Origin of the sequence: Paenibacillus amylolyticus (genome assembly GCF_047302515.1) — a bacterium.
Classification (GTDB): domain Bacteria; phylum Bacillota; class Bacilli; order Paenibacillales; family Paenibacillaceae; genus Paenibacillus; species Paenibacillus amylolyticus_G.
In genome coordinates, this window is record NZ_CP168019.1 from 346029 (window position 1) to 403699 (window position 57671).

General features: G+C 46.7%; 48 protein-coding genes, 2 tRNA genes and 1 other annotated feature (2 of these 51 cut by a window edge). Of the genes, 46 read left to right on the forward strand and 4 right to left on the reverse strand.

Annotated elements, in window-relative coordinates:
- The 7 genes from ACDJ59_RS01605 to ACDJ59_RS01635 form a co-directional block, all read left to right on the forward strand.
- Nucleotides 1-628 carry the 3' portion of an STM4014 family protein gene (locus ACDJ59_RS01605; protein WP_413407413.1) on the forward strand. It extends 620 nt beyond the left edge of the window, so 628 of the gene's 1248 nt are visible here — the last part of the coding sequence; its start codon lies beyond the left edge, outside the window; its stop codon occupies nucleotides 626-628.
- A complete protein-coding gene (locus ACDJ59_RS01610; RefSeq protein ID WP_413407414.1) occupies nucleotides 621-1406 on the forward strand; it encodes an STM4013/SEN3800 family hydrolase in 786 nt (261 codons plus the stop codon). The genes ACDJ59_RS01605 and ACDJ59_RS01610 overlap by 8 nt, the downstream gene beginning before the upstream one ends.
- A 47-nt stretch (nucleotides 1407-1453) precedes the next feature.
- A complete protein-coding gene (locus ACDJ59_RS01615; RefSeq protein WP_036673517.1) occupies nucleotides 1454-2842 on the forward strand; it encodes an STM4012 family radical SAM protein in 1389 nt (462 codons plus the stop codon).
- Nucleotides 2839-3702: an STM4011 family radical SAM protein gene (locus tag ACDJ59_RS01620; protein ID WP_413407416.1), complete on the forward strand. Its 864-nt coding sequence runs from the start codon at nucleotides 2839-2841 to the stop codon at nucleotides 3700-3702. Before ACDJ59_RS01615 ends, ACDJ59_RS01620 begins: the two co-directional genes overlap by 4 nt.
- Nucleotides 3703-3833: 131 nt before the next feature.
- Nucleotides 3834-4151, forward strand: coding sequence for a transposase (locus ACDJ59_RS01625; RefSeq protein WP_413406014.1), 318 nt, complete (start codon nucleotides 3834-3836; stop codon nucleotides 4149-4151).
- On the forward strand, nucleotides 4100-4984 hold the full coding sequence (locus ACDJ59_RS01630; protein ID WP_413406016.1) for an IS3 family transposase: 885 nt from the start codon (nucleotides 4100-4102) through the stop codon (nucleotides 4982-4984). Before ACDJ59_RS01625 ends, ACDJ59_RS01630 begins: the two co-directional genes overlap by 52 nt.
- A gap of 323 nt (nucleotides 4985-5307) precedes the next feature.
- Nucleotides 5308-7002, forward strand: a complete 1695-nt coding sequence (locus ACDJ59_RS01635; RefSeq protein ID WP_413407417.1) for a methyl-accepting chemotaxis protein — start codon at nucleotides 5308-5310, stop codon at nucleotides 7000-7002.
- A gap of 142 nt (nucleotides 7003-7144) precedes the next feature.
- On the opposite strand, the gene asnB is transcribed toward ACDJ59_RS01635, so the two are convergent.
- Nucleotides 7145-8989: an asparagine synthase (glutamine-hydrolyzing) gene (gene asnB, locus ACDJ59_RS01640; RefSeq protein ID WP_413409688.1), complete on the reverse strand. Its 1845-nt coding sequence runs from the start codon at nucleotides 8987-8989 to the stop codon at nucleotides 7145-7147.
- Nucleotides 8990-9181: 192 nt separating this feature from the next.
- On the opposite strand from asnB, the gene ACDJ59_RS01645 reads away from it, so the two are divergent.
- A complete protein-coding gene (locus ACDJ59_RS01645; protein ID WP_017692581.1) occupies nucleotides 9182-9481 on the forward strand; it encodes a hypothetical protein in 300 nt (99 codons plus the stop codon).
- A gap of 31 nt (nucleotides 9482-9512) precedes the next feature.
- Nucleotides 9513-9869 (forward strand): hypothetical protein, encoded by a 357-nt coding sequence (locus tag ACDJ59_RS01650; protein WP_413407418.1) that lies wholly within the window; start codon nucleotides 9513-9515, stop codon nucleotides 9867-9869.
- Between the two features lie 175 nt (nucleotides 9870-10044).
- On the opposite strand, the gene ACDJ59_RS01655 is transcribed toward ACDJ59_RS01650, so the two are convergent.
- Nucleotides 10045-10338 carry a DUF4870 domain-containing protein gene (locus ACDJ59_RS01655; protein WP_017692583.1) on the reverse strand — a complete coding sequence of 98 codons (294 nt, stop codon included), beginning with the start codon at nucleotides 10336-10338 and terminating at the stop codon, nucleotides 10045-10047.
- A gap of 290 nt (nucleotides 10339-10628) precedes the next feature.
- Between ACDJ59_RS01655 and ACDJ59_RS01660 the strand changes: the two genes are divergently transcribed.
- The 6 genes from ACDJ59_RS01660 to ACDJ59_RS01685 all read left to right on the forward strand — a co-directional run bounded on the left by ACDJ59_RS01660 (nucleotide 10629) and on the right by ACDJ59_RS01685 (nucleotide 17827).
- Nucleotides 10629-10702 (forward strand) — tRNA-Arg (locus ACDJ59_RS01660).
- Between the two features lie 292 nt (nucleotides 10703-10994).
- On the forward strand, nucleotides 10995-11765 hold the full coding sequence (locus tag ACDJ59_RS01665; protein ID WP_413407419.1) for a class I SAM-dependent methyltransferase: 771 nt from the start codon (nucleotides 10995-10997) through the stop codon (nucleotides 11763-11765).
- 382 nt (nucleotides 11766-12147) lie between these two features.
- Nucleotides 12148-16107 carry a S8 family serine peptidase gene (locus ACDJ59_RS01670; protein WP_413407420.1) on the forward strand — a complete coding sequence of 1320 codons (3960 nt, stop codon included), beginning with the start codon at nucleotides 12148-12150 and terminating at the stop codon, nucleotides 16105-16107.
- Nucleotides 16108-16261: 154 nt separating this feature from the next.
- Complete coding sequence (locus tag ACDJ59_RS01675) at nucleotides 16262-16951, forward strand: transposase (RefSeq protein ID WP_413407421.1); 690 nt, start codon at nucleotides 16262-16264, stop codon at nucleotides 16949-16951.
- A 128-nt stretch (nucleotides 16952-17079) separates the two neighbouring features.
- Nucleotides 17080-17478, forward strand: a complete 399-nt coding sequence (locus ACDJ59_RS01680) for an IS3 family transposase (RefSeq protein WP_413407422.1) — start codon at nucleotides 17080-17082, stop codon at nucleotides 17476-17478.
- A gap of 13 nt (nucleotides 17479-17491) precedes the next feature.
- Nucleotides 17492-17827 (forward strand): transposase, encoded by a 336-nt coding sequence (locus tag ACDJ59_RS01685; protein WP_413407423.1) that lies wholly within the window; start codon nucleotides 17492-17494, stop codon nucleotides 17825-17827.
- Between the two features lie 147 nt (nucleotides 17828-17974).
- Here the strand turns inward: ACDJ59_RS01685 and ACDJ59_RS01690 are convergent, their stop codons facing one another.
- Nucleotides 17975-19204, reverse strand: coding sequence for a CynX/NimT family MFS transporter (locus ACDJ59_RS01690; RefSeq protein ID WP_413407424.1), 1230 nt, complete (start codon nucleotides 19202-19204; stop codon nucleotides 17975-17977).
- Nucleotides 19205-19702: 498 nt separating this feature from the next.
- Nucleotides 19703-19776, reverse strand: a tRNA-Arg gene (locus ACDJ59_RS01695).
- Between the two features lie 189 nt (nucleotides 19777-19965).
- Here ACDJ59_RS01695 and ACDJ59_RS01700 point away from each other — a divergent pair.
- The 31 genes from ACDJ59_RS01700 to ACDJ59_RS01850 form a co-directional block, all read left to right on the forward strand.
- Nucleotides 19966-20946 carry a hypothetical protein gene (locus tag ACDJ59_RS01700; protein WP_413407425.1) on the forward strand — a complete coding sequence of 327 codons (981 nt, stop codon included), beginning with the start codon at nucleotides 19966-19968 and terminating at the stop codon, nucleotides 20944-20946.
- 138 nt (nucleotides 20947-21084) lie between these two features.
- Nucleotides 21085-22425 (forward strand): trigger factor, encoded by a 1341-nt coding sequence (gene tig, locus ACDJ59_RS01705; protein WP_413407426.1) that lies wholly within the window; start codon nucleotides 21085-21087, stop codon nucleotides 22423-22425.
- 379 nt (nucleotides 22426-22804) lie between these two features.
- Entirely contained in the window at nucleotides 22805-23395 is a 591-nt protein-coding gene (gene clpP / locus ACDJ59_RS01710; protein ID WP_211084575.1) for an ATP-dependent Clp endopeptidase proteolytic subunit ClpP, read from the forward strand.
- Nucleotides 23396-23407: 12 nt separating this feature from the next.
- Nucleotides 23408-24661, forward strand: a complete 1254-nt coding sequence (gene clpX / locus ACDJ59_RS01715) for an ATP-dependent protease ATP-binding subunit ClpX (protein WP_413407428.1) — start codon at nucleotides 23408-23410, stop codon at nucleotides 24659-24661.
- A 120-nt stretch (nucleotides 24662-24781) separates the two neighbouring features.
- Nucleotides 24782-25879 (forward strand): flavodoxin-dependent (E)-4-hydroxy-3-methylbut-2-enyl-diphosphate synthase, encoded by a 1098-nt coding sequence (ispG, locus tag ACDJ59_RS01720; protein WP_413407429.1) that lies wholly within the window; start codon nucleotides 24782-24784, stop codon nucleotides 25877-25879.
- A gap of 167 nt (nucleotides 25880-26046) precedes the next feature.
- Nucleotides 26047-27801 (forward strand): ATP-dependent protease LonB, encoded by a 1755-nt coding sequence (gene lonB / locus ACDJ59_RS01725; protein ID WP_036605888.1) that lies wholly within the window; start codon nucleotides 26047-26049, stop codon nucleotides 27799-27801.
- An 86-nt stretch (nucleotides 27802-27887) separates the two neighbouring features.
- A complete protein-coding gene (gene lon / locus ACDJ59_RS01730) occupies nucleotides 27888-30227 on the forward strand; it encodes an endopeptidase La (RefSeq protein ID WP_413409689.1) in 2340 nt (779 codons plus the stop codon).
- 156 nt (nucleotides 30228-30383) lie between these two features.
- Complete coding sequence (yihA, locus tag ACDJ59_RS01735; protein ID WP_413407430.1) at nucleotides 30384-31040, forward strand: ribosome biogenesis GTP-binding protein YihA/YsxC; 657 nt, start codon at nucleotides 30384-30386, stop codon at nucleotides 31038-31040.
- Between the two features lie 267 nt (nucleotides 31041-31307).
- The gene (locus tag ACDJ59_RS01740; RefSeq protein WP_036605891.1) at nucleotides 31308-31895 is read left to right on the forward strand and encodes a hypothetical protein; all 588 of its coding nucleotides are present in this window, start codon (nucleotides 31308-31310) and stop codon (nucleotides 31893-31895) included.
- 669 nt (nucleotides 31896-32564) lie between these two features.
- Nucleotides 32565-33950, forward strand: a complete 1386-nt coding sequence (gene hemA, locus ACDJ59_RS01745) for a glutamyl-tRNA reductase (RefSeq protein ID WP_017692596.1) — start codon at nucleotides 32565-32567, stop codon at nucleotides 33948-33950.
- 14 nt (nucleotides 33951-33964) lie between these two features.
- Entirely contained in the window at nucleotides 33965-34792 is an 828-nt protein-coding gene (gene ccsA, locus ACDJ59_RS01750; protein WP_373419789.1) for a cytochrome c biogenesis protein CcsA, read from the forward strand.
- Between the two features lie 5 nt (nucleotides 34793-34797).
- Complete coding sequence (locus ACDJ59_RS01755; RefSeq protein WP_413407431.1) at nucleotides 34798-35448, forward strand: bifunctional precorrin-2 dehydrogenase/sirohydrochlorin ferrochelatase; 651 nt, start codon at nucleotides 34798-34800, stop codon at nucleotides 35446-35448.
- Nucleotides 35449-35450: 2 nt separating this feature from the next.
- Nucleotides 35451-36407 carry a hydroxymethylbilane synthase gene (gene hemC / locus ACDJ59_RS01760; RefSeq protein ID WP_036605896.1) on the forward strand — a complete coding sequence of 319 codons (957 nt, stop codon included), beginning with the start codon at nucleotides 35451-35453 and terminating at the stop codon, nucleotides 36405-36407.
- Between the two features lie 4 nt (nucleotides 36408-36411).
- Entirely contained in the window at nucleotides 36412-37974 is a 1563-nt protein-coding gene (cobA, locus tag ACDJ59_RS01765; RefSeq protein ID WP_413407432.1) for a uroporphyrinogen-III C-methyltransferase, read from the forward strand.
- A gap of 102 nt (nucleotides 37975-38076) precedes the next feature.
- On the forward strand, nucleotides 38077-39078 hold the full coding sequence (gene hemB, locus ACDJ59_RS01770; protein WP_076216943.1) for a porphobilinogen synthase: 1002 nt from the start codon (nucleotides 38077-38079) through the stop codon (nucleotides 39076-39078).
- Nucleotides 39079-39106: 28 nt separating this feature from the next.
- A complete protein-coding gene (gene hemL / locus ACDJ59_RS01775; protein ID WP_413407433.1) occupies nucleotides 39107-40411 on the forward strand; it encodes a glutamate-1-semialdehyde 2,1-aminomutase in 1305 nt (434 codons plus the stop codon).
- Entirely contained in the window at nucleotides 40408-41313 is a 906-nt protein-coding gene (locus ACDJ59_RS01780; RefSeq protein ID WP_413407434.1) for an RluA family pseudouridine synthase, read from the forward strand. Before hemL ends, ACDJ59_RS01780 begins: the two co-directional genes overlap by 4 nt.
- Before the next feature lie 372 nt (nucleotides 41314-41685).
- Complete coding sequence (locus tag ACDJ59_RS01785) at nucleotides 41686-43269, forward strand: LysM peptidoglycan-binding domain-containing protein (protein WP_413407435.1); 1584 nt, start codon at nucleotides 41686-41688, stop codon at nucleotides 43267-43269.
- Between the two features lie 155 nt (nucleotides 43270-43424).
- Nucleotides 43425-43706: a binding site (T-box leader), on the forward strand.
- Nucleotides 43707-43767: 61 nt separating this feature from the next.
- Entirely contained in the window at nucleotides 43768-46434 is a 2667-nt protein-coding gene (locus ACDJ59_RS01790) for a valine--tRNA ligase (RefSeq protein WP_413407436.1), read from the forward strand.
- Nucleotides 46435-46512: 78 nt separating this feature from the next.
- The gene (locus ACDJ59_RS01795) at nucleotides 46513-47889 is read left to right on the forward strand and encodes a bifunctional folylpolyglutamate synthase/dihydrofolate synthase (protein ID WP_036673600.1); all 1377 of its coding nucleotides are present in this window, start codon (nucleotides 46513-46515) and stop codon (nucleotides 47887-47889) included.
- A 56-nt stretch (nucleotides 47890-47945) separates the two neighbouring features.
- Nucleotides 47946-49265 (forward strand): UDP-N-acetylmuramate--L-alanine ligase, encoded by a 1320-nt coding sequence (gene murC / locus ACDJ59_RS01800; protein ID WP_413409690.1) that lies wholly within the window; start codon nucleotides 47946-47948, stop codon nucleotides 49263-49265.
- Nucleotides 49266-49381: 116 nt separating this feature from the next.
- Nucleotides 49382-50611 (forward strand): SPOR domain-containing protein, encoded by a 1230-nt coding sequence (locus ACDJ59_RS01805; RefSeq protein ID WP_413407437.1) that lies wholly within the window; start codon nucleotides 49382-49384, stop codon nucleotides 50609-50611.
- 145 nt (nucleotides 50612-50756) lie between these two features.
- On the forward strand, nucleotides 50757-50999 hold the full coding sequence (locus ACDJ59_RS01810; RefSeq protein WP_047841183.1) for a DUF4321 domain-containing protein: 243 nt from the start codon (nucleotides 50757-50759) through the stop codon (nucleotides 50997-50999).
- A gap of 94 nt (nucleotides 51000-51093) precedes the next feature.
- Complete coding sequence (locus tag ACDJ59_RS01815; RefSeq protein ID WP_413407438.1) at nucleotides 51094-51705, forward strand: Maf family protein; 612 nt, start codon at nucleotides 51094-51096, stop codon at nucleotides 51703-51705.
- Between the two features lie 37 nt (nucleotides 51706-51742).
- Nucleotides 51743-52432: a RadC family protein gene (gene radC, locus ACDJ59_RS01820; protein ID WP_413407439.1), complete on the forward strand. Its 690-nt coding sequence runs from the start codon at nucleotides 51743-51745 to the stop codon at nucleotides 52430-52432.
- A gap of 183 nt (nucleotides 52433-52615) precedes the next feature.
- Entirely contained in the window at nucleotides 52616-53650 is a 1035-nt protein-coding gene (locus tag ACDJ59_RS01825) for a rod shape-determining protein (protein WP_017692612.1), read from the forward strand.
- Between the two features lie 186 nt (nucleotides 53651-53836).
- Entirely contained in the window at nucleotides 53837-54709 is an 873-nt protein-coding gene (mreC, locus tag ACDJ59_RS01830; RefSeq protein WP_307542587.1) for a rod shape-determining protein MreC, read from the forward strand.
- Nucleotides 54709-55242 carry a rod shape-determining protein MreD gene (mreD, locus tag ACDJ59_RS01835; RefSeq protein ID WP_091037552.1) on the forward strand — a complete coding sequence of 178 codons (534 nt, stop codon included), beginning with the start codon at nucleotides 54709-54711 and terminating at the stop codon, nucleotides 55240-55242. The genes mreC and mreD overlap by 1 nt, the downstream gene beginning before the upstream one ends.
- A gap of 75 nt (nucleotides 55243-55317) precedes the next feature.
- On the forward strand, nucleotides 55318-55980 hold the full coding sequence (minC, locus tag ACDJ59_RS01840) for a septum site-determining protein MinC (RefSeq protein WP_017692615.1): 663 nt from the start codon (nucleotides 55318-55320) through the stop codon (nucleotides 55978-55980).
- Between the two features lie 3 nt (nucleotides 55981-55983).
- Entirely contained in the window at nucleotides 55984-56778 is a 795-nt protein-coding gene (gene minD / locus ACDJ59_RS01845; protein ID WP_036605908.1) for a septum site-determining protein MinD, read from the forward strand.
- Between the two features lie 149 nt (nucleotides 56779-56927).
- Nucleotides 56928-57671, forward strand: the 5' portion of a protein-coding gene (locus ACDJ59_RS01850) for a peptidoglycan DD-metalloendopeptidase family protein (RefSeq protein WP_413407440.1). It continues 105 nt past the right edge of the window; 744 of the gene's 849 nt are visible here — the first part of the coding sequence; its start codon is at nucleotides 56928-56930; the stop codon falls past the right edge of the window.

Here is a 57671-nt window from a genome sequence, read left to right on the forward strand (position 1 = left end):
TGACGAGATGCATCGTGTGTTTGTGAAGCTTGCGTGCGGCTCCGGGGCTTCAGGAGTTGTTGCCTATCAAGTCAATCCCCGAACGGGTGATGAAATCGCTGTAACAACAATGGGGATGGAACAGAGACAGGGCAAGACGATTTTCTTCAATGAAGGACGTCTACGCAAGTATACCCGCAGTGAAGAGATTGCTACGCTGATGAACTGGTTATGTGCAGAAGGTGCACAGATTGAACGGTGGATGCCAAAAGCCACGCTTGATCAGCGGGCCTATGATATTCGCCAACTGGTTGCAGGTGGACAGGCAGGTCACGCGATTATGCGGCTGAGCCGTACCCCGATTACCAATCTGCATCTGCGCAATGAGCGTATGCTGCCTGCTGAAGCAGGCCTGGATGAACAGCGGATGTCGCTGGTACGGTCGGCAGCGCAAGCAGCCATGTCTGCATTTCCCAACTCGTGGTCGGCCGGGATTGATGTGATGCTTACTAGTGGTTCGAATCCGCGTGCCTATGTGCTGGATGTGAATCCATTTGGAGATCTGTTATACAGGGTCGAGCATCATGGCCTCGGAACCTATGAGTGGGAAATGGAACTTTTACGAAAGGAGCCTATTCAACATGCCTGATATGAACACCATTGTGGGCTCCCATGATCTGTTAATGATTACGCTGGATACGTTACGCTATGACGTAGCCAAGCTGGAAGAGGAGAATTGTCCTAATCTGTGTGGTTCGGGTCCGTGGGAGAAGCGTCATACCCCAGGCAGTTTTACATATGCGGCACACCATGCTTTTTTTGGTGGTTTTATGCCGACTCCTGCCAATACAGATAAGGCATCTCATGTAAGGCTATTTCATTCCCGAAATACTGGGCTCAAAACACATCCGCACACCTGGCTGTTTGATACACCGGATATCGTATCCGGGTTCGCAGCTGAAGGTTACCGTACCATCTGTATTGGCGGCGTCATCTTTTTTACGAAAAAAAACCCGCTTGCGAAAGTATTGCCCGGCTATTTCCAACACAGCTACTGGAGAATGAACTTTGGGGTAACCAACCCCAAATCGACAGAGCATCAGGTACAGCATGCATTAAAGCTACTTGAACAGACAGCGCCGGATGAAAAGATATTTATGTTTTTGAACGTGTCTGCCATTCATGGACCCAATCGTTACTTTGTGCAAGGAGCCAAGGAGGACTCGGTGGAAACTCAAAGGGCTGCGCTTCGATATGTAGATGAGGCTCTTGGGCCCTTGTTCGAGGCGATGAGAAAACGCGCCCGGCCTGCGTATTGCCTGGCTTTTTCCGATCATGGTACAGCTTACGGTGAAGACGGGTATCAAGGACACCGGCTTGCGCATGATGTCGTCTGGACGGTGCCTTACCGTGAATTTTTAGTATAGAATGTATTGGTCTTATGAGGACAACAACCGGAAACAGGAGGAAACCGATGGAGAAACATATACAACATACAACAACAGGCCATTCCACACAGTCCGGATCCAATATAGCTACAAGTCTCAGTGAAGTACTGGCATTCCCTTATCGTTCTTACTTATACTCGTACCCACACAAGACCGCCTATCGGGAGCTTGACCCACCACTGCCGTTAGGGCCACTGTGGGAACGGGAAAATACCGATACGTATTTTTTATATATGCATATTCCCTTTTGTGCTGCTCGTTGCGGATTCTGTAATCTGTTCACACTGCCGGATCGACGGGATGATACGCATGAACGCTATGTAGATGCGCTGGAACGTCAGGCGAAGCAGTGGGCACCTATTACATCTCGAAGACCGTATTCGCGATTTGCGATTGGTGGAGGAACGCCTACATTATTAAATGAGGTTCAGTTGAATCGTCTGTTTGATATTGCTGAACATGTGATGGGGCTGGACCCTGCGCAAGCATCGATTTCAGTGGAAACGTCGCCGGATACCGTTACGGAAGCCAAGCTGGCCATCATGAAGGAACGAAGTGTGGATCGTGTCAGTATGGGCATCCAGAGTTTTATTGAAGCTGAAGCATCTGCCATCTATCGTCCACAAAAACCGCAGGAAGTTGAACGAGCGCTTGAGAAGCTTACTCGGTATGATTTCCCATTGTTAAATCTGGATCTGATCTATGGTTTGCCGGGTCAAACGGTGGAATCGTGGATATATTCATTGGAAAGAGTTCTGGCCTATGAACCGGGCGAAATCTTTATCTATCCCTTGTATACACGGGAAAATACAATCGTGAAGCCTGATGATATTCGCCGTCAGGGACCTGATATCCGGATGGAACTGTATAAAGCTGCACGTGAGACTTTAAAAAGTAAAGGTTATGTGCAATATTCGATGCGCAGATTTGCCAAAGAACAGTCGTCCTCGAAAGCACTTCTGCCATACAGCTGTCAGGAGGAAGGCATGGTTGGTCTGGGGTGTGGCGCACGCTCTTATACGAGTGAAGTACATTATGCTTCCAAGTACGGCGTGAGTTACAAGGCCACACAAAGCATCATTGCCGATTATGTGGCAACTGAGCGCTACGATGTAGCGGATTATGGCATCGTGTTAAGTCGTGAGGAACAGAGACGTCGCTTTATTCTGAAAGCCTTGCTGCATCGGGAGGGATTGACACTGTCTGACTACCAACAGCGCTTTGGTACCGATGTGATGTCCGACTATGTCTGGTTGGCTGAATTGTTGACAGAGGGCATGGCGGAGTTGGAGAGCGATGAGGACAAGCAGGTGCTGCGTCTGACAGAAGAAGGACTAGGTTACTCCGATGCGATTGGAGATTGGCTTATATCTGCCGAAATTCGTGAACAGATGGAAGGGTTTGTTTTCTCATGAGAGCGACTTTGTATTATCGGGGGAAGTTGTCTTCCTGTAATTACGACTGTCCCTACTGCCCGTTTAGCAAAACGGTGGATTCCAAAGAGACGTTGGAAGTGGACGAACAACAATTGCGTCAATTTGTGAATTGGGTGAGGGAGCAGGAAGTTGAGGGACACCAATTTTCGATTTTCTTCAATCCCTATGGTGAAGCTTTGGTGCGTCGTTGGTACCGGGAAGCGATGGTTGAGCTGTCACATATGCCACATGTGGATAAAGTTGCAATTCAAACCAACCTGTCCGTCAAGCTGGATTGGGCGAGGGAGCTGGATGCGAGCAAAGCAGCCTTTTGGGCGACGTATCATCCTCGTGAGACAAAAGAGGCTTCTTTTGTTAAAAAATGTCTGACCTTGCGTCAGATGGGACTTGCTTTTAGTGTCGGTACTGTCGGACTCCGTAGTGCTTTCCCCGCAATCGAGTCCATGAGACAGGCTTTGCCGGATGATGTGTATATGTGGGTCAATGCCTTCAAAGATCGGCCCAAGTATTACACGCCGGAAGAGATTCAGTTTTTACGTGGGCTTGATCCGCTTTTTGAAGGTAATCTGCAGGATTATGAGAGCTTGGGCAAACGATGTGCTGCCGGTTCGGAAGTATTTTATGTACAGGGGTCCGGGCATGTGAAGAGATGTTACAAGGATCGACGAATCATTGGACATCTATATCGCGATGGTTTGCAGGCTTTGTCTGCGGATCGGCCTTGTCGCATGAAAAAATGTGGCTGTTACATCGGTTACATCCATATGGAGGATTCCCCTTTCCAGGAAACGTTTGGCAGCGGGCTGCTTGAACGTAATCCAGTATTGATCGATCGTTAACTTTGAATTGAAATGCGCTGAAATTGAAAAAGACTTTACACCAGTAAGTACTGCTGGAGTGCACCCCTTAGAATAGACATTGGAAAAACCCCTGGGTTTAGCCGATGAAATTCTAGGGGGTGCATTTTTTTATGGCGATTAAAGGACAAAAGTATAAAACGTATTCGGAGAAGATAAAAAAAGAGGCTATTCGTCTGCATACGGTTGAGGGCTGGACTTACCGAAAGATCAATGAACATTTGGGAATTCATGACCCGGGACGAATGAAACGCTGGATGCGAAAACACCGGGAACAAGGCGAGTTTGGACTGATGGATCAGCGAGGTCGACGGAAAGAATATTTGGATCAAGAACGCTATGTGCAAAAACTGAAACGGGAGAATGAGTTGCTAAAAAAGTGCTTGGTAATCTGGAAGGAGGAAGCAAACAAGAAAGATTTCAGATCATAGAAAAAGTAGCGGCATACGGGGATATCCAGAAACTTTGTGATGTGTTTGGCGTGTCACGGAGTGGATTTTATGCCTATGTAAAACGTAAACGATTCGATCGCGACGCAAAGGCGAAGAAACAGGTGCTTCAAACGTATCAACGATATGAAGGCAAATATGGTTATCGGCAGCTCCAGTTGTTCCTTTGGCAAGATCAGGGGATTTGGATGAACCACAAAAAGGTGCTACGCCTGATGCAAATGCTCGGTATTCAATCTCGAATCCGTCGTAAACGGCGCTCCAACAGCTCGTATGCACCTGCGCAGCGTGTAGCAGAGAACCGCTTGAAGCGAGATTTCAGTGCAGAAAAACCGAATCAGAAATGGGTCACGGACATTACCCAGTATCGTGTGGGAGAGCGCTGGATATATCTTTCAGCCATAAAGGATCTGTTTAATAACGAAATTGTGGCCTACGAAATAGGCGAACGCAATGACAATGAACTGGTGCTCCGCACATTCAGCAAGGCGTTTGCGAAGCAAACAGACGTGACCGGACTAGTCGTTCACAGCGACCAGGGATTCCAGTACACATCTCATGCTTACCACGACATGCTGCCAAAGGTTGGCGCCCAAATCAGCATGTCTCGCCGAGGAAATTGTTATGACAATGCCTCGATGGAGAGTTTCTTCTCGCATCTCAAAACGGAAGGACTCTATCCTTATCATATCCGAACGCTTACCGAAGCACAAAGCAAAATCGAAAAGTATATCCGTTTTTACAACCGAAAACGACCACAACGGAAACTAAAAAAACTGACGCCGGTAGAGTACCGACGCCAGTTTGCAGCCTAGGGTTTTTTTTATAATGTCTACTAAATGGGGTCTTGACCACTGCTGGGTAAAGTCTTTTTTTTTATTTTGGTCTAACGATTCAAAATGTGTAATTTAGGATAAAAGAGATGTAGTATATTGTCGCTTAGATGTGCATAAAAACCTAAAAAATAGTATGGGTAGATACTATAGACCTATATTTGAATGCACAAATATGCTAACCTATTTCAAGTAGTCTCATATTTATCCATTTTTATTTGAAGTAAAAGGAGGGGAGATTTTAGCATTCAGACTGACTACATAATTCATGATTGAAATACATTGAAACGTATGGGGGAAATGAAATGAAAAGAGTATCCATTAGTAGGAAATTGCTTTTAGGTTTTGGTTCTGTACTTCTTTTATTGGTGGCCGTTGTAGTCATCTCATATACTCAGTTTATCTCGGTTGAGAAAACGTTTACGGATTTAATCCGGGAGCGTACCGCGAAACTGCTCACGATCAAAAACATGATCATCGATGTGAAATCACAGCAGGTTGCTTTACGGAATTTTGTGACGGAAGAGAATGATCAAAGCGAGCAACAATTCAAGTCTTTTTATGAAGATTACCGTAAAACAAGCGAAGAATTAAGATCAGGCATTCAAACCCCAACGATGATTGATTTTCTGGATCGTTCAGACCGCAGTGCGGAGGAATATTATGCCTTTGGACAGAGTGTCATTGAATTGAAAAAACAAGGCAGAACTAGCGAGATCACAAGGATGCTGTTAGATACAGGTCCAACGATCATATCCGGATTTGAAGAAACGGTAACTGCCATGGAGCAACATCAGCAAAATTCATTGGACACTGGCATTGTAAATGCCAATCAACTCATTCAAAAAGTACTTCGTTTAATCATGATCATTGGTATCATCTCGATCGTTTTAGGCGTGGTAATTGCATTGATCATGGGGAGAATCATATCCAAACCAGTTGCACATGTGGCAAGGGCTGCAAGCCGAATTGCCGATGGAGACCTGACGGGTGAGGCGATTGTTGTTCGTAATCGGGATGAGATCGGAGAACTGGCGGAATCCTTCAACAAGATGATGGATAACTTGCGTCATTTAATCCATCAGGTGGGTCAAAATGCAGATCGGGTAGCTGCTTCTTCTGAGGAATTAACGGCAAGTACTGAGCAAACGGCGACAGCGACCGAACAGGTAGCTACAACGATGGAAGAGATTGCTACGGGTATGGATACGCAAGTGAGTATGGTTGGAGACGGGTTTCATACGATTAATGAATTGTCCACAGGCTTTCAGCAGATGACAGTGAATACACAAAATATGTCGGATGAAGCAACAAATGCGTCAGCGAAAACCATATCTGGTAATGATGCGGTTCAATCGGCTGTTGGGCAGATGAACTCCATTCATCAGACTGTACGTGTACTTGCTAAGGTTATTGAAGAACTGGGCAATCATTCAGATGAGATTGGATCTATGGTTGAAAGTATCTCCGAAATATCGGCACAAACAAATCTGTTGTCTCTTAATGCGGCTATTGAAGCTGCAAGAGCAGGTGAGCATGGTCGTGGATTCGAAGTGGTAGCAACCGAGGTGCGCAAGCTGTCTGATCAATCTGCGAAATCAGCGGAACAGATCAGTGTACTCGTAGCTGCTATACGCAATGGCATGAATAATGCATCACAATCCATGGGAGAAGTAAACGCTGAGGTTCAGGAAGGCATAGAACTTGTCCGTAAAGCAGGAGGTACTTTTGAGGAGATTCGTGAAGCTGTTAGCAATGTCGCAGGTCAGACTCAGGAGGTATCTGCATCCATTGAACAAATGGCGGCGGGTGTCGAACAGATCAATGTGTCGATGAAAACCATCATGGAAGTAACAGAGAATGCGGCTGCCGGAACAGAGGAAGTTAGTGCAACGTCCGAGGAACAACTGTCTGCCATGCAGGAGATCGCATCGGCGGCTAATGACCTTTCCTCTATGGCTGAAGAGTTACAGGAGTCCGTCAGTCGATTCAAAGTGTAATCATGGATATACTTCTGGGTGAAGTTCAATATTTATAAATGATCATATCGTGTATGTAAAACAAGTGGGTGCCAAGGAGAACAACAGTTATGCTGTTCTTCTGGCACCCTTTTTTAGATGAAGTAGCGATCAGTGGGTCATTCTAACGAATGGCAACTTTATATGTCCGCAACCAGGTATTGATCTGAGTCAGATAAGCAAATAACTGGGGACCCGACATGAGCTGCCCGAACCAGGGAAGATTGGAAGCTGCATCTGGCGAAGACGCAAGATTGCGGATCTGAGCTTTATCGATCAAAGGCAAAATAGGTGATGTGGGATCATCCAGGATATCAAGTACCTGTTGTTTGACCGCGGCCAGATATTGTGGATTATGTGTTTTCGGGTACGGACTCTTTTTGCGATATAACACATCGTCAGGCAGGACACCTTCGAGTGCTTTACGCAGAATACCTTTTTCCCGCCCGCCGGTTATTTTCATTTCCCAAGGGATGTTAAACACATACTGGATCAGACGATGGTCACAGTAAGGTACCCGCACTTCCAGTCCTGCCCCCATGCTCATCCGGTCTTTGCGATCCAGAAGTGTAGGCATGAAACGTGTAATGTTCAGGTAGGACATCACCCGCATTTGTGCAGCTTTACCTGTTTCCCCATCCAACAGAGGCACTTCAGCCACTGCATCCGAATAGCGGTCTGCCAAATAATCGAGTGGCCGAATCCATTCCCGGATATCCGGGGATAACAACGCTGCTCGCATATCAGGCGCTACAGACCACGGAAACGTACCGGAGTTCAGCATATCTTCTCGATGGAACCAGGGGTAACCGCCAAACACTTCATCCGCTGCTTCGCCTGAAATGGCAACGGTGGCCCCTTTTTTGATTTCTTTACAGAACAAATAGAGCGAGGAATCTACATCGGCCATACCTGGCAGATCCCTTACTAACATGGCCTGTGTCAGTGCATGAACCAGTTCTCCGTTCTCAATCTCAATCCAGTGATGGTCGGTCTTGAGTTCATCCACCATTCGCTTAATCCAGGGACCATCTGCACCCGGCTGAAAGGAATGCGCCTGGAAATGCTTGGCGTTATCCACATAATCGACAGAATACGTACTGACTTGGCCTTGCCCGGTCCGCTTGTAATAATCCACGGCTAATGCAGACAAGGCACTGGAGTCCAGTCCTCCTGATAAAAGAGAGCATACTGGAACATCCGAAGCCAACTGGCGCTCCAGTGTATCTTGCAAGAGAGAGCGTACCTCTGCTGCCGTCTCTTCCAGGTTATGTTCGTGATTCTGGCTTTCCAGTTTCCAGTAGGCATAGGTTCGGATCCCGTTTCGGTTATAGATCAGAGCGTGCGCAGGCTTGAGTTCGCTCAGTGAAGAGTATACGCCGTGTCCTGGTGTCCGTGCAGGCCCTACAATAAACACTTCGGCCAATCCTTCCGGGCCAACAGCGGCTTCCACATCCGGGTGAATAAGCAGAGCTTTGGGCTCTGAACCAAATACGAGAGTGTCTTTGTTATTACTGTAGAACAGAGGTTTCACGCCAAGGCGATCTCGTGCGATAAAAACCTGTTCGCGTCCCCCATCCCATATGGCAAAAGCAAAAATACCGTTAAACCGGTCAACACATGCCGGTCCCCACTCAATATAAGAAGCGAGCAACACTTCCGTATCACATTGCGTGCGGAACTGATGCCCCCGCTGGAGCAATTCCTTTTTCAACTCGGGTGCATTGTATAGTTCTCCGTTATACACGACGGTATAGGAGGTATCTCCCTGTAACGCATGCATGGGTTGTGCGCCGTTCTCGGGGTCCATTACACTAAGACGCCGATGTCCAAAGGCACAAGGATTGGAGATCCATGTACCTGAAGCGTCGGGCCCCCGGTTCGACAAGCTATCCGTCATACGGACCAGCAGCTCTGATTCCTGGGTCAAATCCCGATTCCACTGTATGAAGCCGGTAATACCGCACATGGTTTGTTCATCCTTTCTTGGTCGAGTCATTCATCCGTATGGCTGCTTAGTTACTGGCAACCAGCAAATGTTGTCTTTTCGTCAGAGGTCGTAACAAATATATGCCGAAAGCAGGCATAAAATGTCTGTCCTCTTCGGAAACTAGTTCTAGGGACAACGGCCTCAACATGCCTGTGAAGGAGAGAACATGCAATGGACAGTATGAAGTATTATGTGTCTGTCATGGGCCGCTCCGTTATTCCTGATCCGTCCGTAACATCATATGAATGGATCATTCAGGCAACGCCGCAGGAAGCGGAGCAATTACTGGGACTGCTGAGCCTCATGCAGGAAAAGGAGGAAGAGGCCTTTCCTGGTATGGTATTCCCATGGCCAGATACACCGGAGGAGTCCGTAAACCGAGCGTATGAAACGGTATTACAACAGGTGTATCGAGAGATTTACCGATTGGGCACACCAGAGACACGATACCAGATTGAACAAAGTACATGATAAGCACAAAGGAAAAGGAGCGCGATGACGAATGTATGCCATTCAAGATGCCAAAATACGCAGATTAACCGAGGTAGATGGATTGTCTTGTGCAGAGGTTGAAGTGCAGCCTGGAAATGCCGGAGATCCGTCGTTACTTGTATACGTGGCCTCAACACAGCCCGGAAATTCGCTGGAAGTTGTTCGGATTGTACGCAATCACTCCGATTCGGCGATCGACTGGTATAACAATAATATGCATACTGCGTTTGAAGAGGCGACAGATAACGCATTTGAGAACAGCGAAGGTATGACAGTAGAAGAAGATAAAGCTAGCTTTCAAAGTGAGTTGTTTTCCTTTGGTTTGCTTGGTCCAACACTTCAGCGTTATCTTATCGGGCAGGCTTAACAGGTAACGCTCCAGCAACATATGTGGCGATAGTGGGATAGAATTTAATGTTGAGCATACGTACGCAGTGACTTGTTGCTGTTGCTGGTTGCTGTGACTGCATCTGTAACTGGAAAACCCCGCCGTTGTGAACGGCGGGGTTTGTTATGCGAGGTCAGTCCAGGTGGAGATGTGATCAAGCATACTCGCGCAGCACTTGAATCCCTTTGACCACGTTGTACACAAAGCTTAATCCGTAGATCACAAAGAATAGAATGACAAACCCGACGGCGGAACCCAGACTATGCGCAGTCACGAAGAAATAAAATAACGGAATGGCAGCGAGAAAGGGGAATACATGTGAGAATAAGGCGCGTTTTGCATGTCCCTCAATGTAATCATCCTTGGCAACAATCCATATAATGATCGGAAACAGGAACGGGGCAAAGAAAATACTGAAATAGGATAGGGCTGATAAAAGCTGTCTCATGACGATTCTCTCCTTCAATGGATCATTGAAATGTATGTATGCAAAAGATTACCCAGCAATTCTGACATTGAAAATGTCTGATGTTAATCTTACTCTAAATGTCCCAATCTCCTCAATATAACCTGGTTCAAGCTATCATATTCTCAAAGGGACTGGAGTATGAGAATATACGGAAAAGACATTTTCGAACCCGCATTTAAGTATAATTATTAATTTTTTTATAAAACTATTGAAAAATATAGAAATCAGAGTATAATAAGAACCGCGCCGAAAATTTATTATACATATTTGTCTCAGTAGCTCAGCTGGATAGAGCAACGCCCTTCTAAGGCGTCGGTCGGGGGTTCGAATCCCTCCTGGGACGTAAAGAACAAGAAGCTTCCTTCGGGAAGCTTCTTGTTTTTCGTTCAAGGGAAGAGATCCCCCAATGGTTCGTCGGAGCATCCGCTTCGTTAGCGCTACATCGCAGTCTCGACTGGAAGGAGAGTATTCCTCCTGGGACGTATTAAAAAGAAACTTCCTTCGGGAAGTTTTTTGCGTTCAGAGGAAGTCTTCTATTGGTTATACCTATAAACAATATAGAATCTATATATTTAAAGAATAAACAATTCTGTGTCACAATGAGGATATCAATAACGAAAGCGACGGTGGTATCCATGAAATCATTAAATCAATGGCAAGCAGATGAGTATGACGACAAACTGGCTTTTGTCTCCGGATACGGCAAAAACCTGATCTCGTGGCTTCAACCCCAAAAAGGGGAATACATCCTTGATCTGGGTTGCGGGACGGGGGATTTGACGCATGAAATTTCTCTGGCCGAAGCTGAAGTTATTGGCATGGATGCATCGCCAGACATGATTCGCCGTGCGAGGGAGAAATTCCCTGAACTTGAGTTCGTGGAAGGAGACGGTCATCAGTTTGAGACGAATAGACTGTATGATGCCGTCTTCTCCAATGCAGCCCTGCACTGGATGCGAAGCCCGCGATTAGTGGTGGATAGTATATGGAAATCTTTGAAGCCCGGAGGGCGTTTTGTAGCAGAATTCGGTGGTAAAGGGAACGTGCAGACCATTGTGAATGCATTAGAGCAGGTTATGGAGCGTAACACGGGCATTCGTGCATCGGAACGCAATCCTTGGTATTTTCCTTCGATCGGAGAATATAGCCATATTTTAGAGCAAGTTGGATTTGTGGTGCGTCATGCCTATCACTATGACCGTCCTACCAGATTGGAAGATGGTGAGCAAGGTATAGTAGGTTGGTTGACTCATTTTGGAGGGGACTATTTTGAGGGTCTCAGTCATGAAGAGATACAACAAATATGCCATGAAACCAGTCAGATCGTGATGTCTCACCTTTGGAAAGATGATGCGATGTATGCCGATTACAAGCGCCTGCGTATTGAAGCCGTGAAGCCAGAATAAAGTAGAATTCAGTGATATACAGCAATTTTTATCGATGTTAGACGAATTTCCGCGATTCTTTGTATACTAACCACGCTTCCCCTATACACCAGGAATCTCTTTCGGATAAAGAGGCTCTTGGTCTTTTTTTGATGCATTATTTTAAAAATGAAATATTCAAACGACAAATAATTACAAATGGATATTTTTATCATACTCAAGACCCATATAAGTAATTTCTATATCATTTTTGTAAGTATTTAGAAGGAAAATGTGGTATTTTGATAGAATAATTTACCAAGGGTCAATCTTCTTGCAGATAGGCGGTGAAATTGGAGTGCGCACAAACAGCAGGAACCCATCATTTGGTGACGTATTCACATTTAAAAGGAGGGGCAAAGCCTTGAGTAAACGATTGATATCCACGTTATTAAGTGTTCTGATGGTCTTTTCCATTATTCTCCCCGCGGCTGGAGCCGCTCCCGCAGATTCAGTTATTCAGCTTGACAACTTACCCAGTACAGCCGAAGCCAAACAATGGAGAGAGATTCTTGCAGGACGGGAAGCAAAACTTGCCGCAGATCCATTTTTGGATAAAAGCTTGGAAGGTCTGGGTGGAGAGAACACCCGAGTGATCGTTGAGCTTTCCAATAAACCTGTTGCAGTAGCGCAAGGTGAATCAACCCTCTCCGGAAAATCTTTTACCTCCTCTATGGAAACAAAGGCTGTGACTCAAGTTGAGCAACAACAACAGTCATTTGTACATAGCCTCACTCAGAAGAAAATCAAACATGAAGTATTGGAAGAATATGCATATGCCCTGAATGGTGTAGCGATTGAGCTTAAAGGAAACCAGGTGGGACAATTGCTTCAAATACCTGGCGTGGTCAGCGTATATCCTGACCTTGAAGTTACAATAGCGCCCGAGACAGATGAAGTGAACCCGTACATGAAAGACACAGCGCCTTTTATTGGTGCACCTGAAGTATGGGATCTGGGTTACAAAGGAAATGGCATTAAAGTCGGAGTCATTGATACAGGGATTGACTATGAACATCCTAATTTGCAGGAAGCTTACAAAGGCGGATGGGACTTTGTTGGAAACGACAATGATCCGTATGAAGCGACATATCAAGAATGGAAAGCTTCGGGTGAACCTGAGTTCAATGCTACTGGAAGCGCCTATTACACCTCCCACGGTACGCACGTAGCGGGTACCGTTGCTGCTCGCGAAGCAGGGGACTACGGTATTGTTGGTGTTGCTCCTGAAGCAGATATCTATGCTTACCGTGTACTTGGACCGTATGGTAGTGGTCAAACCTCATGGGTACTCGGCGGAATTGATCGTTCTGTTGAAGATGGTATGGACGTAATTAATCTCTCATTAGGTAACGCCGCCAACGACCCGAGTTATATCACTTCGGTTGCCCTAAACAATGCGATGTTGTCTGGTGTGACAGCGGTTGTAGCAAGTGGTAACAATGGACCTAACCGTTATACACTCGGTTCTCCGGGTGCGTCTGCAATGGCAATTACGGTAGGTAACTCTACAGGACCTAGCCAGCTGATTACAGCCGATACTCACTTCTGGATTGGTGAGGAAGGCGAAGAGGCACAACCTGAACAACAACCGGTGCCAGAGGTTGAACAATCTCCTGAACTGGGTACGGCACCTGGAACAGAAGAGCCTGAAGGTTCAGAGCAAGATGTACCCGCAACTGCTGATGAGGAAAGTGCAACAGCTGTGGAGGACACAGTTTCTAACGAAGCTGAAGTTCCGAATGTAGGAGAAGCTACAACGGAAGAAAATACTCCATCTGCATCACCTTCTGCACCCATTGAAGCTTCTCCTGAAGCTGCCCCTGTGGAAGAAGAGTCTGTAATTGCTCCGACTGAAGCTCCACTGGCTATTACAGAGTCGGTTTACCGTCTGGATCTGATGGGATGGAGCCTTTCGGCAGACCCTGAAACTGTTTTGACAGGGAAATATGAGCTTGAATATGCAGCACTGGGTAAGCCAACTGATTTTGAAGGTAAGGATTTTACAGGTAAAGTGGCATTAATACAGCGTGGTGAAATCGCATTTGTAGAGAAAATCGCCAATGCTAAAGCGGCCGGAGCCGTGGCTGTTATTGTATATAACAACATTCCTGGCCCAATTGGTGTAAGTCTGGGCGATAACTTTGAACTCATTCCAACACTGAGCATGTCCAAGGAAGATGGAGATGTGATCAAGGCTGAGCTGGACGCAGGCCAAGCCGTTGAAGTGAGCTTTAGTGATTTTGAACGTTCCCAAACTCCGGGCGATGAAATGAGTTCATCCAGTTCACGTGGACCTGCAAAGGTGACACTGGACATCAAACCGGATATTGTTGCACCAGGTACAAGCATTTTGTCTACGATTCCTGCCTACGGCAAGGATGAGCCAGACGCAGATTACGCACAAGCTTATGATCGTAAATCAGGTACAAGTATGGCTACACCTCATGTAGCAGGTTTGATTGCTTTGCTGATCGAGAAGCATCCCGAATGGACTCCATTTGATATCAAAGTTGCCCTGATGAACAATAGTAAGGTGTTGGATACAACCAAGTTTGATGTATTTGATCAAGGTGCTGGCCGTATTCAGGCTGTTAATACCATTGATCCTGCTGCTTTTGTCAAAGTGCTTGATGTAACTCAATACACAGAAAGTGGCTCTGTTGTTGAAAAGGAGAATATCACCGGAAGTATCAACTACGGTAATTTCCTGAGCACAGATGAAAAGACGATTACCAAAACAATTAAAGTTGAAGCGCTGAATGGTAGTGGCGGGGATTACACCGTAAATGTGAATCCAACTCGTAATGTCGCTGGTGTATCCGTTGCCGTAGACAAGAATTCCTTTACATTGAATGGTGAGGAAGAACTTGCAGTGACAATCACCGTTCCGCGTGGGGTTACTGCGACTACAGAAGCACAAGGATACATTGAGGTCTCGAATGGAACCAATACTTTTACTGTGCCATATGTTGCTCATTTCAACGTTACGTTGAGTGGGGTTAAGTATATTGAAACCGTAAAAGGCACTGAGAAAAATCCATTCCACTATCCATTGAAGGCTGATGGTACGTTGGATACCCTTAATGTAGCGATGGAATTCTATAATCCAATGACATTTGCCCTGATTGAGATCTATGATGGTCTTAATCCGGAAGGTGGATATTATCAAGATGGTTATATTGGTTCCATCTTTGGTAACTATTTTAACTTCAATGCCAATGCAAGATACAACCTTGCTTGGGACGGCTCATATGCAGATTACACAACTGATGAAGTGACTGAGATTCCGGATGGTTTATATACGGTAGACATCACTACCATTGGTACGGACGGCAAAACCTATAAGGAAGACACTTCGCCATTTTTGGTGAAAAAGACAGCTCCCGCTGTAACTGCACCAGAAGCGTTGGAGTTCAAAGAGGATGAGTCTGCTGTTCTTAATGGTAGCGTGGAAGACTTGTACTTCCGTGTAGCTCCTGCGCTTGCCAGCGGATGGGACATTACGTTTGATCCGGCCGCTTCCCTGGAAGCAACGTATGTTGTGAAAAAAGAGGATGGTTCGGTTTATAAAGAAGGAGTCTTTGAAGTACAAGCTGATGGCAGCTTCAGCCTTCCTTTGGAGGGGATTGAAGCAGGCGAGTATGCTGTTGAACTTACGGTAAAAGACCAACAGGGGCTTTCGGGTACAGCCAATACGGCACTGAAATTGGAAGCCGTGGAGACCGAACCTGAAACTCCGGCAACCAAGGCCCCAGGTACGCCTGTATTGTCTCACAATAATTGGGTAGGCAACGGCTTACCAGAGGGCGCGTATATCGTTACAATGAACCTGTGGTGGGGCGAGAACGCAACTAGCTACAAGTTATATGAGGACGGGGTTTTGGTTGATACGCAAAAGTTGACTTACAACGCGCCTTGGGCACAGTTTGCTCAGACGAAGATCACGGGCAAAGCCAACGGCACGTATACGTACGTGGCAGAGCTGACCAACGATAAGGGAACAACTCGGAGTCAGACGTTGACTGTTCAGGTTACCAATGCAACGCCAGGCAAAGCGGTTCTCTCTCAAGATAACTGGGATGGCGACGGCCATTATAAGGTGACCATGAACCTGTGGTGGGGGACGAATGCTTCTGAGTATCGTCTCTATGAAAATGATAAGTTGATTGATACGCAAGAACTCCGTTCGGCTACACCTTATGCGCAAAGTGCTGTGACTACACTGTCCGGGAAAGCATCGGGTACGTATACGTATCGGGCAGAGTTAATTAACGCAGCCGGAGTTACCAGCACAGACACGATTAAGGTAAAAGTGAAATAAGTTCATTCCTCATTGAAATTGATTGAAATTGATTAAATTAATGAAGGAATTGTTCTATGCATAAACGGCCTCCATCCTGATTTTGATATGCTCCCATTAAGGTAGACAGTAGAAAAAACAAAACTCTACTTCTACCTTGATGGGAGTTTTTGTAATGTCCAAAAGAAGCCCGATTTCATATGAAATCAAGATTCATGTTGTAAGGCGTTGTCTGCAACATGAATCCAATCCTAACCATGAGGCAAAACAATTGGGGGTCCATAAAAACACAGTTACCGATTGGATAAGAAAATACAAGGTAGATGGAGAAGATGGATTAAGAGAATCCAAGAGATGGAAATCTTACTCCAAGGAGCTAAAACGATCTGCTATTCAAGATGTACTCTCTGGTGAATACTCTGTACGAGCGGTAGCGAAAATGTATCATATTTCGAGTAAATCTGTGTTAGAGAGCTGGATTTCCAAGTATACTGAAGGGGTGAAAATGAAACCAACTCGCCAAAGGATTGAATCCCCTCATATGAATAAAGGACGGAAAACGACTTACGAAGAACGTATTGAAATTGTACAATTCACCATCGCCCATGATTTAGATTATCAGAAAGCCATCGACAAGTACGGTGTCTCTTACCAGCAAGTGTACGCATGGGTTCGTAAATATCAGGCGAATGGTCATGAAGCCTTAAAAGACCTCCGAGGTCGTAAAAAGCTGGTAGAAGAGCTAAACGAACAGGAACGATTAAAGCTTCGGATCAAGGAACTCGAGGCACGAAATGAGCATTTAGAAATGGAGAATGCACTCGCAAAAAAGTTGGCAGAGATCCGGCGAAGAAATACACGCTAACCTTTGTTCGGCATGCAGACATTTATCAAGCGATTACGGAACTGCATGCCGAGAAAGGATATGCGATCACCAAGCTCTGTGAGCTAGCAGGAATCGCCCGATCTGCCTATTATAAGTGGTTGAAATGGATGCCATCCAACAGGGAACTTGAAAATTTTGCACTGGCCAAGGAGGTCAAGCGTCGCTATAACAAACGAAATGGGATACTCGGTTATCGCCAAATGCGTACTCAGTTGAATCGTAAGCTTAAAAAAAGTTACAACCGTAAACGGTATTACCGCATCATGCGAGCCCTTGAATTAAGGGCAGTGATTCGTAAAAAGCGATCCAAATATTTGAAAGTTCCAGCCCTTCATATCGCTGAGAATATCATGAACCGAAAATTCCAAGCGGTGGCTCCCAACCAAAAGTGGTGCACCGATGTAACAGAGTTAAAGTACGGAAATGGCCGTAAGGCCTATCTGAGTGCGATTATTGACGGATATGACAACTCTATTGTTTCATGGGTACTTCAACCATTCCAATAACAATGAGCTTGTCATGAATACGGTAAAGAAAGCTTATAAAGGAAACCCGAATGCTACGCCGCTCTTGCACAGTGATCGCGGCTTTCAATATACTTCGCTGGAATACAACCAACTTGAAAAGAGATACAAGTTTACAAAAAGTATGTCTCGTGTAAGCCGGTGTTTGGACAACCAACCCATTGAACGATTCTGGGGTACCTTTAAAGCAGAAAGCTTTTATCTGGAGAAGTACGATACGTATGACAGTCTTGTTCGCAGTGTAAGAACTTATATCCATTATTACAATAATTTTCGATACACCGAACGACTAAACGGCTTATCCCCTAACGAATATCGACGAGCAGCTTAACTAAGAAAAAAATAATCCCCTCAGTTTTGAAAACCGAGGGGATATTAAATACGAATGATTTTGTTTTTTAGTCTGTCTACTTGACAGGGAGCACTTCATTTGCAGGATGGAGGCCGTTTTGTTGTTTTTTATAAATGAATTATATGACTAACCGATCATCCTATTTTTGCTGGCCTGAATCCCTGCGATTAGCAGAGCAATGGCCAGAATGACCTGGATTAGCAACGGCAGGGTCCATCCTTTTGTCCAGTCATGAAGCATACCGAACAGTAGAGGTCCAACTGCCGCGAGCATATATCCGAAGGACTGGGCCATACCGGACAGGCTGGCAGCTTGTCTGGCATCTTTTGTGCGAAGGACGAAGAACATTGTTACCATGCCAAATGAAGCTCCAGCACCTATTCCTGCCAACGTGACACCGATGGTAACGAGCGAAGCGATGCCACTTAACAATAAAGCATAGCCGACAATTAAAGAAGAGCACGTTATCGCGGTTAGAACACGCTGATCTCGCGTTCGGCCGGCGAGGATTGGAACGATAAAGGTAGCTGGTACACTAACCATCTGCATTAGGGATAGCATCCACCCTGCTGAGGTGGGGCTGAATCCTTGCTCAGCGAGAATCTCGGGAAGCCAGGTAATCGTTGTATAGAATATTAGAGATTGCAGACCCATAAATAAAGTAATGAACCAGGCCAGGGAAGAGGTCCGTAGACGTACAGGTGTCCCTTCACTCTGTGTGGCTATGAATAACATTCGCTGACGTCCTGCGGCGATCTGGGGGAGCCACAAGAGAAGCGCCAATATGGACAACAGGGCCCACATGCCTAACGAAGCACGCCAACCCATAGATGTGGCTCCTGCTACGGGCACACTCACACCTGAGGCGATGGCACCAAATATATTCATGGATACAGAGTATAATCCGGTGACGATACCTACCCGCAATGGGAAATCACGTTTGATCAAACTTGGCAAAAGCACGTTGCTTAATGCAATGCCGCACCCCAAAATTGCGGTTCCTGCATATAAGGAGAGAACGGAAGGCAACAAGCGTAATGCCACCCCAATGGTTACAATCATAACAGCCAATAGCAGAGCAGATTCGAGTCCTAACCGCTTGGCAAGACGTGGTGCAAAAGGAGAGACTGCTGCAAAGGCGAGCAAAGGAAGTGAGGTCAGAAGCCCGACCATTGTATGGCCGATACCTGTATCTGAGCGGATCATCTCCACGACAGGTCCGGTTGCTGTAATCGGTGACCTCATGGTAGCGGCGATGACGATAATGCCTGCTAATAACAGGCCGAATCTTTTGGATGTCGAAGAATGTTCGTCCTCGGTATGGATCGATGAGTGTTGCTGTAATGAAGATGACATTGATAAAATCTCCTGTTTCCTAAGAAGTTAATATGTATGGATTGTTACATAATCCACTCCGTAAGCATAACATTCTATGTCAATATTGAGCAATGAAATGAAAAAACACCCAATGGACCGTGGGTGCCTTGGCTAACCTGTGAACTCTAACGAATCCACGAGGTCTTATAATGGGTAAAAACGCTATTTTCAAATTCTAACGAACCTCAGCGACGTTAATCTGGCTATGAAGCGCAAATAATTGAGTTAATACCTCAGAATGGTGAAATAAGCTCTCTAAGATTCGTTAGAATTCCATGATGCTGAATTTGCAGCAAATAAAGTGTCCTATGTTCGTTAGAACATCGATACTTCAACGTGTTGCTTATAGAGTAAGCAAAAGCGGACGCTCCAATGCAGCGCATAGATCACGTAACGAAGCGGATGCTCCGACGAACCATTGGGGTTCTCATCCCCAGAACGCAAAAAAAGCTTCCCGAAGGAAGCTTCTTTTTAATACGTCCCAGGAGGGATTCGAACCCCCGACCGACGCCTTAGAAGGGCGTTGCTCTATCCAGCTGAGCTACTGAGACATGAATTTTTTCAAGCAAAATTGATTTTATCATATGCATACAGGAATATCAAGCATTTTATTATAAACTATTTTTCGTATATGATATTTGGCGGCAGTAACGTTTTTTTCATTATATTTAAGGTTATGTTAGAATATCAGGAGAACTCAGAAAATAGATCAACAATCGTTTTAATATATACATCTATTTATGTTGATTCCGACTGGAGATTCAGGATATAGAGGAGGTGCTCCCATTAAGGAATCCACGACCCCGGAAACCGAGCATAACAACAATATTGTGCTGTTTCCTAAGACGCTGGACTATTACCAGATTCAATTGACAGTTATGCTTGAAAATGAACGGTATGGTGAAGCGATGAAATTGCTTCACTTTTTGCTGCAATGCCAGGGACAGGAAGAGCGCCACTATGATGAATGGCGGGCTCTGCTCGAATGGCTTCAGGCTGCGTTTCCTCAATATGAAGAAACCTCGCCTGCCGTTCTTGAAGAACGAGAAGAGGAAGAAGAGATTAGTGAGGAAGACATGGCACGGCAGCATGCCCGAATGAAGCTTGAACAGGATGATGGCTATGCTGATAAGATGCTTCGCACAGTAATGGAAGAGCCGCTGTCTGAACAGACGATGCTGGCTTTGGAGCAGCTGGCCTATCTCGACTTACCGAAGATTGATGATGCGCTTACTAGCTGGCTAAGTGAGAAGTCACTTCATCCTCTGCTTCAGTTCAGAGTGTTGCAAACCTTGCGTCGCCGAGGTGTTCAAGGTATGATCCTGTTTACGAGAGGCGAAGAGCAGGTTGAAGTCGAGATTGATACCGTGCCTCTTAAACCAGAAGAATTCCCGCTCCAAATCGTTCAGATTTTGGAACGAGTGGCAGATCAGACGGAGGTTCATGAACCTACGCTCTTTTATTTTGCCCAGGAACTGTGGATACAATATGTCATGGCGGTGTATGGAACCCGTGATTATGTTTCGATGCTGGAAGAAAATGATTCCATGACAGATATATGGGCAGCAGCTCTACATATGACCGTTGCAGACAGTCTGGGTGGTTCGCATGATGAGGAAAATACCCGCTCAATGTATGCTGTGACAGGCGCGATGCGCTTTCGACTGGAGCAGGCATATCGTTCGATGAAACAGTTTGTATCTGCCGGTTTGGACGGTTAATCGAGGCCGGAAACGTTTTCCTTAAACTGTATCAAGGGATTCCCCTTGAAAAAGAATCTAATCTTGTTTATACTAAAATGGTTATTTTGTACGTGATTGTCTACGTGAACATGTGAATTTTGGAGGGGAAAGTATACAATGAAAGCAACTTGGGAAAAGATAGAGAAGAACCTTGGGGTTCTTGAGGTTGAAGTGGATGCAGATCGTGTAACTGCAGCACTCGACAAGGCTTTTAATAAAGTGGTTAAACAAGCAAACGTACCAGGATTCCGTAAAGGTAAAGTACCACGTTCCATTTTCGAAGCACGTTTTGGTGTAGAGAGCCTTTATCAAGAAGCAATCGACATTTTGCTTCCTGAAGCTTATACAGAAGCAATCGACCAAACGGATATTTTCCCGGTTGATCGTCCTGACGTAGATGTAGAGCAATTCGCTAAAGGCGAAACGTTCAAATTCAAAGCTAAAGTAACTGTTAAACCAGAAGTTACTCTGGGTGAATACAAAGGAATTGAAGTTGCTGTAGCTAAAGGCGAAGTAACGGACGCAGAAGTGGCAGAAGAGCTTGAGCGTCTTCAACAACGTCACGCAGAACTCGTTGTAATTGACGAAGGTTCCGCAGCAAACGGCGATGTTGCAGTAATCGACTTCGACGGTTCCGTTGATGGCGTACCTTTCGAAGGTGGACAAGCTGAGCGTTATTCTTTGGAACTGGGTTCCAACACATTCATCCCTGGCTTTGAAGAGCAAGTTGTGGGTCTGTCCACAGGCGACTTCAAAGACGTGGAAGTAACTTTCCCAGAGAGCTATCATGCAGCAGAACTTGCTGGCAAACAAGCGGTATTCAAAGTGAAAATTCACGAAATCAAACGCAAACAGCTTCCTGCACTGGATGATGAGTTTGCTAAAGATGTTAGCGAATTCGACACACTTGAAGAGTACAAAGCTGATCTGAAAACACAATTGGAATCCCGTAAAGCTGACGAAGCCAAAGCTGCTCAAGAAAATGCAGTTGTAGAAAAAGTGGCTGAGAACGCTGAAGTGGATATTCCTGCTGCAATGGTTGACAGCGAAGTACAGAACATGATGCGTGATTTCGACAACCGTCTGAAAAACCAAGGTATGAACCTTGAAATGTTCTTGAGCTTCTCTGGCCAGACTCAAGCTGACCTGAGAGGGCAAATGCAAGAAGATGCTTCCAAACGTGTTCGCAACAACCTGGTGCTTGAAGCTGTAGGTAAAGCGGAAAACATTGAAGTATCTGATGAAGAAGTGAATCAAGAACTCGAGAAAATGGCTGAATCTTACAAGCGTCCTGCTGATGAGATCCGTGGCATCCTCGAAGGTAATGGTTCCCTGGACAGCCTTCGTGATGAAGTTAAACTGCGTAAAACGATTGACGTTCTTGTTGAGAACAGCACAGTTGTTGAGCCAGTTGAAGCTCCAGCTGAAGAAGTTGTTGCAGAAGCTGACGAAAAATAAGACAAGCGGTTATCAACTTGTCAGTTGAATAAACGATAAGGCACGTGAATTATTGCGTGCCTTATTTTTAAATTATGACATCCATTTTATAGAAGATGAAGTAATTATATGGATGAACACTAATTTTATTGATCTGTGTACACTTTTTACATACCTATGTACTTCATGCAAATAAAAAACGGCAAGACGGCATAGGATGGCTTCAATTTGCACATACATAGAAAACATGGTTAAATATGATCAGGTTAAAAAAGCAAACAAACGGATGTCTGACCCCTCTTGTGAAAAATGACATTGTCACAGGAAAGTGTTAGAATGAATTTGGGTTTGCTTTACAGGTGGCCTATGTCTAATTACATGTAGAAAAGAGGTTGGTCTCATGAGTCTGGTGCCAATGGTTATAGAACAAACCAATCGAGGCGAGCGGTCTTACGATATATATTCACGTTTGCTGAAAGATCGCATTATCTTTCTAACCAGTGCGATTGATGACGATGTAGCCAATCTTGTCATAGCACAGCTTTTGTTTTTGGCAGCCGACGATCCTGAGAAGGATATCAGCTTGTACATTAACTCACCTGGTGGTTCTGTCACCGCAGGGATGGGTATATACGATACGATGCAATTTATCAAGCCGGATGTATCTACCATTTGCGTAGGGATGGCAGCAAGCATGGGCTCGTTGTTGCTGACAGCCGGTGCACCTGGTAAGAGATATTCGCTGACAAATAGCGAAGTAATGATTCATCAGCCGCTTGGCGGCATTCAAGGACAGGCTGCGGATATTAAGATACACGCAGAATGGATTATTAAAACACGTCAGAAACTGAATCAAATATACGTCGATCGTACGGGTCAGCCTCTTGAGAAAATTGAGCGGGATACCGACCGTGACTTCTTCATGAGCGCTGAAGAAGCTAAGACGTACGGCATTATTGACCAGGTGCTCAGTAGACCGATCAATTCCTAAAGGGGTGGTTTCATGTTTAAATTTAACGATGAGAAAGGGCAATTGAAATGCTCTTTTTGCGGTAAATCTCAGGAGCAGGTACGCAAGTTGGTCGCTGGACCAGGCGTGTACATCTGTGATGAATGTATCGAACTTTGCACCGAAATCGTTGAGGAAGAACTTGGTCATGATGAAGAAGTAGACCTGAAAGATATTCCGAAACCAAAAGAAATTCGTAATATTCTGGATCAATATGTTATTGGACAGGATCAGGCGAAGAAGTCATTGTCTGTTGCAGTGTACAATCACTACAAACGGATCAACACACAAAGCAAGATTGAAGATGTTGAATTGTCAAAGAGTAACATTTTGCTGTTAGGACCAACAGGTTCTGGTAAAACGTTGCTTGCGCAAACGATGGCAAAAATTCTGAATGTTCCTTTTGCTATTGCGGATGCTACGTCATTAACAGAAGCGGGTTATGTAGGTGAGGATGTAGAGAACATCCTGCTCAAACTGATTCAAGCTGCTGATTATGATGTGGAAAAAGCAGAGCGTGGCATTATTTATATCGATGAGATTGATAAAGTAGCGCGTAAATCCGAAAACCCATCCATTACTCGTGATGTATCGGGCGAAGGTGTGCAACAGGCTCTCTTGAAAATTCTTGAAGGAACTGTGGCTTCTGTACCACCACAAGGTGGTCGTAAACACCCTCATCAAGAATTCATTCAGATCGATACAACAAACATCCTGTTCATCTGCGGCGGTGCCTTTGATGGTCTGGAGCAAATGATCAAACGCCGGATTGGTAAAAAAGTCATTGGCTTTAATACCGTTTCTGAGCAAAAAGATCTGAAACCAGGTGAATATCTGGGTATGGTATTGCCGGAAGATTTGCTGAAATTTGGTCTGATTCCGGAATTTGTAGGCCGTCTGCCAGTCATCTCCACTTTGGAGCCACTGGATGAAGATACGCTGGTACGGATTCTTTCCGAACCAAAAAACGCGCTTACCAAACAGTACCAAAAACTGCTTGAGCTGGATAATGTGAATCTGGTCTTTGAACCAGCTGCATTGCTTGCGATTGCAAAAGAAGCAATTAAACGTAACACAGGTGCACGTGGATTACGTGCCATCATTGAAGGTATCATGCTGGAAATCATGTATGAAGTGCCTTCACGTGAAGATGTTACGAACTGTGTCATTACCGAAGAAGTTGTTGAGAAAAGAGTCGTGCCTGAACTAAGCCAATCGAAGGACGATAAGCAGGAAGAGAGCGCCTAATAAAGGCCTGAATCCCGTTGAACTCTGAAATATAGACTTGTCAGTTCTCCACTTTGGCAGAAGGCGAATTCATGTCTCTGTCAGGGTGGAGCTTTGACGTTGTGGGGAGAGAAATCACTCATGTATTTAAGACAGGATACACGTCCCGTGAAAGTGGGAAACGTAACGATCGGTGGCAGTAACGAAGTCATTATCCAAAGTATGTGTACAACCAAAACGGCAGACGTTGAAGCAACGGTTGCAGAGATTCTGCGACTGGAAGAAGCGGGCTGTCAAGTGGTACGTGTAACGGTGAATAATGAGGAAGCTGCCGCAGCCATCAAGGAAATCAAAAAACGCATTAATATACCGCTCGTAGCGGACATTCATTTCAACTATAAGCTGGCTTTACTTGCGATTGAGAACGGCATCGATAAAATTCGGATTAATCCAGGTAACATCGGTAAACGTGCCAAAGTGGAAGAAGTGGTTAAGGCTTGTAAAGACCGCGGCATTCCGATTCGGATTGGAGTAAATGCGGGGTCTTTGGAAAACCATCTCCTTGAGAAGTATGGGTATCCTACGGCAGATGCTATGGTAGAAAGTGCATTGTATCACATTGGTATTTTGGAAGAGCTTGATTTCCATGATATCATCGTGTCTCTCAAAGCATCGGATGTGCCGATGGCGATTGAGGCGTATACCAAAGCGGCTCAAATCATTCCGTATCCGTTGCATCTCGGGATTACCGAAGCAGGTACACTGTTCTCCGGTACGATCAAAAGCTCCGCAGGTATGGGAGCTCTATTGTCCATGGGTATTGGTTCAACGATGCGGATCTCACTGAGTGCGGACCCGGTAGAAGAAATCAAGGTTGCTCGTGATCTGCTCAAAACATTTGGACTCATTACAAATGCAGCCACATTGATCTCCTGCCCAACGTGTGGACGTTTGGACATCGACCTGTTCTCCATTGCCAACGAAGTGGAAGAGTATATCTCCAAACTGAAGGTGCCGATTAAAGTATCGGTGTTGGGTTGTGCGGTTAATGGTCCAGGGGAGGCCAAAGAAGCGGATATCGGGATTGCCGGTGCTCGTGGAGAAGGTCTCTTGTTCCGTCATGGTAAGATGATTCGTAAAGTGCCTGAAGAAATCATGGTTGAGGAATTAAAAAAAGAGATCGACAAAATCGTCGAAGCCTACGAAGAGACAGGTGTTATTCCTGGTCGTTCGCACTGATTGATTCATATCTTGTTACAGCAAAAGCTCGCCAGCGATGGCGGGCTTTTTATTTTCTCGCATACAAATTCCGTATCGCTCGTTTACGTCGCGTTGAAAAGGCTATACTACCAAGTATTAGCATGATCTCATATGAGAATAGCGACAAAATAGGAGGATGTGAAGACATGGAATTTGGTATGGTCATCATGTTGATTCAGTTATTTTTTGGAGTGGTGATTGGTTTGTATTTCTGGAACCTGCTGCGTGGTCAGAAAACAAACCGCAGTGCCGTTGAGCGTGAATCACGCAAGGAACTGGAGAAGCTGCGTAAGCTGCGTTCGATCTCACTCACCAAGCCGTTGTCGGAGAAGACGCGTCCAGCTACCATTAACGATATTGTTGGGCAAAAAGACGGGCTGCGTGCCCTTAAAGCTGCTTTGTGCAGTGCTAATCCGCAACATGTTATCATTTATGGCCCTCCCGGAGTCGGGAAAACAGCTGCGGCAAGGGTCGTTTTGGAAGAGGCTAAGAAGAATCCAACATCGCCTTTCAAGCCAGACGCCAAATTCACGGAGCTGGATGCAACAACAGCCCGTTTTGATGAACGTGGTATTGCGGACCCCTTAATTGGTTCGGTTCATGATCCGATATATCAGGGAGCAGGAGCCATGGGTGTTGCAGGTATTCCCCAACCAAAACCAGGCGCTGTCACGAAAGCGCATGGAGGAATGCTTTTTATTGATGAGATTGGTGAATTACATTCGATTCAGATGAATAAGCTGTTGAAAGTGTTGGAGGATCGCAAGGTGTTTTTGGAGAGTGCGTACTATAACTCGGAAGACACGCATACTCCTGCTTATATCCACGATATTTTTCAAAATGGCCTGCCGGCCGATTTCCGCCTTGTTGGAGCCACGACACGTTCGCCTCATGAACTGCCACCAGCTCTGCGTTCCCGCTGCATGGAAGTTTATTTCCGTCCTTTGTTGCCTGAGGAGATTGGGCGAATTGCAGAGGATGCTGTTCAGAAAATAGGGTTCAGTCCATGTCCGGATGCCGTTGATGTGGTCAAGCGATATGCAACCAATGGACGTGAAGCGGTCAATATCATCCAGCTGGCTGCTGGACTTGCGCTGACAGAGAAGCGTGAGACGCTTCAGGCGTCTGATGTGGAGTGGGTGGCGGGTAGCAGTCAGATTCAGCCACGGCCTGATCGGAAGGTCCCTACACAGCCGCAGGTGGGTTTTGTTAACGGCTTGGCGGTATACGGACCGAATATGGGAACCATTTTGGAGATCGAAGTATCTGCTGTTCCGGCTCTTAAAGATCAAGGCCGAATCAACATTACAGGCGTTGTGGATGAAGAAGAGATTGGAGGCGGTTCGCGTACACTCCGGCGAAAAAGTATGGCCAAAGGCTCGGTTGAAAATGTGTTAACCGTATTAAAAGCCATGGGTATTCGTCCGAATGATTACGATTTACACGTGAATTTCCCAGGTGGGACGCCTATTGATGGTCCATCCGCCGGGATTGCCATGGCGACTGCCATTACATCAGCCATTCAGAGGCGTCCTGTGGATCATGAGACAGCGATGACTGGCGAGATCAGTATTCATGGTCGGGTTAAGCCTATCGGTGGCGTGCTGGCCAAGGTCGAGGCTGCCTTTCAGGCAGGAGCGAAGACCGTTATTATTCCCGCGGAGAACTGGCAGTCCATTTTTGAGAATCTGGATGGCTTGCGCGTTATCCCGGTAGATACGGTACAGGACGTATTCCGTGAAGTGTTCGCCTGGGTTCCGGAATCACAACAAATGGAACAAACGAAGCTTGCAGAGGAGACAGTTGCACCTGCACCGGAGATTTTTCCACCGGCATCCGCTTCCTATTTGCGTGCGGACGTGCCTCGTCCAGGACAGGTTACAGATTCGGGAAGCTGCTAAGCGCTTCCCTTCATTGGTTTTTTATGTGAACATTTGATAGAATAATGAATGACTACAACCTGAGAGCCATTGGAGGTGCGAAAGCGATGGGACCGAGCAAAGCGAAAGGTCGTCGTTTTCCTTTACTGCCTTTAAGAGGACTTCTCGTCTACCCGAGTATGGTACTGCATCTCGATGTGGGCCGGGAGAAATCGGTCAAGGCTTTAGAAAAAGCGATGGTAGAAGAACATCTGATTCTCCTATGTTCCCAAGCCGAAGTAAATATTGAAGAACCAACACAAGAGGACATTTTCAGAATCGGAACCGTGGCCAAGGTCAGACAGATGCTGAAGCTTCCGAACGGTACGATTCGTGTACTCGTTGAAGGCTTGGAACGGGCTGAAATTATTGAATATACGGACAACGAGGAATATTATGAAGTACTGGCTAAAGAGCTGCCTGAAGAGGAGAATACCCATCCGGAGACGGATGCCTTGATGCGTACCGTTCTCAACCAGTTCGAGAATTATATTAATCTGTCCAAAAAAGTGACACCAGAGACACTCGCAGCGGTGTCTGACATCGAAGAACCAGGGCGTCTGGCCGATGTCATCACGAGTCACCTGTCCTTGAAGATCAAGGATAAACAGGAAATTCTGGAGACCATCGACGTTCGGGAACGTCTGGAGAAATTGCTGGATATCCTGAATAATGAGCGCGAAGTGCTGGAGCTTGAACGCAAGATCAGCCAACGTGTGAAGAAACAGATGGAGAAAACGCAGAAGGAATATTATTTGCGCGAGCAGATGAAAGCGATCCAGAAAGAACTGGGTGAAAAAGAAGGCCGTGCGGGTGAGGTCGAGGAACTTCGCACTCAGATGGAAGAACTCGGCTTGCCGGACAAGGTGAAAGAAAAGGTCGAGAAAGAAATTGATCGACTGGAGAAAATGCCTGCAAGTTCAGCCGAGGGCGGAGTCATTCGTAACTACGTGGATTGGCTGCTTGGCCTTCCTTGGAGTCAGATGACAGCGGATGATCTGGATATCCAAAAAGCGGAAGATGTGCTCAATGCAGATCATTACGGACTGGAAAAGCCGAAAGAACGTGTGCTTGAATATCTGGCCGTCCAGAAGCTCGTCAAGAAGCTCAAAGGGCCAATTCTCTGTCTGGTTGGACCTCCAGGGGTCGGTAAAACATCACTTGCTCGTTCGATCGCGAGATCGCTAGGTCGGGAGTTTGTAAGAATATCTCTTGGCGGCGTGCGGGATGAAGCCGAGATTCGTGGTCACCGACGCACCTATGTAGGTGCTATGCCTGGGCGTATCATCCAGGGGATGAAAACGGCAGGTTCACTCAATCCGGTATTCCTGCTGGACGAGATTGATAAGATGGCTTCAGACTTCCGCGGAGATCCTTCCGCAGCGTTACTTGAGGTACTTGATCCGGAACAAAATAATACGTTTAGTGATCATTTTGTAGAATTGCCGTTTGACTTATCCAACGTTATGTTTATAACAACTGCCAACACGGTACACAATATTCCGCGTCCATTGCTGGATCGGATGGAAATGCTCAACATCCCTGGTTATACGGAGCTGGAGAAGCAACAAATTGCGAAAAACTATTTGTTGCCCAAACAGAAGCAGGACCATGGTTTGGAAGAAGAGCAATTGGAAATCCCGGATGACGCGTTGTTACGTGTAATTCGTGAATATACACGGGAGTCAGGTGTGCGTAATCTGGAACAGCAGATGGCTTCGTTGTGCCGGAAAGCTGCCAAGAACATCGTATCTGGTGTGGAAGGTCAGATTAACATCTCATCAGATGAGATCAAAGACTACCTTGGACCTGGCAAGTTCCGTTATGGTATGGCCGAACTGGAAGATCAGATTGGTACCGTAACGGGTCTGGCGTGGACTGAAGTGGGTGGAGATACCCTTATCATTGAAGTGACTGTTGTGCCTGGAACAGGTAAATTGACTCTCACAGGTAAACTGGGGGATGTCATGAAGGAATCGGCACAAGCCGCATTCAGTTACACCCGTTCCAAAGCTACACAGCTTGGAATTTCTCCTGACTTCCATGAGAAGAACGATATCCATATCCACGTTCCGGAAGGAGCGATTCCGAAGGATGGTCCATCTGCCGGAATTACGATGGCAACAGCGTTAATCTCAGCCTTGACGAACAAACATGTGTCCAAGGATATCGCGATGACCGGTGAAATAACACTGCGTGGACGTGTGCTGCCGATTGGTGGTCTGAAAGAGAAATCACTGGCAGCCCATCGTGCCGGTTATAAAAAAATATTATTGCCTAAGGATAACGAACGGGATCTGCGTGACATTCCAGACAGCATCAAGGAAGATGTGGAATTTGTCCCTGTAGCCCATATGGATCAGGTGCTGAAACATGCACTTGTTGAGCAGGCAGGAATTCACCTGTAATCCACGTATCCGAAAGGTTCGTATGAAGAGTAGACCGTTCTGCGGAGGCTTCGGTGTCCGCTGGAACGGTTTTTTTGGTATGATAGAACAATCCATGGCATAATACCTTCAACAGGTGATGCATAGCACAGGCGTTCAAGAGAGGAAAGATACAATATGAAAGTAAATCAATCTGAATTTATTATCAGTGCCGTTCGGCCTGAACAATACCCCGAGGACGGTCTGCCAGAGATTGCTTTGGCGGGACGCTCCAATGTGGGGAAATCTTCCCTAATCAACCGTTTGATCAATCGTAAAAATTTGGCTCGGACGAGCTCAACACCGGGTAAGACACAGCAACTCAACTATTATAAAATTAATCAGGATCTCTACTTCGTCGATTTCCCGGGATATGGCTACGCTAAAGTTTCCAAAGAGCAACGCTTTGCCTGGGGTAAAATGATGGAGAAATACTTGTTGGGACGCGAAGAATTGAAACTGGTTATGCAGATGGTGGATATGAGACATGAGCCATCCAAGGAGGACAAGATGATGAACGAATGGCTTCGTCATAATGGACTGCCTTTGGTTGTTGTAGCAACCAAGATGGACAAGATTCCAAAAACCCGCAGAGCCAAATATATCAAAGTCATTAAGGAATCACTGGGTCTTCGTTCAGGGGATCTGTTTGTACCTTTGTCATCCGAAGAAGGATTGGGGAAAGAAGAGTTATGGGACATCATTACCCGCCATGCCCGCATAGATAAGTATGCACCAGTGCTGGATGCAGAGGGTGCTTCTGATGAGGAAGAAACCAACGGAATTAATGGATAACCAAGATAGTATACCGTTTTAGTGCAGGAAAGTGAGCATGCTAAGTGAATGTTTGATGAGATCCAGATTAATCCGGTTTTTTAAGGGATTTCGTGACAATTCATCATCTGGGTCTGGAGAAAAATAACGTTAGGATAGTGTATAATGAGCATAGGTGCATCTTGCCAACAGTACCAAAATTACCGGCCATGCCGGCCTGAAGAATTTTGAGATGACTGCTACATGTGCAGGAAGACAAAACAATCGGGAAAGAATTGAGGGATTTGTATGGCTCAGCGGTTAGCCACAGAGTATGTGAAGGCCACTATGAAATTGTCAGAACCCCAGATGCATCAGTTTTTGCGCATGACAGAAGACGGCAGGCTTCATCACCGGGTTAAGGTGTTGGACAATGGTTGTCAGGAGGTTGTGCTGGGGGATGTAAGTGGAGAAGAAGTGCATTTCCCTTTTGACCGCATAGAAGGGTTTTATATCTGTGAGTTATCTTGCCGCCTGGTGAATCTGCATCTGACCAACGTTGTCCGGAAGCTCTTTGTGACTTTTAAGGGTGACGGGGTCGTTCATCGGATCTATAAAGGGTTCACCATGACGTATGTTTATGCTCAAGGCACTGTCCGCAAAATTGTGGAGAAGACCGGGGAGAACACCCGAGTGATCTATGAATACAAAAATACGTTGCTTGAATTGCAACATTTGTTCCAGGCCAGAGATGTAGAACGCGAAATCAACCGTGTGTATGCGGAGATCGATTCACTGCTGGATACTAGAAAAGATGCGACTGCTGATCAGCTCCATCAGATTGATGAGACCCTTGCTCGTCATCAAAAACGGTTGTTTGAGCTTGAAGCTTATTAGTTTAAAATTGTATGTTTATAAACGTATATGTATATAATGAATTCCCTTGTATCTTCCGGGCAGTGGCACTCGCCAATGTGGAGGTTTCAGGGGGATTTTTTGATGTGAGATCGAATATTCCGATTTGGAAATATTTATTTTACAATCTTCTGGAAAAGGGTTGATTTCACTCTGATTCAATGTTATTTTTAATCTCGTTGAAAACAATATAGGAACCAGGATTCACTCAGGACATTATATGTTGCGAGAGATTTTTCCCTCGGGAAGTGAATGACGTAGGTCCTAGTTGAAACACCAGACATGAACAACCAGACTGAACGGGTTTAAATAAAAAGTATATTGCATACACAATGTTCACATATCGGGATGGACACATAACCTCCCAAACTCTAATAGTCATGGAATCATTCCATGGCTATTTGTTTTAATATGCGTATCGTTATGAATATTCATAATCGACACTTTTTAACGCATAACGGTGAACTTTGGTGAGACACTACAATAAATGACAGTGCATATGATGATGAACATGGTGATTTCATAAACATTTCATAAAAATGACCCGGTCACGGCTATGATGTGTGATATAATTAACCTTGTCAATCATAAATGGATAGACATATGCAGTAAGCACTTTGATTGGAAATTTATTAGGCAGGTGAACTTGCAATGCACATCGTTGTCGTTGGTTTGAATTATCGCACGGCGCCTGTAGAGGTTAGGGAACGATTCACATTTGCAGAAAAGGATTTGTCTGAAGCGCTGCAGCAGCTCAAGCTGACCAAGAGTGTATTGGAAGGTGTAATCGTAGCCACATGTAACCGTACCGAGTTGTATGTTGTGGTGGACCGTCTTCACATGTGTGGTTATTTTATTCGAACATTCATGGAACAATGGTTTAATGTACCACGGGAAGAATTTACGCAACACTTATATATATATGAAGATGATCAAGCCATGCGCCATTTGTTCCGTGTCATCTGCGGACTAGATTCCATGGTCATTGGTGAGACTCAGATTCTTGGACAGGTGAAACAGGCTTTTCTTAAAGCGCAGGAAGAGAAATCAACAGGTACCTGGTTTAATAAGTTATTTAAACAGGCCGTTACGCTGGGTAAGAGGGCACATTCGGAGACTTCCATCGGGGAGAGCGCCGTATCTGTCAGTTATGCTGCTGTTGAACTCGGTAAGAGGATTTTTGGCATGTTCACAGACAAGAAGGTGCTCATTTTGGGTGCCGGCAAGATGAGTGAACTAACCGTGAAACATCTCTATGCCAACGGGGCATCCGAGGTCATTGTGGCGAATCGTACGCTCGCAAGAGCTGAAGAATTGGCAGCTAAGTTCCGGGGCACACCTTGTACGATGGAACAGGCATTAGATCGACTTAATGAAGTTGATATTGTGATTAGTTCCACTGGAGCTGAACGTTATGTCATGGATGCAGCAGTGGTACGGGAGAGCATGAAGCGTCGTCAATCTCGTCCATTGTTCCTGATTGATATTGCGGTTCCACGCGATATTGATCCGGCGATTGGTGAATTATCCAACGTATTTCTCTATGACATTGATGATCTGGAAGGAATCGTGGAGAGCAACCTGGAGATGCGTAAGGTGGAAGCTGCCAAGATTGAGAGAATGATTGAGCTTGAGATGGAGGATTATTACCATTGGCTCAAAACGTTGGGTGTTCGTCCCGTTATTCGCGCTTTGCAGGAAAAAGGTGTCTCTATTCATGAAGAAACGATGGATAGCCTGTTTAATAAACTGCCTGAGCTGGATGAACATCAACGTAAAGTCATTCGTCGTTTGACCAAGAGTATTGTGAACCAAATGACGACAGATCCGATTAATCGGATTAAGGAAATGGCAGGCACGAAGCAAGGTGATGAAGCTCTGCGCATGTTTACTCAGATTTTCGCTCTGGAAGATGCAGTAGAGATGGCCGCTGAAAAAGTGAGTCAGAGTGATGCTACAGCTCTGGCGAAACCAGCCGCTCACCTTAATGAAAACCGGCAAGACCCCGTGCCGGCTTATGCTCCGGCAGGCGTATAAGGCGGGTGGGCAGCTTGACCCTTGCTGAACAAGTTTATGAAGCTCTAATCTATATGTATGCCCTGAGCCTACTGTTCTATTTCTCGGACTGCATTCGACGCAATGCGGGGGCGAAGCGGACAGGCACAGGGTTTCTTGTCGTTGTTTGGGGATTGCAGGTAACGCATGTCATATTGCGCATGTGGACTGAAGGCCATTTCCCCATCTATACCACCTTTGATTTTTTGTTTATATTTTCATTCAGTATTGTACTGATGTCTCTCGTCATGACTCGCATCCAGCGTTCCGAATTTGTGATTCTGTTGCTGAATGTTGTAGGTTTTTCCGTTACGGTATTAAACCGACTGTGGTTTACCGCCGGAGAGATATCACTGCATAACTGGCAAACGGTACATGGATTACTCATTATGCATATTACCTTGGCGAATCTTGGTTTTGCGGCGTTAACCGTTGCTACGGTATTTGCCATGTTATATCTGTTCCTGCACCGTAAGTTGAAGAAAAAAAAGTGGAATGATACGATGCGACGGCTGCCAAGCCTGGAAGTGATCGGTAAGTATATGGATGGTGCTACGTTGATAGGTACACCGCTCCTTGGCGTTTCTGTGATGCTTGCCGTATTATCCATTGTGGCGGAAAGACGCTGGATTCTACTCTTGGATCTCAAAGTTATTGCGACAGGTCTTGCCATTGCCATCTATGTGGGTTACTTCGTATCCAAGAGAAGGAAACAGTTCTCTACAATTATCATGGCAAGATGGACACTGATCGGGTACGGATTTGTCATTATAAGTTTTTTATCCAATGCGTATTCAGCGTTTCATCGTTGGACGGGAGAGTGAAGGGGATGGACCGTTACACGCCGATATTTGTGAATACTTCAGGCAAGAAATGCTGCGTGGTTGGTGGTGGACGTGTTGCCGAACGTAAAATTAAGGGATTGCTGCATGCTGAGGCACAGATTACGGTCATTAGTCCGGAGCTTACTCCCGTATTAAAACAACTGCATCATGAATCCCGAATTCAATGGATAGACCGGTCCTACCGCAATGGAGATTTGCGGGGGGCCTTTCTCGTATATGCAGCGACTGACTGTTCAGAGGTCAATTCAACTGTGGTTCGGGATGCTGAGGCTGCGGGCATACTGGTGAATAACGCGATGTCTTCGGAGCACAGCAGCTTTATTACGCCAAGCGTGGTAAGGCGTGGGAGATTAAGTATAGCCATATCCACAGCAGGAGCGGGACCGGCAGCAGCTGCGGAGATACGTGCCACACTCGAACGACAGTTCGGTGATGAGTATGAGACGTATCTTGAGTTTTTGCACCAGATGAGGACCGAGGTGAAGTCACGCGTATCTTCTTCAAGTCTCAGAAGTACGTTGCTTCGGCAATTAACTGAAATGCACATATTAGAAGATATTCGTACAGGCCATTTTCGGTGGTGGACCGAAGAAGAAATCGGGGACTGGATATCCCGTAATCAGGAGGAAGTGTAGATATGCGTACAATTAAAGTTGGAAGTAGGCAGAGCGCGCTTGCGCTAACCCAGACAGGCCATGTCATTCAGGATTTACGCGATATTTGTGAGCGGGAAGGATTAGCTTTTGACTTTGAAGTACATAAGATTGTTACCAAGGGAGATCTCATTCTGGATGTAACGTTGTCAAAAGTGGGAGGCAAAGGTCTGTTTGTCAAAGAGATTGAACAGGCGATGCTTGATCGTACGATTGATATGGCTGTGCATAGCATGAAGGATATGCCTTCCGAGTTACCTGAAGGATTAATCAATGGTGCTATTCCCCGTCGTGCAGATCCACGGGATGCGCTGATCTCCAATGGTGGACTTACTCTGGATCAACTGCCAGAAGGAGCTAGAGTCGGAACAAGCAGTCTGCGCCGGTCCAGCCAATTAAAGGCCTATCGTCCAGATTTGCAATTGGAATCGATACGCGGCAATATTGATTCTCGTCTGCGGAAGCTGGAGACCGAAGGGTTCGATGCGATTATTCTGGCAGCTGCAGGATTGTACCGTATGGGCTGGGAAGACCGAATCACAGAGTACCTGACGGAAACAGCTTGCCTTCCTGCTGTGGGCCAGGGTGCACTTGGTATCGAATGTCGTGAAGACGATGAGGAACTGTTGCACTTGCTGCAGCTGTATAACGATCCCGAGACAGCATTTCCTGTACAGGCGGAACGCCGTTTTCTCAGTGTATTGAATGGGGGCTGCCAGGTTCCGATTGGTGCTCATGCGGTATGGGTGCCTCAGCAAGATGCAGATTCCCTGAACGGTGAAAACACGTTACAATTAACAGGTATGGTCGGCACGCCGGATGGTGGACTGATTCTTAAGGAAGCTATGATCGGCAAGGACCCGGTTCGTCTGGGTGAAGAAGTGGCGTGGAGATTGATCGAACGGGGAGCAGAGCAGATACTGGCAGAAGTTAGGGGATGAAGACATGGTGGGAAAGGTCTTTTTGGTAGGGGCAGGTCCTGGGGATGCAAAGCTGATTACGGTAAAAGGGTGGGAATCCATCGGGAAAGCCGATGCTGTAGTCTATGATCGTTTGGCAAGTCCGAGATTGTTGAAACAAATGAAACCCGGTGCAGTCAAGATTTACGTGGGCAAGCGCCCGGATCGGCATACGATGAAACAGGAAGAGATCAATCAACTGTTGGTTGATCTGGCTCTTGAAGGCAAGGTTGTGGTTCGGCTTAAGGGCGGCGATCCAACTATCTTTGGACGCGTGGGCGAAGAGGCGGGTTTGCTGCACAAAAACGGAATTCCGTTTGAGATTGTACCTGGGGTAACCGCTGCAATAAGTGTACCTGCGTATGCCGGAATTCCTGTCACTCACCGTGACTATGCATCTTCCATCTCTATTATTACGGGGCACGAGAGTCCGGACAAGCTTGATCGCAGTATCCATTGGGATAAAGTGACGAACGCAACGGGCACACTTGTATTTATGATGGGGGTTGCCAAAATTGGATATATCAGCGAACAATTGATTCGTCATGGTCGTCCAGCGCAAACACCGGTAGCTCTAATTCGTTGGGGAACACGAGCGGAACAGGATACCCTTACAGGTACCCTTGAGGATATAGAAGCGAAAGTGATCGCAGCCAATTTCCAACCACCAGCTGTTATTGTGGTGGGAGATGTCGTCAATCAGCGGGAACAGTTGAAATGGGCAGAAGCGCTGCCGCTGTTTGGCAAACGAATTCTGGTAACCCGTGCTCGCAGTCAGGCGAGTGAACTGGTGAATCGCATTGAAGAACTCGGCGGCGAACCTTATGAGTTTCCGGTTATTGAGACGGTCATGCCGTCCAGTGAATCTGCGCAGCAAAGTGTCAAAGACGCCTTCAGTGCTTTAAATACCTATGACTGGGTGTTTTTCACAAGTGTGAACGGCGTGGAGTTTTTCTTCCGCCATCTGGAACAGGAAGGCAAGGATATTCGCTCGATTCATCAAGCGAGAATTGCTGCCGTAGGACCTTCCACAGCAGATGCTTTGCGTAAACATGGCATCGTTGCAGAGGTTGTCAAAGGTCCTTTCCAGGCCGAAGGCATGCTTGAGGCTTTTGAAAGTGAGCTGAAGGAAGGTCAGAGAGTATTGCTTCCGCACGGTGATCTTGCACGTACATGGTTACGTGACCAGTTGAGAGAACGAGGACTTCAGGTCACCGAAGCCATCACCTACGATACGATCCTCGCTGGTGAGGATGATGACGAACTACTCAAGCTACTTGAAGAAGGTGGAATTCATGCGGTGACCTTTACAAGTTCATCGACGGTTACCAATTTCATGAGTATGTTGAAACGTATGGGATTGCAAGATCCACTGCCTTTATTGAAAAATGTGGAGGTTGCGTGTATCGGACCTGTTACAGCGAAGACGGCAGAAGCCGCTGGACTGAAGGTTACACTGATGGCAGAGGAAGCAACGATGGATAGCTTGATCACAGTGCTATGCGACTGGAAACGGACAGGCACCAAAGAAGGCGCTCTTCGAAATTAATACACATGTAATCATGTCAACATATGAAGCGTGCTGAATTCGATAGGATACCAGCGCGCTTCCCTTTTTGCTCTATTTAACTTTCAAGGAGGTTTTACTCGTATGAGTTTTCCAATTGTACGGCATCGCCGTTTACGTCAATCCACAGGTATTCGCAATATGGTCAGAGAGACCCATCTAACCGTGGACGACTTTATTCAACCGATTTATGTGACGTATGGAGAAAATGTAAAATCTGAAATTAAATCCATGCCTGGCGTATTCCGCTTCTCGCTGGATCGTCTTCAGGAGGAAGTAACGGAAATTGCCGAGCTGGGAATTCCAGCCGTGTTATTGTTTGGTATTCCGGAGACGAAGGACAGTGTGGGTTCATCTGGCTTCGCTGAAGATGGCATTGTGCAGGAAGCGACGAGATTGATCAAATCCTGGTACCCGGAGCTGCTGGTTGTTGCAGATACTTGTCTGTGTGAATTCACGGATCACGGTCACTGCGGTATGGTGCACACCGTGGAGATTGACGGTCACATCTGCGGAGATGTGTTAAATGACGAATCACTTGATCTGCTCGTGAAAACGGCAGTGTCTCAAGCCAAAGCAGGAGCGGATATTATTGCACCATCCAACATGATGGATGGATTTGTACAAGCGATCCGTGCCGGGCTGGATGAGAATGGCTTCAGTCACATTCCGATCATGTCCTACTCTGTAAAATACGCGTCGGCATTTTATGGTCCATTCCGTGAAGCTGCGGATTCCACACCACAATTCGGAGACCGCAAGTCCTATCAGATGGACCCGGCGAACGCGCGTGAAGCCTTGCGTGAAGCAGAGACGGATGTGCTCGAAGGAGCAGACATGTTGATGGTAAAACCATCCCTTTCCTATCTGGATGTTATGCGCACCATCAAGGATCAATTTGATCTTCCGCTTGTTGCCTATAATGTAAGTGGCGAGTATGCCATGGTGAAGGCGGCGGCGATTCAAGGCTGGATCGATGAGAAAAAAGTTGCCATGGAAATCCTGCTCAGCATGAAACGCGCAGGTGCAGATATGATCATTACCTACTACGGGAAAGACGCTTCACGCTGGCTGGCTGAGAAATAAAATAAATTACATTAAGGGGAGGATATTCATGACTGCACAACTAGGTAATCGTCGCAATGACGAGCGCTCACGCAGCGCAATTGAAGAAGCTAAGCAATACATACCCGGAGGTGTGAACAGCCCTGTACGTGCATTCAAATCGGTGGGACTTACCCCGATTTATGTAGAGCGTGGAGAAGGGTCCAAAATCTACGATATTGATGGCAATGTTTTTATAGACTATGTGGGATCGTGGGGACCACTTATCATGGGACATGCTCATCCTGACGTTGTAGAAGCTTTGCGTGAGACAGCTGTGAAAGGAACAAGCTTTGGTGCACCGACTTTGCTGGAGACCGAGATGGCAAAACTGGTCTGTGAGCGTGTACCTTCCATCGATATCGTGCGGATGGTCAATTCCGGTACGGAAGCAACGATGAGTGCCATTCGACTGGCACGCGGGGTAACCGGACGCAGTAAAATTCTGAAGTTTGAAGGATCATATCATGGACACGCGGACAGCTTGCTGATTAAGGCTGGATCGGGTGTTGCAACACTGGGTCTACCGGATAGTCCAGGTGTACCTGAAGGTGTAGCTGTGAATACAATTACAGTACCTTATAACGATCTGGAGTCCGTGACGCTTGCTTTTGAACGTTATGGTGAAGAACTGGCCGCTGTTATTGTGGAACCTGTGGCGGGTAACATGGGGGTAGTACCTCCGGCTTCCGGTTTCCTTGAAGGACTGCGCAGTTTGACGACCCAATATGGCAGCCTGCTTATTTTTGACGAAGTCATGACCGGTTTCCGCGTAGGGTTGAACTGTGCTCAGGGACGGTATGGGGTTACACCTGACCTGACTTGTCTGGGTAAAGTTATCGGTGGCGGACTCCCGGTTGGTGCTTATGGTGGTCGCCGGGATCTGATGGAACAGATTGCCCCTACGGGACCGATCTATCAGGCAGGTACATTGAGCGGGAATCCGCTGGCTATGGCAGCAGGGTATACCACGCTCAAATTGTTAACACCAGAGGTCTATGACCGTCTGGAGACATTGTCTGCACGTTTGCAAGCCGGATTCGAGAAAAATGCAGCTGAGACGGGTATTGCGATAACCATTAACCGTGTGGGTTCCATGGTTTGTCCATTCTTCAGTGCCGTTCCAGTAACCAATTATGATATTGCCAAAGAAAGCAATCTGGATCAATTCCGTCGTTATTTTGCGGCCATGATTGATCAAGGTGTGAGTGTTGCGCCTTCGCAATACGAAGGCATGTTTGTCTCTGGTGTGCACACGGAGCAGGATATTGACGATACGATTGAGGCGAATCGTAAAGCTCTTCAATCGTTATGACCATCAAAAGTTGGAAACGCCGCGGGGAATGGCTGGAGCTGATGCCAGGGAAAGCCGTAACAGGCAGTTTGGACAAACCGATGGCCGCAGAGCAATGGCTATTGTCTGAGCTGCAGTTTCCGGAGAAACTGCTCCGTCAGCTGAAAGCAAACCGAGGAATACAACTTGCAGGGGACCGGCTTCGGCTGGCCCTTTTTGCGTCCCAGCCAATCGATGTCGATCCACGCTGGGCTGATGTGGATGTATTGTATGAGGATGATTTCTGTCTGGTTATGCACAAACCGGCAGGCATGAAACTGCATCCGGATGGAAGCCGTGCTGATCAGGCCATCACGCTGGACCATGTGGTTGCCTCTTATTATGAAATGAACGGAATACAGGCGAGCGTACGCCATGTTCATCGACTGGATGAGGATACAACCGGACCTGTCCTGTATGCCAAAAATGCTTTTGCCCTCGCCAAACTGGATGAAGCGATGCGTCGCAAAGAGATTGGCCGCCATTATGTAGCCATTGCAGGTGGACAAATCCCCCTTGAACTCCGCAAAATTGATGCTCCAATTGGCAAGGACAGACATCACAAACAGCGCAGGCGTGTCTCGGAAGGTGGACAGGAAGCGGTTACCCATGTAGAGATCGTCGAAGTGTGGGAACGAGCAACCCTTGTACGATTAAAGCTGGATACAGGACGCACACACCAAATTCGTGTACACCTGAGCTACGCGGGACACCCGCTTATTGGTGATGCGTTGTATGGTGGGAGAGCAGATGTCATTGGGCGACAAGCACTTCACGGAGAGATGATTAAGTTTGGTCATCCGTTAACCGGAGCGATGATTGAAGTGAATGATCCTTGGCCGCCCGATTTCAAACAATTGGCAGAGCGAGAGGTGGCTTACTAATACACTATTTAAGTTCGACTAACTATTTACACGAAAACGGAGAGGACAGAAACAACCAGAAGAAGCAAAGCGTTCGCCTAAAAGCTTTCTGAAAGAAAGCTGCTTCGGAAGCATACGCTATCCCCTGATTTTCCCTTTTATAAAAAGGAATGAAAAAAATCTGGGGATAACAGCGATCAGAGGGTAGGGTTGTTCTGTCATCGTAGTGGCATTGTAAATAATAATGAGTTGAACATATATAGCAAGGTTTTTCAAAAGGTGGCATGCTCATCTCATTCAAGGCATATAGATGGGGTAACGAAGGATTTGGACCATGGATCAGTCCCATGAGAAGGATCATGGTGAACATATGCCGAAAGGAGGACGCCACCTTTGTTGAATCAACCTTATGGTTTGCGGTTCGATATTTATGAGCGCGTTCATTTGTCTGAGGGAGTTCCTGCGATTGAGGAATTGGAGGAGATTGAACTATACCCGCGCATTCAAGTCATAGGGCAGGATGATCATGCCACGTTAAGAGGGCATCTTTTACTTACAGGTGCGTACAGAGGAGAAAATGAGGCTTCAGAGGAACTCAAACATTTCATTCCCGTGGAGATCACAGTGCCGCTGAACCGGGTCAGATCGATTGAGGATATTTCCATCGAGATCGAAAATTTTGACGTGGATCTGTTATCCAATCGCAGTCTGAACATTACAGGCGTGTTATCGCTGCGAGGCATCGAGGGCTTTCCTGTTGAAGAGCCACAAGTGTGGTCAGCAGATGAGTTTACAGTTGTTCATTCACCTGATGCTCAGCAATCCAACCGTTCCGATGAAGCAGCACAGGCAGGTAGCGATCCCAACACATTTGCACAAGAGTACCTGCTCCAGCGGAGTGAGGAAGAGAGACTTGCGAATGCAGCAGAACTTGCATATGGTGCTCCGGAATTCGCTGACCTGTCCATAAGGGAAGAGACATTAGGGAATAGCGAAGAATGGCAGCAGGAATATGCGAATTCGTCATTGGCCGAGCCACTTCAATCTGAGGAGCAAAGTGCGGAGTACGCTAACGAAAACAGACAACCTGATGCAAACGAAGATCCCGCATCTCTGACAGCGAATGGAGATGAATTGGCATCTCATGAGCAATACAGCGAACCTTCTCCGATCTCGTCATTTATGGCTGAGACCGCAGATCGATTAGCTTCTTACCCTGAGTCGGAACCATTGCTGCCTCTGGAAGATGAGTCTTCGGGTTGGTCCGAGCCTTCCGTGGATGCATTGCCTGCGAACTCGAGAAGTGCAGATCAAGCAGTCTCAGAGCCTACTGCTCATTCATCTAATGAGTTGGCAGCACCGGATGTACCGGACGCACCAGAGGTATGGCACTTCGAATCAGTGAGATCTGTACCTCAGCAGGAGAATCAGGCAGTTGCCGATGTTCCGGTTGAATCACAGGCGGAGAACTGGCAAGGTGTATTTGCTTCGTCCGAACCAGGCAACGCAGAGGAAGACCGGCCGCCTTTTGAAGCGACTGGGATAGACGAGTTCGTACAGAACGAAGCATTTGTTCCTGAACCTGTGGCTGAGACGGAAGACAAGCCGGAGCTGAAGGTTGCTTTTGGCAGCAAAAAAGAATCCGCACCACGGCAAGAAGAGGGCGTAGGTATCTCTTCCTTGTTATCCTCCGGCAGAGCGGCACGCGATGCTGAAGTGGAGCGAGGCGATGAGGTTCCTGCGGGTGTGGTACAGGAAGAAACGTATCCAGCGGATGATGTGGAATGGAAGAACCTGTTCCTGGGAACAATCGTGGACCAGACCCCATTCCGCAAGGTGAAACTGTGCATCGTTCAGCGAGAAGATACACTGGATGCCATTGCAGATCGATATCAATTGAGCACGAGGGAACTTCAGTTGTATAACCGATTATCTGAGCAGGTTGTGGAAGAAGGTCAGATATTGTACATCCCTTAATCCGTAGTTAAAGCCTTCGTTACGACCCGTGATCCCCTTGAGGATTGCGGGTTTTTGCATGATTCGTCCTAAACCTGCATTCCAGCGCACTTTATCCGCTGTTGTCAGGTTGACTATCGCGCACGAGCAAGGTATGATGTGTGTAGGTTTTTTGATGAACAACGTGGAACGGGAGTAGTAGACAGTATGACCTTTCAGAGAGTGGAATTGCAGCGCTGTGAGATTCCGCAGGAACCAACTGATCGAAGTCGCCCGGGAGTTGCCTGTTTGAATACAAGGGATGAAAGAGATCTATCGTCATTTATTTCTGAGGTAGGATGGGCCGGTAGCAGCCGTTATCTGCTTGAAGTGTCACGTCATGTACAGAGGGTGAAGTCTATCTTGCTGTAGGCGTGAAACAAAGGTGGTACCGCGAAAGCTAACCTTTCGTCCTTTGATGGATGAAAGGTTTTTTTTGTTTTTTTTGGCGAAGATAATGAAGTAACGGAGGAATGACACATGTCTGAGGAAAAAAAATCAGCTGCAACAGAAATGCCGACCACTTACGATCCTAAGGCGGCAGAGGATAAATGGTACGCCACCTGGATGGAGCGTGGATATTTCAAAGCCGGTCAACGTAAAGATGCCGAGCCGTATACAATTGTAATTCCACCCCCAAATGTGACCGGGATGCTGCACATTGGGCATGCGCTCGATTTTACACTGCAGGATATTCTGATCCGCACCAAACGGATGCAAGGTTATGACGCACTGTGGCTTCCGGGTTCCGACCATGCAGGTATTGCTACCCAAACCAAAGTGGAGCAGAAGCTGCGTGAAGAAGGTCTGACTCGTTATGATCTGGGACGTGAGAAGTTTCTGGAGAAGGTATGGGACTGGAAAGATCAGTATGCCACTACCATTCGTCAGCAATGGGGCAAAATGGGCTTGTCACTTGATTACTCACGTGAACGTTTTACGCTGGATGAAGGTCTGTCCCAAGCGGTTCGTAAAGTATTTGTTCAACTGTATGAAAAAGGCCTTATTTACCGAGGCAAACGCATCATTAACTGGGACCCGGTGAACCGGACAGCGCTGTCCGACATTGAGGTTGAATATAAAGAGGTTCAGGGTCACCTGTACCATCTGCGTTACCCGCTCAAAGACGGAAGTGGCTACGTTACAGTGGCAACAACACGTCCTGAAACGATGCTGGGTGATACAGCGGTTGCTGTTCATCCGAAGGATGAGCGTTATGCAGATATGATTGGTAAAGTACTTGTACTGCCTATCATTGGACGCGAAATTCCAATTATCGCTGATGATTATGTGGATAAAGAGTTTGGAAGTGGTGCTGTTAAAATCACGCCTGCGCATGATCCAAATGACTTTGAAGTAGGTCTTCGTCATGATCTGCCCCAAATTACGGTAATGGATGAGAGCGGCACAATGAATGCTGAGGCAGGCAAGTATCAGGGACTGGATCGCAGTGACTGCCGCAAGCAGATTGTTGCTGACTTGAAAGAGCAGGGTGTATTGATCAACATTGAGGATCACACGCATCAGGTTGGACACAGTGAGCGTACCGGAGCTGTTGTTGAGCCGTATCTGTCTACACAGTGGTTCGTTGAGATGAAGCCACTTGCAGAGAGAGCTATTAAGAAACAACAGAGCGGCGAAGGGGTTAATTTTGTTCCAGATCGTTTTGAGAAAACCTATCTGAACTGGATCGAGAACGTTCGTGACTGGTGTATTTCCCGTCAACTATGGTGGGGACATCGTATTCCTGCCTGGTATGATGAGGAAACGGGTGAAATCATCGTATCTGCTGAAGATCCAACAACGCTGCCAGAGTATGCTGGACGCAAGCTCAGACAGGATGAAGATGTTCTGGATACATGGTTTAGCTCCGGATTATGGCCTTTCTCCACACTAGGCTGGCCGGAAGATACGGAAGATCTGCAACGTTATTATCCGACAAGTGTACTTGTGACAGGGTATGACATCATATATTTCTGGGTTGCACGTATGATTTTCACTGCATTGGAATTCACGGATGAGATTCCGTTCAAGGATGTACTGATGCATGGTCTTGTTCGTGACGCAGATGGACGCAAAATGTCCAAATCACTGGGTAACGGTGTAGATCCGCTGGATGTGATTGAGAAATACGGCGCAGATGCAATGCGTTACATGATCTCAACCAGCAGCACGCCAGGTCAGGATCTGCGTTTCCGTTGGGAACGGGTGGAGCAGGCACGTAATTTCGCCAACAAGATCTGGAATGCTTCGCGCTTTGCATTGATGAATCTGGAAGGATTCACCTATGAGGAACGTGACATCAGCGGAGAGCTTGGTACAGCGGATTATTGGATTTTGCACCGTCTGAACGAAACTTCCCGCGATATTACGCGTCTAATCGAAGCGTATGAATTTGGGGAAACGGGTCGTGTGTTGTATAACTTTATCTGGGATGACCTGTGTGACTGGTACATCGAGTTTGCTAAGCTGTCCTTCTATGGGGAAGATCCGGTTGCCAAGAAGAAAACACAATCCGTGCTTGCTTATGTGCTGGATCAGACCATGCGCCTGATTCATCCGTTTATGCCATACATCTCCGAAGAGATCTGGCAGCATCTGCCGCATGAAGGTGAGACCATTACGCTGGCATCATGGCCGGTATATGATCCTGCTCTTGAGAACCCAGAGGCTGTTGCCGAGATGAACCTGCTCATGGATACCATTCGTGCAGTGCGAAACATTCGTGCAGAAGTGAACGTGCCGATGAGCAAAAAGATCGAGTTGATGGTCAAAGCAAATAGTGCTGAGACGTCCAGCATCATTGCACGTAACAGTCACTACATCAAACGTTTCTGTAATACGTCCGAGTTCGATAGTGGGCTGGATTTGAACTCACCGGACAAGGCAATGACTGCGATCATTACGGGGGCAGAACTATACTTGCCGCTCGCAGGTCTTATTGATATCGAGCAGGAAGTGGCTCGTTTGGAGAAAGAGTTGGAGAACCTTGAGGGCGAAGTTCTCCGTGTAGAGAAAAAACTGGCGAACGAAGGCTTTGTTGCCAAAGCTCCTGCCAAAGTTATTGAGGAAGAGCGCGCCAAGCAAGCAGATTATTCCGATAAACGGGATAAAGTGATTGCACGAATCAAGGAACTTAAAGGTTAATATATTTGGGTCGGATGGAGAGCCATTATGCCATCCGGCCGCTTTTTTCACTCAAACTCGGGACCGAAGGTGAATCAGATGACGGAATTAGACGGGACAGATGCAGCAGCTCCTTTACTTACGTACAACGAGGCCGTGGACTGGATCAATGGCCTTATTCCTTTTGGCATCCGACCTGGATTGGAACGAATCGAGAGTCTGATGTCCATGTTAGGCAATCCACACCAACGTCTCAAATTTATTCATGTCGCGGGAACGAACGGCAAAGGTTCGACTTGCGCTTTTTTGACGTCAGTGCTTCTTCAGGCTGGATATGATGTAGGTACCTTTACGTCGCCTTATATCACCAAGTTTACAAACCGTTTTCAATACAACGGTGAGGATATTCCTGAAGAAATCCTGCTTAAGCTCTCGAACCGATTACATCCACTGGTCATGGAAATGGCCTCCACTCCGCTTGGATCACCCACGATGTTTGAGGTGTCCACGGCTCTGGCGCTTCTGTACTATGCAGAGGAGTGTTACCCTGACGTTGTGGTATGGGAGACGGGGCTAGGGGGAAGGATGGACGTAACGAATATTGTCGCACCTGTTGTGTCCGTCATCACGAACATTGGTATGGATCATACGGATGTGCTTGGAGATACGATTGAGCAGATTGCTGGAGAAAAGGCAGGTATTATCAAGCCGGGAGTACCCGTTGTGACTTGCGCGACTCAACCCGAAGCTGTGAAGGTGATTCAGGAGAAAGCACAGCAGCTTCAATCAAGCGTGTATTTGGCTGGAGATCAATTCTCTTATCATAGACTGGACAGCAATGAGAACGGACAATCTTTTCATTTTACAGGCCCGTTCCGTGATCTGGACGTTCGCATACGCATGCAGGGCTCACATCAATGTGACAATGCAGCGGCCGCACTTATGGTGCTTGAATTGCTTAGACAATACATGGCATTTATGCTGGATGACAACGATATTGCACTTGGACTGGAGAATGCTTTCTGGGCAGGAAGATTCGAAAAAGTCGTCGATGAACCCCGAATTGTGCTTGATGGAGCACATAATCCGGAAGGGGCAGAGTCACTGGCCAAGAGCATTATGGATGTCTATCCGCACAACAAGTTAATTTTGATGATGGGTATGTTGGCAAATAAGCATCACGAAGCGTATTTGCAGCATATACTGCCACTAGTGGATACGCTGATCCTGACCGAGCCAGATTTCCGACGCAAAATGGATGCAGCCGAATTGCTGCAGATTGTCGAACGGGTACGTCCCGCCATTGCGAAGCAGGAACTGGAAATCATCGTCGAGCCCGAATGGGCAAAGGCACTTGATCTATTGAAGTCACGGACGGAAGCGGAAGATCTGGGGGTGGTCTCCGGCACACTGTACCTGATTGCGGATGTGCGGGCAGCCCTTTTGCATCAAACCGATTCTGAAAAAGGTTGGTGAAAGTTTTGTTAAATACATCGGAACACGTTCATTTTATAGGGATTGGCGGATATGGCATGAGTGCCATCGCAAGAGTTATGTTGGAAATGGGATACACCGTTACCGGATCGGATGTCGCTTCACAGGAGTTGACCGAGAAGTTGGCAGCCAAGGGAGCGAAAATATATATCGGACATACGGCAGAGCACGTCACTGGAGCAGATCTTGTTGTCTACTCTACAGCAGCGCCTGCTGATAATGTGGAACGGATAGCAGCTGCAGAGCTGAACATTCCGATTCTGCATCGTTCCCAGATGCTTGCACGTTTGTTGAACGAACGTAAAGGTGTGGCTGTAGCTGGGGCTCATGGTAAAACAACCACTTCATCCATGATTGCACTTGTTATGGATAAATGTGATACAGATCCGACATACATTATTGGCGGAGAAATCATGAATGTGGGTACCAACGCGAAGGCCGGCCAAGGCGACTGGGTAGTCGCTGAAGCGGACGAGAGCGATGGTTCGTTTTTGCAGTACCATCCATGGCTCGGTATTGTAACCAATATTGAGGCAGATCATCTGGAGAATTACAACAGTGATTTTGAGGAGCTCAAAAGGGCTTATGTGCAGTTCCTGAGCCAGATTCGTCCGGAAGGAACAGCGATTGTGTGTTCTGACGACGAGAATGTTCAAGCGATTTTGCCAGAACTCAAGTCACGGATTACAACCTATGGTATTGATCGTGCTGCGGATTATACGGCAACGGATATTGTACTGGGCGATCGCCGTATCTCCTTTACGATGAATCATCAGGGTGCTGCTATGGGCACGGTGGAACTATCAGTGCCGGGTAAGCATAACGTTTATAATGCGATGGCTACTGTGATTACCTGTCTGGAGGCAGGCATTCCATTTGAGAAGATTGTGGCAGCTATCATCCAGTTCCACGGAGCCAAACGCAGATTCCAGGTATTGGGCGAGGCGCGTGATATGCTGATCATCGATGATTATGCTCATCACCCGACTGAGATTGAAGCTACCATCAGTGCGGCCAAAGCAACAGGCAAACGCATTATTGCGGTATTTCAGCCACAGCGTTATACGCGGACGTTCTTCCTGCTGGATGCGTTCAGTCGTGCTTTCGCGGAAGCGGATGAAGTGCTTATTACGGATATCTATTCTCCTGCGGGCGAAAAACAGATCGAAGGGGTAACCTCAGCCAGACTGGTTGAACTGATCGTTCAAAACAGTAATGCTTCTGCACGTTACCTTCCTACAAAAGAAGAAGTGGTAGCTGATCTGCAGCATCGTCTGCAGCCAGGAGATCTTGTGATTACGATGGGCGCAGGTGATATTTGGAAAGTCGGCGATACACTTGCCAAAGGTTTGAAATAGATCAATTGAGAAATCGCCTGTCTTCGATACGAAGCAGGCGTTTTTTGCGTTATATGGAATGTATTCTCCAGTCTCTGCATATAGCTTATATAAATGGGACAAAGGAGAGGGTACGGGTGAGCAATGCTAGAATGACGTTTCGCTTCGGGGATCATGAGTCGGACAAGCCTGAAAACAAGAGGATATCCGCGTCCAGTCCATTGGTGACGTTAAGTGAAGAATTACCGCATAATCAACCGCTAACGCCTAAGCAGATGGATACAACCCCATCATGGACGCCTGAGGATATCCCCGGAGACTGGGGAGAGACGGTGCTGACAAGCTCTACTGTACCTGAACCTGACGAGCGGGTGAGTCATGATTCGAACTTGAACTTGGATGAGGCCCATTATTTTGGGAACCGTTCCGGTTACGGTTATGTTAATCACACCGATAATCCGGAGGAAGAGCGTCGTGATCTGCCCAATACCCATGATGATCAGGGCCACGACTGGCTTGCAGATTCGGAGAACTATTCCTATAAACGCAATCGGCCTCCAAGGGGATGGAAAATGATTGGTTCTGTCACTGGGGCACTTGTTACCGGAGCGCTTTTCGGTATGGTTATTCTTTCATTTTTTAATAAAGAAGGAGCCGTGAAGCCAGGCGATCTTCTTCCCGTCAATCAGGCAGTTTCCACTGTGACAGGTCAGGAGGGGACTGCAGGTACAGAACAGCAGGTTCAAACAGCGACGACTGGGAGTACATATTATGCACTTCAATACGGCGTGTTCAGTTCTCCTGAACGTGCTGAGCAGGCCAAGCTTGAGCTCGCTCAGGCAGGTATAGCCGCAGGTTCTGATCCTGAAGATGGCAATCGAGTATATGCAGGCATTTCGGCTGATCGTGAAGAGGCCAAGCTACTTAGCTCCAGGCTAAAAGCCCAAGGAGTTGAACTGTATGTCAAGGAGATCGTGAACCCTGAGATCAATCCGGCTATATTCGGTGTTAAGCAAGAGGATGTGCAGTTTTTCTTCACAAACAGTTCTGCACTGGTGGAACAATTATCTACCTTGTCCATTCAGCAGTTAGGACAGTCTGCTCCTGCAGCAGTCTCTACAGAAACGATGACCGCGATTCAAAATAAGCACCAGTCATGGATGACGGAATTGAATAGTCTTATACCTGGCCTGACCGCAGATGTACAACCTATTATTGGTGGAATGGAGAAATCAATGAACAGTGCAATTACGGCTATCGCGGAGTACAACAAAAACCCGGATGATGTACACATGTGGTCCGTGCAGTCCGATCTGATAGAATATGTACTGCAGCAGAAAAAATGGCTCGAAGCGATAAAGCAGTAACATGCTCTTTCCCATAACAACGCTTGGAAATACCCATCCGGCAAGGAACTGGAAATAGTTCCCCTTGCCGGATTTGTGTTTGTATTGACGTACAAAACCCCGTATAATAATGTGGGTGTCAAAAAATGGCGAGGGAAGATTACCGATGAAAAAAAACTTCGGCATGTTATTGCTGTTTCTGCTGCTCGGCTGGATGGCCGGAGCGTGGATCGCCAAGGCACTGCAGCCTGTAAAGGCAGTAGCCTTTCTTACGAAAGCCACGACCATACGTTGGTCGCCACAGGCTGATCTGGATATTATCAGTTATGATATTTCACTTCAATTTCAAATGAGCCTTCTGAGTCTGATCGGTATGATTGCCGCTGTGTGGCTGTATCGCAGACTGTAGGAGAATGACGAGTTATGACGAAAAAAATTAAACCAGTGACATCTATTATCGTGATCCGGACAGGATGTTGCCGTGGCATAAGGAGCCGTTCATTTTGGATAACACACAACAGCGCCCTATTATTCTGGCCTCCACATCGCCTCGGCGCAAAGAACTGATCGCATCACTCCACCTAGCGTTTGATGTAATACCAAGTCATGCCAATGAAGATACACCACCAGAGTGGACACCTGAACAGACGGTACAGGAACTTGCTTTACGCAAGGCGCTTGCCGTGTATCGCGGGCTTGAAGGCCGCGAGCAGGAAGCCATTATTGTTGGTAGTGACACCGTTGTTGTTCTGGATGGTGAGATTCTAGGCAAACCCTTAGACGAAGCGGATGCTGCACGTATGTTATCCCGGCTACAGGGCCGCGTACATCGGGTGTTTACGGGCGTCGCTTGTATTGATGCGGGCAATGGACAGTCGTTAGTTCATTACCGCCAGACCGATGTAACGATGAAAGAGCTGTCGGATGCGACCATCCGTGCTTATGTGCAGACAGGTGAGCCTTCAGATAAGGCAGGGTCATATGCCATTCAGGGCATTGGTGCTTCACTGATCGACCGCATTGAAGGATGTTATTTTAATGTGGTTGGCTTGCCGCTATCTTTGCTAAGTGATATGTTGGACGGGTTCGGCGTACATGTGTTGCCACGAACATGAATGAAGCCAAATGTTGTGAAATGAAAAGAGGGAACATATGGAGTCGCCTCAATACATGATGCGCGACATCCCCCAGGAAGAACGCCCGAGAGAACGCATGATGGAATACGGGGCGGGCGCCTTAAGCCATGCTGAATTGCTGGCAATTTTACTTCGAACAGGCACAAGACAGGAGTCCGCGGTGCATATGGCACAGCGGATTCTGGCCGAAACGGGCGGCATTCGCTCGTTGATGGATTTGAGTCTGGAAGAACTGACCGCGATGAAAGGGATCGGCAATGCCAAGGCTGTGCAATTGAAAGCTGGCATTGAGCTGGGTCATCGGATTGCCAAGAGCAGACTCACACAGTCGACTTCAATTCGTACACCGCGTGATGCAGCTGATATCCTGATGGAACAATTGCGTTACTTGCAAAAAGAACATTTTGTGTGTCTTTTTCTGAATAGCAAAAATCATATTATTGCCCAGGAAACACTCTCCATGGGCAGCCTTAACGCTTCGATTGTACATCCACGTGAAGTGTTCCGGGCTGCCATCAAATGCAGCAGCGCATCGATTGTGTGCGCACACAACCATCCGAGTGGTGATCCTACGCCCAGTCCGGAGGATATCCAAATAACCAAGAGACTGATTGAAGCAGGCGCTATTGTTGGCATTGACGTGCTTGATCATATTATTATCGGAGATGGAACGTACGTAAGTTTGAAGGAGAAGGGCTTAGTATAATATAATGGTTGGCGTTGATGTTTTCCTATGAATGTTAACGGCGTTGTCCGTAAAAGATAGGTTCACTTTACAAATGCAAAAAAACAAATGCGAATATTAGCTCCACGTATTGCGTGGGAATAAAATTATTACGCTCTGGATCAGAATGGAGCGGCTATATGAGGCAGAAAAGGAGATTATGTTATGTTTGGTGGTTTTACGAAAGATTTGGGTATTGACTTGGGGACAGCAAATACGTTGGTTTATGTACGAGGGAAAGGAATTGTGGTGCGAGAACCTTCGGTTGTCGCTATACGGACAGATACAAATAGCATCGAGGCAGTAGGTGAAGCCGCCAAAAAAATGATTGGACGTACACCAGGTAACATTCGTGCCATTCGCCCAATGAAAGATGGCGTTATTGCCGATTTCGATACAACGGCAACGATGATCAAATATTTCATCCGTGAGGCGCAAAAACAACGCTCTATGTTCCAGCGTCATCCAAACGTGATGGTATGTGTACCATCCGGGATCACGGCAGTAGAACAACGTGCGGTTGAAGATGCAACCAAACAGGCTGGAGCACGTGAAGCCTACACAATTGAAGAGCCTTTTGCTGCTGCAATCGGTGCAGATCTGCCTGTATGGGAACCAACGGGTAGTATGGTTGTCGATATTGGTGGCGGTACAACGGAAGTGGCTGTTATCTCTCTTGGTGGTATTGTAACGAGCCGTTCGGTTCGTGTAGCAGGTGACGAGATGGATGAATCCGTTATCCAGTACATCAAACGCCAATACAATCTGATGATCGGTGAGCGTACATCGGAGCAATTGAAGATGGACATCGGATCAGCTATGCCATTGGAACAAGTAGAAACGATGGAAATTCGTGGACGTGACCTTGTAACAGGTCTGCCGAAGACAATTACGATTACTTCGGACGAGATCAGTGAAGCGCTGGCTGATACCGTGAATGCAATTGTTGAAGCGGTAAAAGTAACACTGGAAAAATGCCCGCCTGAACTTGCTGCCGATATCATGGATCGGGGTATTGTACTTACAGGTGGTGGGGCGTTGCTTCGCAACCTGGACAAGCTTCTCGCTGGTGAGACAGGAATGCCTGTCATTGTGGCTGAGAACCCGCTGGATTGTGTAGCCATCGGAACAGGTAAAGCGCTAGAGAATATTCATTTGTTCAAAAGCAGAAGCAGTTCGGCAGTTCGTTCCAAACGTTAATTGGTATTTGCCTAACTTGGCATAGTGACCAAGTGGGCAAGATATCTTTATAGAGGACCCGGTTAACCCCGGGGATGAGCTATTACCCGCTTAACAGGGGAGGATCGGCTGATATTCTCGCAGGGACTACAGGTCTGACAGTCTCCCCGCCGGGCATGGCTCGGAAGAGAATATGGATGTTAGAGGGTGTTCGAACTGTTTAAACTGCTAGGCAACAAAAGACTTTTTGTTTTGCTGGTGGGCCTTGTTACATTTATCGCGTTAATGGGCTTTACGCTCAGTCCGCGAACCACTCTATCCTGGCCGGAGAAATTCCTGAAGGATTCAGTTGGATTTGTACAATACGTATTTTACAAGCCCGCTTCCTATGTAGCGGGCTTTTTCAAAGATGTAGCGAACATGCGTACGGTATATGATGAGAATGAAGAGCTCCGCATCGCGATGGGTCACTATACTCGAGATCGGCTGAAGTACAATGATATGGAGCAAGTGAATGAGCAACTTCAGAAAGCGCTCAATTTCACAGAAGAACAGAAGAATCGCTATAATTACGGTTCACGAATTGCTCAGGTTATCAGTGCCAATTCGGATCCAAATAGCAGAACCATTAACATTGATATCGGTGAAAATGCGGGAATCAAGCCGGGGATGGCCGTTACCTCCCAGGAAGGGCTGGTCGGCGTGATCAGTCATGTCAGCTCATATACATCAACGGTTAATCTGTTAACGTCCATGGACGCCAACGATCCGACATCTAATGCCATTGCAGCAACGGCAGTAGGTAAGGAGAAAGTATTTGGTATGATTGAGAGTTATGATCCCAAGACGGGTATGCTCAAAATGACCAAGATCTCAGAGGATTCAAACATCAAAGAGGGGGATGAAATAATTTCATCCGGAATCATCAATAACTTTCCAAAATACATGCGGATTGGTGAAGTGAAGAGTGTCGAGAAAAGTGAGTATGGTTTAACCAAAACAGCTACAATTGATCCATATGCTAGCTTCCTTGATTGGAAAGAGCTGATTGTCATTATCCCGCCTGAGGTAAAAGAATAATGGTAACGCGCAAGCAAGTTCTGTTCCTGTTACTATTCGTTTTGTTCATTGCGGAAGGCACAATTTTACCGCTCCTCATCCCTTCTGGCTGGCACATGCGTATTTCTGCCAATCTGGTCTATATCGTAATTTTATTTATTGCTGTATATCATCATCGTCACACGGCACTGGTACTCGGTATATTTTTTGGACTATTGCATGACGTTGTATTCTACGGCGAGATGATTGGACCTTATGGATTCTCGATGGGATTATCGGCATATATGATGGGACTCATTTTTCAAGCACCACGTGCACCACTGCCGGTTATGGTATCGGTTGTCATTTTGGGAAGTTTGCTTAATGACACCATGCTATTTTTCCTGTACAAGCTCTTCCAACTTAACCACGTGACGTTTGACTGGGCGTTGATTGAATACATGATTCCTAATTTGTTCATTCATTTTGTGTTTGCCTTGATCATTTATGTCCCGCTTCGGAAACAACTGGAGCGGATCGGCAAGAGACGGAGCAAGACAGAAGAAGCTTCCTAAAATACATTTATGGAGCGCAAAGCAGGAACTTGGGGCCCCGGGCACGAAATGTAATGAGATGGGAGGGACAGGCTTATGACGGTAAAATCGAATCACGTAACGATTAAAGGCATCCGAGACGGCCTGGTTTTCCTGTTGGACGATCAATGTGAATTCGAGGAATTGCTCTATGAGCTCCGCTATAAGCTGGAACACAGCCATCAAAATATTTTGACCGGACCGATTGTTCATGTGGATATCAAGTTGGGTGCCCGCGAAGTGACAGAGGACCAGAAAGAAGCAATCCTCGATATATTGAAGCAAAAAGGGAATTTGCTTATTCGATCCATCGACTCACCTGCACTCCAACCGGAGGTTAAAGGACCACCGCCGATTGTAACCATGTGTGGTATGGTGCGTTCAGGTCAGGTGCTTCATCATGAAGGAAATCTCCTGTTTCTTGGGGATATCAATCCGGGGGGCACAGTGACGTGTACCGGAGATATATATGTGTTGGGTTCACTCAGAGGTATGGCTCATGCCGGAATTGGCGGGGACGAGGAAGCGATTATTGCCGCTTCGGTATTTGCACCGACGCAGCTACGGATTGCGGATATCATCAGTCGTCCTCCCGATGAATGGGAGAGCCGAGAGACCGGAATGGAATTTGCTTACTTACAGGACAATCAGATGCAGATAGACAAAATGAGCAATATCGTTCGGTTACGCCGAGATTTTAATGTGTTTAAAGGAGTGTAGCTCATGGGAGAGGCGATCGTGATCACTTCGGGTAAAGGCGGCGTGGGTAAAACAACCACCTCGGCAAACATCGGGACAGCGCTGGCGCTGCTCGGCAAAAAGGTTTGTCTGGTAGATACCGATATCGGCCTTCGTAATTTGGATGTCGTGATGGGACTCGAAAACCGTATTATTTACGATCTGTGCGACGTTGCGGACGGCCGCTGCCGTCTGAATCAGGCTTTGGTCAAAGACAAGCGTTTCGAAGAATTATATATGTTGCCTGCGGCGCAGACGAGAGACAAAAACTCAGTGTCGCCAGAACAGGTCAGGGATATTATCCTTGAATTGAAAAAAGATTTTGAATACGTCATTATTGATTGCCCAGCCGGCATAGAGCAGGGTTTCAAAAATGCGGTAGCAGGAGCAGATCAGGCCATCGTGGTCACTACACCGGAAAATGCTGCAGTACGTGATGCGGATCGTGTCATCGGCCTGCTGGAGAGTTCGCACATTCAATCACCAAAGCTGGTGGTGAATCGAATTCGCAATAATATGGTTAAATCGGGTGACATGTTAGATATCGATGGTATTTTACAAGTACTTAATATTGACCTGATTGGCATTGTGCCTGATGATGAACTGGTCATCAAAGCGGCAAATTCAGGAGAACCTACGGTCATGAATCCGGATTCACTTGCGGCGATTGCGTACCGCAACATTGCACGACGCATTCTGGGAGATACGGTTCCATTGATGCAGCTGGAGCAGAAAAAGGGAGCATTTACTCGTTTCAAAAAGTTCTTGGGAATGGGTTAATTCATTTTAATGGACTTATTCATTATCTGATTACATGACAGCCGTGGCTTATAGCCCGGCTTTTTTTGTTACCTGCGGGCAGGCTTGTTCATATTATCAACCAACTCTTCATAGGATGTAGTAAACAAGCCTCGGCGGGAGGACATTCCATGAACACGAAACTCAGAATCAAGCAGAGACGAGAAGAACGCATTCGGCGACTGATGGAGGGTGCCACTGTGGAGGTCTTACAGGAGCAGAAATTAGGTTCACTGTTGGACAAGAATGAGATCATACACCCAAAACCATTTACGCCTAGTGAGGGGATACAGGAAAGAGATCCGGAATGGTTGTGGAAAAAAGAGAATGGTCATTTCGTTCCAGGGGGGCATTCGAGATTTAACCTGTTCAAGTCACTTTTCAAACGGACGGTTATTAGCGCTTTGATATTTGGCGGAGTATGGGGTCTATTTCAGTTGGATACATCGTGGACGACATCACCCAAAACAGTAATTGCGGATGCACTCCATCGGGATATGGATTTTGCCTCAGCAGCGGCTTGGTATGAACGGCATTTTGGAGGAACGCCTTCGTTTCTTCCGGTCCTCGGACATACGACGGATGCCGTGAACGGATTAAAAGTAAGGCAGTTACTGGGCAAACCGATCTCAGGCACAGTGGTTCAGCCATTTGCGCTGAGCATGAAGGGAATTGAGATCGTTCCGGATGCCGCAGGTGCAGAACTTATACAGGTCGCAAGTTCGGATGCTGGGCGTGTCATGGAGGTTATCGGCGATGCAGCAAGTGGATTCACAGTTGTCATCCAACATACAGGCAATGTCACGGCAATATACGGTCGGCTGAACGAAAGTGAAGTGAGCGTGAATGATTGGGTGGAAGCGGGGAATCCAGTG

Bases quoted from the DNA above. Each gene is read 5' to 3' on its own strand.
- ACDJ59_RS01610 (WP_413407414.1), top strand. From the start codon at position 621: ATGCCTGATATGAACACCATTGTGGGCTCCCATGATCTGTTAATGATT.
- ACDJ59_RS01615 (WP_036673517.1), top strand. From the start codon at position 1,454: ATGGAGAAACATATACAACATACAACAACAGGCCATTCCACACAGTCC.
- ACDJ59_RS01620 (WP_413407416.1), top strand. From the start codon at position 2,839: ATGAGAGCGACTTTGTATTATCGGGGGAAGTTGTCTTCCTGTAATTAC.
- ACDJ59_RS01625 (WP_413406014.1), top strand. From the start codon at position 3,834: ATGGCGATTAAAGGACAAAAGTATAAAACGTATTCGGAGAAGATAAAA.
- ACDJ59_RS01635 (WP_413407417.1), top strand. From the start codon at position 5,308: ATGAAAAGAGTATCCATTAGTAGGAAATTGCTTTTAGGTTTTGGTTCT.
- asnB (WP_413409688.1), bottom strand. From the start codon at position 8,989: ATGTGCGGTATTACCGGCTTCATACAGTGGAATCGGGATTTGACCCAG.
- ACDJ59_RS01645 (WP_017692581.1), top strand. From the start codon at position 9,182: ATGGACAGTATGAAGTATTATGTGTCTGTCATGGGCCGCTCCGTTATT.
- ACDJ59_RS01650 (WP_413407418.1), top strand. From the start codon at position 9,513: ATGTATGCCATTCAAGATGCCAAAATACGCAGATTAACCGAGGTAGAT.
- ACDJ59_RS01655 (WP_017692583.1), bottom strand. From the start codon at position 10,338: ATGAGACAGCTTTTATCAGCCCTATCCTATTTCAGTATTTTCTTTGCC.
- ACDJ59_RS01665 (WP_413407419.1), top strand. From the start codon at position 10,995: ATGAAATCATTAAATCAATGGCAAGCAGATGAGTATGACGACAAACTG.
- ACDJ59_RS01675 (WP_413407421.1), top strand. From the start codon at position 16,262: ATGTCCAAAAGAAGCCCGATTTCATATGAAATCAAGATTCATGTTGTA.
- ACDJ59_RS01680 (WP_413407422.1), top strand. From the start codon at position 17,080: ATGCCATCCAACAGGGAACTTGAAAATTTTGCACTGGCCAAGGAGGTC.
- ACDJ59_RS01685 (WP_413407423.1), top strand. From the start codon at position 17,492: ATGAATACGGTAAAGAAAGCTTATAAAGGAAACCCGAATGCTACGCCG.
- ACDJ59_RS01690 (WP_413407424.1), bottom strand. From the start codon at position 19,204: ATGTCATCTTCATTACAGCAACACTCATCGATCCATACCGAGGACGAA.
- ACDJ59_RS01700 (WP_413407425.1), top strand. From the start codon at position 19,966: ATGTTGATTCCGACTGGAGATTCAGGATATAGAGGAGGTGCTCCCATT.
- tig (WP_413407426.1), top strand. From the start codon at position 21,085: ATGAAAGCAACTTGGGAAAAGATAGAGAAGAACCTTGGGGTTCTTGAG.
- clpP (WP_211084575.1), top strand. From the start codon at position 22,805: ATGAGTCTGGTGCCAATGGTTATAGAACAAACCAATCGAGGCGAGCGG.
- clpX (WP_413407428.1), top strand. From the start codon at position 23,408: ATGTTTAAATTTAACGATGAGAAAGGGCAATTGAAATGCTCTTTTTGC.
- ispG (WP_413407429.1), top strand. From the start codon at position 24,782: ATGTATTTAAGACAGGATACACGTCCCGTGAAAGTGGGAAACGTAACG.
- lonB (WP_036605888.1), top strand. From the start codon at position 26,047: ATGGAATTTGGTATGGTCATCATGTTGATTCAGTTATTTTTTGGAGTG.
- lon (WP_413409689.1), top strand. From the start codon at position 27,888: ATGGGACCGAGCAAAGCGAAAGGTCGTCGTTTTCCTTTACTGCCTTTA.
- yihA (WP_413407430.1), top strand. From the start codon at position 30,384: ATGAAAGTAAATCAATCTGAATTTATTATCAGTGCCGTTCGGCCTGAA.
- ACDJ59_RS01740 (WP_036605891.1), top strand. From the start codon at position 31,308: ATGGCTCAGCGGTTAGCCACAGAGTATGTGAAGGCCACTATGAAATTG.
- hemA (WP_017692596.1), top strand. From the start codon at position 32,565: ATGCACATCGTTGTCGTTGGTTTGAATTATCGCACGGCGCCTGTAGAG.
- ACDJ59_RS01755 (WP_413407431.1), top strand. From the start codon at position 34,798: ATGGACCGTTACACGCCGATATTTGTGAATACTTCAGGCAAGAAATGC.
- hemC (WP_036605896.1), top strand. From the start codon at position 35,451: ATGCGTACAATTAAAGTTGGAAGTAGGCAGAGCGCGCTTGCGCTAACC.
- cobA (WP_413407432.1), top strand. From the start codon at position 36,412: ATGGTGGGAAAGGTCTTTTTGGTAGGGGCAGGTCCTGGGGATGCAAAG.
- hemB (WP_076216943.1), top strand. From the start codon at position 38,077: ATGAGTTTTCCAATTGTACGGCATCGCCGTTTACGTCAATCCACAGGT.
- hemL (WP_413407433.1), top strand. From the start codon at position 39,107: ATGACTGCACAACTAGGTAATCGTCGCAATGACGAGCGCTCACGCAGC.
- ACDJ59_RS01780 (WP_413407434.1), top strand. From the start codon at position 40,408: ATGACCATCAAAAGTTGGAAACGCCGCGGGGAATGGCTGGAGCTGATG.
- ACDJ59_RS01790 (WP_413407436.1), top strand. From the start codon at position 43,768: ATGTCTGAGGAAAAAAAATCAGCTGCAACAGAAATGCCGACCACTTAC.
- ACDJ59_RS01795 (WP_036673600.1), top strand. From the start codon at position 46,513: ATGACGGAATTAGACGGGACAGATGCAGCAGCTCCTTTACTTACGTAC.
- murC (WP_413409690.1), top strand. From the start codon at position 47,946: ATGAGTGCCATCGCAAGAGTTATGTTGGAAATGGGATACACCGTTACC.
- ACDJ59_RS01810 (WP_047841183.1), top strand. From the start codon at position 50,757: ATGAAAAAAAACTTCGGCATGTTATTGCTGTTTCTGCTGCTCGGCTGG.
- radC (WP_413407439.1), top strand. From the start codon at position 51,743: ATGGAGTCGCCTCAATACATGATGCGCGACATCCCCCAGGAAGAACGC.
- ACDJ59_RS01825 (WP_017692612.1), top strand. From the start codon at position 52,616: ATGTTTGGTGGTTTTACGAAAGATTTGGGTATTGACTTGGGGACAGCA.
- mreD (WP_091037552.1), top strand. From the start codon at position 54,709: ATGGTAACGCGCAAGCAAGTTCTGTTCCTGTTACTATTCGTTTTGTTC.
- minC (WP_017692615.1), top strand. From the start codon at position 55,318: ATGACGGTAAAATCGAATCACGTAACGATTAAAGGCATCCGAGACGGC.
- minD (WP_036605908.1), top strand. From the start codon at position 55,984: ATGGGAGAGGCGATCGTGATCACTTCGGGTAAAGGCGGCGTGGGTAAA.